The 57,671-nt window shown below is 44.3% G+C and carries 46 protein-coding genes (2 of these 46 cut by a window edge); 26 read left to right on the forward strand and 20 right to left on the reverse strand.

Features of this window, described 5'->3' with window-relative positions:
- From dnaQ to PG901_RS06290, 9 genes are all read left to right on the forward strand, one after another.
- On the forward strand, positions 1–668 hold the 3' end of the coding sequence (dnaQ, locus tag PG901_RS06250; protein ID WP_271133907.1) for a DNA polymerase III subunit epsilon. It extends 937 nt beyond the left edge of the window; 668 of the gene's 1,605 nt are visible here — the last part of the coding sequence; its start codon lies off the left edge, out of view; it ends in the stop codon at positions 666–668.
- A gap of 177 nt (positions 669–845) precedes the next feature.
- Positions 846–2,528 carry a hypothetical protein gene (locus PG901_RS06255; RefSeq protein WP_271133908.1) on the forward strand — a complete coding sequence of 561 codons (1,683 nt, stop codon included), beginning with the start codon at positions 846–848 and terminating at the stop codon, positions 2,526–2,528.
- Positions 2,529–2,660: 132 nt separating this feature from the next.
- Positions 2,661–3,746 (forward strand): NAD(+) diphosphatase, encoded by a 1,086-nt coding sequence (gene nudC / locus PG901_RS06260; RefSeq protein WP_271133909.1) that lies wholly within the window; start codon positions 2,661–2,663, stop codon positions 3,744–3,746.
- 123 nt (positions 3,747–3,869) lie between these two features.
- Positions 3,870–4,721 carry an RnfABCDGE type electron transport complex subunit B gene (locus PG901_RS06265; RefSeq protein WP_271133910.1) on the forward strand — a complete coding sequence of 284 codons (852 nt, stop codon included), beginning with the start codon at positions 3,870–3,872 and terminating at the stop codon, positions 4,719–4,721.
- Between the two features lie 53 nt (positions 4,722–4,774).
- Positions 4,775–5,470 (forward strand): endonuclease III, encoded by a 696-nt coding sequence (gene nth, locus PG901_RS06270; protein WP_201563550.1) that lies wholly within the window; start codon positions 4,775–4,777, stop codon positions 5,468–5,470.
- A gap of 79 nt (positions 5,471–5,549) precedes the next feature.
- Positions 5,550–6,146, forward strand: coding sequence for a DJ-1/PfpI family protein (locus tag PG901_RS06275; protein WP_271133911.1), 597 nt, complete (start codon positions 5,550–5,552; stop codon positions 6,144–6,146).
- A 144-nt stretch (positions 6,147–6,290) separates the two neighbouring features.
- Positions 6,291–7,457 (forward strand): methionine adenosyltransferase, encoded by a 1,167-nt coding sequence (gene metK / locus PG901_RS06280; protein ID WP_201624619.1) that lies wholly within the window; start codon positions 6,291–6,293, stop codon positions 7,455–7,457.
- Positions 7,458–7,593: 136 nt separating this feature from the next.
- Positions 7,594–7,947, forward strand: coding sequence for a DUF3144 domain-containing protein (locus tag PG901_RS06285; protein WP_193031653.1), 354 nt, complete (start codon positions 7,594–7,596; stop codon positions 7,945–7,947).
- Between the two features lie 252 nt (positions 7,948–8,199).
- Positions 8,200–8,565 (forward strand): hypothetical protein, encoded by a 366-nt coding sequence (locus PG901_RS06290; RefSeq protein ID WP_271133912.1) that lies wholly within the window; start codon positions 8,200–8,202, stop codon positions 8,563–8,565.
- Positions 8,566–8,766: 201 nt separating this feature from the next.
- Here PG901_RS06290 and PG901_RS06295 read toward each other — a convergent pair whose 3' ends face one another.
- The 8 genes from PG901_RS06295 to PG901_RS06330 all read right to left on the reverse strand — a co-directional run bounded on the left by PG901_RS06295 (position 8,767) and on the right by PG901_RS06330 (position 21,674).
- Positions 8,767–10,422 (reverse strand): BCCT family transporter, encoded by a 1,656-nt coding sequence (locus tag PG901_RS06295; RefSeq protein ID WP_201626064.1) that lies wholly within the window; start codon positions 10,420–10,422, stop codon positions 8,767–8,769.
- Positions 10,423–10,647: 225 nt separating this feature from the next.
- Positions 10,648–12,297 (reverse strand): BCCT family transporter, encoded by a 1,650-nt coding sequence (locus PG901_RS06300; RefSeq protein ID WP_271133913.1) that lies wholly within the window; start codon positions 12,295–12,297, stop codon positions 10,648–10,650.
- Between the two features lie 197 nt (positions 12,298–12,494).
- Positions 12,495–13,745 (reverse strand): PQQ-dependent sugar dehydrogenase, encoded by a 1,251-nt coding sequence (locus tag PG901_RS06305; RefSeq protein ID WP_271133914.1) that lies wholly within the window; start codon positions 13,743–13,745, stop codon positions 12,495–12,497.
- Between the two features lie 208 nt (positions 13,746–13,953).
- Positions 13,954–16,551, reverse strand: coding sequence for an ATP-dependent chaperone ClpB (gene clpB / locus PG901_RS06310; protein ID WP_271133915.1), 2,598 nt, complete (start codon positions 16,549–16,551; stop codon positions 13,954–13,956).
- A 464-nt stretch (positions 16,552–17,015) separates the two neighbouring features.
- Positions 17,016–17,507 carry a L,D-transpeptidase family protein gene (locus tag PG901_RS06315; RefSeq protein WP_271133916.1) on the reverse strand — a complete coding sequence of 164 codons (492 nt, stop codon included), beginning with the start codon at positions 17,505–17,507 and terminating at the stop codon, positions 17,016–17,018.
- 203 nt (positions 17,508–17,710) lie between these two features.
- On the reverse strand, positions 17,711–18,502 hold the full coding sequence (locus PG901_RS06320) for an SDR family NAD(P)-dependent oxidoreductase (RefSeq protein WP_271133917.1): 792 nt from the start codon (positions 18,500–18,502) through the stop codon (positions 17,711–17,713).
- A gap of 86 nt (positions 18,503–18,588) precedes the next feature.
- The gene (locus PG901_RS06325; protein ID WP_271133918.1) at positions 18,589–20,337 is read right to left on the reverse strand and encodes an AMP-binding protein; all 1,749 of its coding nucleotides are present in this window, start codon (positions 20,335–20,337) and stop codon (positions 18,589–18,591) included.
- Between the two features lie 203 nt (positions 20,338–20,540).
- The gene (locus tag PG901_RS06330) at positions 20,541–21,674 is read right to left on the reverse strand and encodes a DNA topoisomerase IB (RefSeq protein WP_271133919.1); all 1,134 of its coding nucleotides are present in this window, start codon (positions 21,672–21,674) and stop codon (positions 20,541–20,543) included.
- A 179-nt stretch (positions 21,675–21,853) separates the two neighbouring features.
- On the opposite strand from PG901_RS06330, the gene PG901_RS06335 reads away from it, so the two are divergent.
- Positions 21,854–22,306 (forward strand): GNAT family N-acetyltransferase, encoded by a 453-nt coding sequence (locus PG901_RS06335; protein ID WP_271133920.1) that lies wholly within the window; start codon positions 21,854–21,856, stop codon positions 22,304–22,306.
- A gap of 108 nt (positions 22,307–22,414) precedes the next feature.
- Here the strand turns inward: PG901_RS06335 and ppnP are convergent, their stop codons facing one another.
- The 3 genes from ppnP to PG901_RS06350 form a co-directional block, all read right to left on the reverse strand.
- Positions 22,415–22,699 carry a pyrimidine/purine nucleoside phosphorylase gene (gene ppnP, locus PG901_RS06340; RefSeq protein ID WP_271133921.1) on the reverse strand — a complete coding sequence of 95 codons (285 nt, stop codon included), beginning with the start codon at positions 22,697–22,699 and terminating at the stop codon, positions 22,415–22,417.
- 83 nt (positions 22,700–22,782) lie between these two features.
- Positions 22,783–23,878, reverse strand: a protein-coding gene (prfB, locus tag PG901_RS06345) for a peptide chain release factor 2 (RefSeq protein ID WP_201618733.1) whose coding sequence is annotated in 2 segments (ribosomal slippage) — positions 22,783–23,805 and positions 23,807–23,878 — 1,095 coding nt in all. Because the reading frame shifts where the segments join, the coding sequence is not laid out codon by codon here.
- A 116-nt stretch (positions 23,879–23,994) separates the two neighbouring features.
- Positions 23,995–24,696, reverse strand: a complete 702-nt coding sequence (locus tag PG901_RS06350; protein ID WP_271133922.1) for an HAD family hydrolase — start codon at positions 24,694–24,696, stop codon at positions 23,995–23,997.
- A gap of 214 nt (positions 24,697–24,910) precedes the next feature.
- Here PG901_RS06350 and PG901_RS06355 point away from each other — a divergent pair, with 214 nt between their 5' ends.
- Positions 24,911–25,357, forward strand: coding sequence for a hypothetical protein (locus PG901_RS06355; RefSeq protein ID WP_271133923.1), 447 nt, complete (start codon positions 24,911–24,913; stop codon positions 25,355–25,357).
- Positions 25,358–25,496: 139 nt separating this feature from the next.
- On the opposite strand, the gene PG901_RS06360 is transcribed toward PG901_RS06355, so the two are convergent.
- Positions 25,497–26,033, reverse strand: a complete 537-nt coding sequence (locus tag PG901_RS06360; protein ID WP_271133924.1) for a gamma carbonic anhydrase family protein — start codon at positions 26,031–26,033, stop codon at positions 25,497–25,499.
- Positions 26,034–26,296: 263 nt separating this feature from the next.
- On the opposite strand from PG901_RS06360, the gene PG901_RS06365 reads away from it, so the two are divergent.
- The 8 genes from PG901_RS06365 to PG901_RS06400 all read left to right on the forward strand — a co-directional run bounded on the left by PG901_RS06365 (position 26,297) and on the right by PG901_RS06400 (position 38,118).
- Complete coding sequence (locus PG901_RS06365; RefSeq protein WP_271133925.1) at positions 26,297–26,845, forward strand: phosphatase PAP2 family protein; 549 nt, start codon at positions 26,297–26,299, stop codon at positions 26,843–26,845.
- 448 nt (positions 26,846–27,293) lie between these two features.
- Complete coding sequence (gene carA / locus PG901_RS06370) at positions 27,294–28,526, forward strand: glutamine-hydrolyzing carbamoyl-phosphate synthase small subunit (protein ID WP_271133926.1); 1,233 nt, start codon at positions 27,294–27,296, stop codon at positions 28,524–28,526.
- 156 nt (positions 28,527–28,682) lie between these two features.
- Positions 28,683–31,937 (forward strand): carbamoyl-phosphate synthase large subunit, encoded by a 3,255-nt coding sequence (gene carB / locus PG901_RS06375; protein ID WP_271133927.1) that lies wholly within the window; start codon positions 28,683–28,685, stop codon positions 31,935–31,937.
- 371 nt (positions 31,938–32,308) lie between these two features.
- Positions 32,309–32,785 carry a transcription elongation factor GreA gene (gene greA / locus PG901_RS06380; RefSeq protein ID WP_079691347.1) on the forward strand — a complete coding sequence of 159 codons (477 nt, stop codon included), beginning with the start codon at positions 32,309–32,311 and terminating at the stop codon, positions 32,783–32,785.
- A 413-nt stretch (positions 32,786–33,198) separates the two neighbouring features.
- A complete protein-coding gene (locus PG901_RS06385) occupies positions 33,199–34,128 on the forward strand; it encodes a hypothetical protein (protein WP_271133928.1) in 930 nt (309 codons plus the stop codon).
- A 249-nt stretch (positions 34,129–34,377) separates the two neighbouring features.
- Positions 34,378–35,646 carry a putative DNA modification/repair radical SAM protein gene (locus PG901_RS06390; protein ID WP_271133929.1) on the forward strand — a complete coding sequence of 423 codons (1,269 nt, stop codon included), beginning with the start codon at positions 34,378–34,380 and terminating at the stop codon, positions 35,644–35,646.
- Between the two features lie 16 nt (positions 35,647–35,662).
- Positions 35,663–36,535, forward strand: a complete 873-nt coding sequence (locus PG901_RS06395; protein WP_271133930.1) for a TIGR03915 family putative DNA repair protein — start codon at positions 35,663–35,665, stop codon at positions 36,533–36,535.
- Between the two features lie 161 nt (positions 36,536–36,696).
- Positions 36,697–38,118 (forward strand): glycosyltransferase, encoded by a 1,422-nt coding sequence (locus tag PG901_RS06400; protein WP_271133931.1) that lies wholly within the window; start codon positions 36,697–36,699, stop codon positions 38,116–38,118.
- 134 nt (positions 38,119–38,252) lie between these two features.
- Here the strand turns inward: PG901_RS06400 and PG901_RS06405 are convergent, their stop codons facing one another.
- Both PG901_RS06405 and PG901_RS06410 read right to left on the reverse strand, forming a co-directional pair.
- Positions 38,253–38,987 (reverse strand): cupin domain-containing protein, encoded by a 735-nt coding sequence (locus PG901_RS06405; protein ID WP_271133932.1) that lies wholly within the window; start codon positions 38,985–38,987, stop codon positions 38,253–38,255.
- On the reverse strand, positions 38,962–39,702 hold the full coding sequence (locus tag PG901_RS06410) for a gamma-glutamyl-gamma-aminobutyrate hydrolase family protein (RefSeq protein ID WP_271133933.1): 741 nt from the start codon (positions 39,700–39,702) through the stop codon (positions 38,962–38,964). Before PG901_RS06410 ends, PG901_RS06405 begins: the two co-directional genes overlap by 26 nt.
- A 512-nt stretch (positions 39,703–40,214) precedes the next feature.
- On the opposite strand from PG901_RS06410, the gene PG901_RS06415 reads away from it, so the two are divergent.
- The 5 genes from PG901_RS06415 to PG901_RS06435 all read left to right on the forward strand — a co-directional run bounded on the left by PG901_RS06415 (position 40,215) and on the right by PG901_RS06435 (position 47,288).
- On the forward strand, positions 40,215–41,558 hold the full coding sequence (locus tag PG901_RS06415; protein WP_201565106.1) for a glutamine synthetase family protein: 1,344 nt from the start codon (positions 40,215–40,217) through the stop codon (positions 41,556–41,558).
- A 1-nt stretch (position 41,559) separates the two neighbouring features.
- Positions 41,560–42,924, forward strand: a complete 1,365-nt coding sequence (locus PG901_RS06420) for an NAD(P)/FAD-dependent oxidoreductase (protein ID WP_227673588.1) — start codon at positions 41,560–41,562, stop codon at positions 42,922–42,924.
- A gap of 215 nt (positions 42,925–43,139) precedes the next feature.
- Complete coding sequence (locus tag PG901_RS06425; RefSeq protein ID WP_201625388.1) at positions 43,140–44,633, forward strand: Na+/H+ antiporter NhaC family protein; 1,494 nt, start codon at positions 43,140–43,142, stop codon at positions 44,631–44,633.
- 124 nt (positions 44,634–44,757) lie between these two features.
- The gene (gene aguB / locus PG901_RS06430) at positions 44,758–45,627 is read left to right on the forward strand and encodes an N-carbamoylputrescine amidase (RefSeq protein WP_271133934.1); all 870 of its coding nucleotides are present in this window, start codon (positions 44,758–44,760) and stop codon (positions 45,625–45,627) included.
- 287 nt (positions 45,628–45,914) lie between these two features.
- Complete coding sequence (locus PG901_RS06435) at positions 45,915–47,288, forward strand: NAD-dependent succinate-semialdehyde dehydrogenase (RefSeq protein WP_271133935.1); 1,374 nt, start codon at positions 45,915–45,917, stop codon at positions 47,286–47,288.
- Between the two features lie 270 nt (positions 47,289–47,558).
- Here the strand turns inward: PG901_RS06435 and PG901_RS06440 are convergent, their stop codons facing one another.
- From PG901_RS06440 to PG901_RS06450, 3 genes are all read right to left on the reverse strand, one after another.
- Positions 47,559–48,998 (reverse strand): APC family permease, encoded by a 1,440-nt coding sequence (locus PG901_RS06440; protein ID WP_201625390.1) that lies wholly within the window; start codon positions 48,996–48,998, stop codon positions 47,559–47,561.
- 279 nt (positions 48,999–49,277) lie between these two features.
- The gene (gene gabT, locus PG901_RS06445) at positions 49,278–50,540 is read right to left on the reverse strand and encodes a 4-aminobutyrate--2-oxoglutarate transaminase (protein ID WP_271133936.1); all 1,263 of its coding nucleotides are present in this window, start codon (positions 50,538–50,540) and stop codon (positions 49,278–49,280) included.
- Positions 50,541–50,704: 164 nt separating this feature from the next.
- Complete coding sequence (locus PG901_RS06450) at positions 50,705–52,177, reverse strand: NAD-dependent succinate-semialdehyde dehydrogenase (RefSeq protein ID WP_271133937.1); 1,473 nt, start codon at positions 52,175–52,177, stop codon at positions 50,705–50,707.
- Between the two features lie 262 nt (positions 52,178–52,439).
- Between PG901_RS06450 and PG901_RS06455 the strand changes: the two genes are divergently transcribed.
- A complete protein-coding gene (locus PG901_RS06455; protein WP_271133938.1) occupies positions 52,440–53,204 on the forward strand; it encodes an IclR family transcriptional regulator in 765 nt (254 codons plus the stop codon).
- 65 nt (positions 53,205–53,269) lie between these two features.
- Here PG901_RS06455 and PG901_RS06460 read toward each other — a convergent pair whose 3' ends face one another.
- The 3 genes from PG901_RS06460 to PG901_RS06470 all read right to left on the reverse strand — a co-directional run bounded on the left by PG901_RS06460 (position 53,270) and on the right by PG901_RS06470 (position 57,146).
- Positions 53,270–54,319 carry a histone deacetylase family protein gene (locus tag PG901_RS06460; protein WP_271133939.1) on the reverse strand — a complete coding sequence of 350 codons (1,050 nt, stop codon included), beginning with the start codon at positions 54,317–54,319 and terminating at the stop codon, positions 53,270–53,272.
- A 60-nt stretch (positions 54,320–54,379) separates the two neighbouring features.
- Positions 54,380–55,579 (reverse strand): CaiB/BaiF CoA transferase family protein, encoded by a 1,200-nt coding sequence (locus tag PG901_RS06465; RefSeq protein ID WP_271133940.1) that lies wholly within the window; start codon positions 55,577–55,579, stop codon positions 54,380–54,382.
- A gap of 382 nt (positions 55,580–55,961) precedes the next feature.
- Positions 55,962–57,146 carry an acyl-CoA dehydrogenase gene (locus PG901_RS06470; protein WP_271133941.1) on the reverse strand — a complete coding sequence of 395 codons (1,185 nt, stop codon included), beginning with the start codon at positions 57,144–57,146 and terminating at the stop codon, positions 55,962–55,964.
- 175 nt (positions 57,147–57,321) lie between these two features.
- On the opposite strand from PG901_RS06470, the gene PG901_RS06475 reads away from it, so the two are divergent.
- On the forward strand, positions 57,322–57,671 hold the start of the coding sequence (locus tag PG901_RS06475; protein ID WP_271133942.1) for an IclR family transcriptional regulator. The gene runs 478 nt beyond the window's last position; the window shows 350 of its 828 coding nt (coding positions 1–350); it begins with the start codon at positions 57,322–57,324; its stop codon lies beyond the right edge, outside the window.

Here is a 57,671-nt window from a genome sequence, read left to right on the forward strand (position 1 = left end):
TGGATACCGAGACCACAGGTCTTGACCCAATGAAGGGTGACCGTATTATTGAAGTCGGTATTGTAGAGATGGTCGGGCGTAAATTTACCGGCGAAAAGCTCCACGTCTATATCAACCCGCAGCGCGGTATGGATGAAGAAGTTATCCGCATTCATGGTATCTCTGAGGCGTTTTTAACCGATAAACCAACTTTCGATCAAGTGGCTCAGGCGCTGTATGATTTTATGGACGGTGCCGAAATCATCGCTCATAACGCCACCTTTGATATGAACTTCTTAAATATGGAGTTCGCCAAAGTTGGCATGCATGACTTTGCGGAGCGCGTCCAAGTGACCGACTCGCTGGTGATGGCCAAGCAGCAATATCCGGGGCAAAAAAACACTCTGGATGCCCTCGTGCGCCGCTTAGATGTCGGTAAGCAAGACCGTACTTTCCACGGGGCATTACTTGACTCAGAGATTTTAGCTGAAGTTTATTTGGCAATGACCGGCGGACAAGTCACCCTTGCTATTGAGGACGACACCCAAGCTGATGGCGGACATACCGCCCATGCAAGCTTTGCTGATTTGGCCTCTTTATTACTAGAGTCCAGTAGCAATGAGAGCGCCAATCAAAGCTGGTATGCGGCGCTTGCAGAGGATTATCCTGCGCTTAAAGATAAGATGTAGCCGTCATAATCCCCATCATTAAAATCGCTTTTTTTATTAAAATAACCTCTTATACTGGCGGTTAAGTAAGTTAGTCTTGATTATTATGACAATAAGCGTTAAAACCTTATTGATATTATTTTTAATTGATCATAAACCATTGCTATTTTCATCAGTACGTCATGGAAAAAAACAACTATGAACCATTCTACGCAAATGAAATTAACCGCCCCAACCTTGAGTGTGACTGATTTTAACCTGCCATCACTACATTTATTGCACGATGAAATTAAAGTCATATTAAAAGATACTGAGATTCATTTGGGCGAATTTAATGATGATAATAGTCAAGCGCCTTTATTATTAGACTCTATTATTGTGTTAAAACAGCTGTCTTGCATTTTTGAGCTGATTGCTCTGGCGGGTGCAGAGGCGCTCAACACCGCTATCGCCCATGGTTTACAGCAACTTTATGATAGCGGTGATAATAGCGATACGGCGTTGATTATGGACTTATCAGAAGCCATTATGACGCTTGATCGTTATATTGAGTTTGTCTTATTGACTGAGTCAGTAGAGCCGACTTTACTACTGCCTATTATTAATAAGCTCAATGCTCACGGGCAAGAAGCACCAATCGCCGCCGATTATTTTTCCACCTTTGGTAGCAGCAGCGTCATCATTGCCAACCCTGAAAACAATTTTCAACCGCTGCACGAGCTCAATCTTGATAGCGAATTACTGACTTACGCTTATCGTAGTGGACTTGGGGTTGCGTTGTTAAATCAAGACGGTAACGTGAGCGACGATGAGCAGAAAAAACTCGATGCCATGTCAGCAGCTTGCGCTTTGATAGCCGCAAACTCTAACCGTTTGTTTTGGCAAGCAGCAACTGCCGCCGTGGCTGATATTGCCAGCATTTTACCGCTGAACTTAAGCCAAAAACACACGCTTATTTACTTAGAGCAGCAGTTCCAAAGCTATCTGCCCGTAATGGACACACGCTTTGCAGACTTGGTCAGCTTTGCTTGCCAGCGTGATACAGCAGAGGCCAAAATTTTGCGTGAACAATATGCTGCCAATCAGTTAGAAACACCGCAACTTGAGCAAATGGCGCGCTTCTTATTTGGCCCTAATCGTGCTTTGACGGACACTTTAAACACCATTATTCAAGCACAAATAAATAATATCAAAGAGAATGTCGATAGCTACGCACGCGGTGATTCTATCAATCCTGCCGATATGCAAACCTCGCAAATCACTGAGCAGCTAACTGAGCTCAGTTCAGCGTTCCGATTGTTAGGCTTAGCAAATGCTGCAAACAGTTTGAGTACCGCAGCGGAGGCGGTGAGTAAATGGCGCGCGCCTACGCCAGAAGATTTTGACCATTTATTATTGGCCTTGATGCACGCTGAAAATGCCACTATCGCCATGGCAGAAATGCACACCCCAGGGGCTATTTATTTGCCTTTAAACAACCCACATATCTCATTACATCAGCTAAATACCGCCTATGATACGCTGATACAAGAAAGCCGTACCGCTATTGCCAGTGCCGAACAAGCCATCAATGACTATTTGGCTGAACCTGAGCGTGATATCCTTAATATTCAAAACATTCCTGAAATGCTGCGTCAAGTGTCAGGTGCGGTGCGGTTTTTACAATTGCCAACCCCTGCTAGCATGCTCGGCCAATTAGCGAGTTATTTGCAGCAGCGTATTGATAGTGGCGCACGGATTGATGATGGCACCTTGGCTTATATCGCCGATGTCATCATGGCCGTTGACCATCATTTAGATGGCTTTGAGAACAATCGTCCTGTAAGCAAACAGGCGCTAGATATCGGGCAACAGAGTTTAAGCCAGTTGCTTGCTGCCTAATTGCTCGTTTATTCGGTAGTAGATAGGTAGCTTGCTTATTTACTTACTGAGTTATCATTTAACTGTCCACTTTAAACAGACTCATATCGATGCGGATATGAGTCTGTCTTTGATTGTTTGGAAACTTATCCTATGACCCACGCCTTTATACTTCGTGACGAGACGGTTTTATGTCGTCAAACGCCCAAGGGCTGGTGGCCTGTACAGGTTCAGTTGCCAGATTCGGTTAATGATACAGCGTTAAACACTCATGACATTCATGACATCCATAACATGCAGCCAGCTTATGAAGTTGGGCGAGTTATGTTACTTGAAAGCTTAGCGCCGACTCATTGGTTACCTAATGATATAAAAAGCAGCACGCTCAGCATTGATAGTGCAGATAGCGCTAGTTTGGCTGATTTTGAAACCGATACTGCCAATACTTTTACATCACAAGCGGCCATTGCCATTACTTATGACTACGCCATAGGCCATCATATTGATTTACCGAGAATTTTAGAAGGTCATGATTTAGAAAGCAACGCTCTAAAGAATAACGATTTAACAAGTAATAGCGACGAGAAAATTAGTCCAGACACCGATACTTGCGCTTTTATTGCTTATCGTCTGCTTATCACGCAGCTGCCATTCGCGTTATCTGACCAGCTTAGCCAAGCCATACAGTTATTACGTTGGCAAGCAGATACGCAGTTTTGTAGTCGCTGCGCCGCTCCCGTGGTACATGCCGCAAGCGCTGAGCGTGCGATGGTCTGCCAAGCTTGCCGCTTACGCCAGTATCCACGTGTGCAGCCGTGCGTTATTACCGCTATTACCCGACCGAACCCGCAAACGGGTGAAGTGCAAATATTATTGGCGCACCATCACCGTTATGGGCAGCAAAAAACGCCTCAGCAAGCGCTACAATATGGTTTGATTGCCGGTTTTGTAGAAGTCGGTGAAAGCTTAGAGCATGCGGTGGTACGCGAAGTGGCAGAAGAGGTGAATATCAGCCTCAAAGATATTCGCTATGTCAGTAGTCAACCTTGGCCGTTTCCGTCTAATTTAATGCTTGGTTTTCGAGCCTCTCATGCTGGCGGTGACATTGTCATACAAGAAGATGAGCTGTCACATGCTGATTTTTTTAACCTGTCAGATTTGCCAAAAATACCGTCAAAAGGCAGCATTGCTTATGCGCTGATTGCCCAAATTGCTCATGAACAAGGCATCTCACTTTAATTAATATTTAATTCATAAGGGCAAGATGTCTTTTTATAAATATAGATGTTCTTAATAAATAGCGCTATTACCCTATTTATTTTAATATCAGCATCTAGCATTGATATAAAGGTTTTACATTAAATGCAAAGCACCATGAATAAAAACAGCAGTCATATCCGTCTCACTAATCTACCTATTTTGTTCGATAGTTTGAACATAGAGAGCTTGCCGGCCGCCACCCAAGCAAAGATTGCGCGCATTGACGCCTGCTTGCCGCAAACCCAATGCGGACTTTGCGACCATGCTGATGGCTGCTTGCCGTATGCGGTGGCGATTGTTATCGACAATGAGCCTTATAATAAATGTGTGCCCGGTGGTCAGCCTGTGACCGATGCGATTGCACAAATTATCAATCAAGATAGTAGCGATATACAACCTTTTAGCGCTGAGCCGTCAAAATGGCCGATAGATGTAAGCTCGCAGCGTCCAGTAGAAGTGCGCGCGGTGATTCGAGAAGATGATTGTATCGGCTGTACCAAATGCATCCCTGCCTGCCCTGTTGATGCCATCGTCGGTACTGGAAAGCATATGCATACTATTTTTACGGATTTATGCACAGGCTGTGAGCTATGTATCGCGCCCTGCCCGGTTGATTGCATTGACTTGGTCACCGTTGAGCGTACCCTATCAACAGCTGAGCGCACGCTTGAACAAGAGGATTTGCGCCAGCGTTATCATACCCATCTAAGACGCGTCAGTGAGCAATTGGCGGATAGCAGCAATAGCAAACCTGTGGTCAGCATGGTGGAGGCAAAACTGAATAATGCCGCCAGTCAATCGTTGAATATCAGTGAAGCACAAGCAAAAAATACCATTGCAGCGGCAAAGCTACGCAGTAAAATTAAGAAGTTAGAAAAGCAGCTTAGCGTACGGCCTAATGAGAGCAAACAACTGGAACTTGAAGGGTTACAAGCTGAGCTTGCACAACTTTAATAGCCAATATCTACTCCTGACTAACCAATGAATAAAACGATGGTAACAATACCATGAGTAAAACCGTTAAACATAAAACTGCCGATACACCGCCATCGAGGCGTATGCCCAATCGTGATGTGCGTCCGTTTTTTGAGAAGTTGGCTGCGACGATTGATGAGCCAGTAACTGAGCTCAATTATAGCAGTAACTTTGAGCTGCTTATCGCGGTCATATTATCGGCGCAGGCAACCGATGTCAGCGTCAATATTGCCACCAACCAGCTTTATCCGGTGGCGAATACGCCTGAGTCCATTTTGGCATTAGGCGAAGAAGGACTGAAAGCGTATATTAAGAATATCGGCTTATTTAATGCCAAAGCCAAAAACGTCATTAAAACCTGCCGTGACTTGATTGAGAAATTTGATAGCACCGTCCCTGATAACCGTAAAGACTTAGAGTCTCTAGCGGGTGTCGGGCGGAAGACGGCGAATGTGGTGTTAAATACCGCCTTTGGGCAGCCGACGATGGCGGTTGATACCCATATCTTTCGCGTCGGCAATCGTACGGGACTTGCCACGGGTAAAAATGTCTTAATCGTTGAAAAAAAACTGCTCGAACGTATCCCCGATGACTTTATCGTTGATGCTCACCATTATTTGATTTTGCATGGGCGCTATACTTGTCAAGCTCGTACCCCAAAATGTGGCGCTTGTCCTGTTTATGAAGAATGTATGTTTAAGGATAAAGCGGCATTTTTAGAGCTTTAAAGGCTTTGAGAACCTTAAAAACTTTCAAATATCTCCTTTCTAAATACTTCGGCTTAATACTTTAATTTAAGGAAGCAGAATGCAGACCCTGACCGCACTCGTATTTGACGACTTTGAAACTTTAGACTTATTTGGGCCTATTGAGCTATTTGGTAGCTTACCTAACGATTTTCGCATTCAATTTGCGTCAATGAAAGGTGGTATCATTCATAACCATCATGGTGTTGCCTTACAAACTGTCGCAGTAGCAGAGTTAGCCCAGCAAACGAATATATTATTGGTCGTCGGCGGTAAAGGTACACGTCCACTGATTAATGATAGTAAGTTTTTGCAGACCCTGACTACGCTCGCTGATAACGCCGACTGGGTGCTTAGCGTCTGTACGGGTAGTGCTTTATTGGCGAAGGCAGGTATTTTAGACTATAAACGAGCCACGTCAAATAAGCGTGCTTGGCAATGGGTAACCGAACAATCAGATCAGGTTGATTGGATAAAGCAGGCGCGCTGGGTGGTAGATGGCAAGTTTTATACTTCTTCAGGTGTCACGGCTGGCATGGATATGGCGCTTGGTTTTATTGCTGATAGACAAGGTCGCGACAGCGCAAAAGAAGTCGCTGACTATACAGAATACCGCTGGCAAGAAGACAGCCGCCTCGATGATTTCTACAATTGTTAGCCGTCATGGCTGACACTAGAGTTTTACCTCGATTCACGGTAAAATATCATAATTTTTTGATTCACTTTTACCTTCTATTTTCCGTTAACATTTAATAATGACTGATTTTATATATTACAGTCCCTGCAATTAAGCGATCCCACTATGCGCGAATATAATTTATTTACCTCAGAGTCTGTGAGCGAAGGCCATCCAGATAAAATGGCTGACCAAATCTCAGATGCTATCCTTGATGCCATTTTACGCCAAGATTTACATGCCCGTGTGGCGTGTGAAACGCTGGTTAAGACAGGTGCTGTCATACTGGCAGGCGAAGTCACCACGACTGCCAATATCGACGTTGAACGTATCGTCCGTGATACGGTAAATGGCATCGGTTACCATCACTCAGACTTGGGCTTTGATGGCGAGACCTGTGCCGTTATTAATATGCTGGGTAAGCAATCTCCTGAAATTGCTCAAGGTGTCGATCGTAGCGATCCTGAAGAACAAGGTGCCGGCGACCAAGGCTTAATGTTTGGTTATGCCAGCAATGAGACCGAAGTATTGATGCCAGCGCCTATCGAATATGCCCATCGCTTGATGGAGCGTCAATCTGAGCTGCGCCGCGGCGGTGAGCTGCCTTGGTTACGTCCCGATGCCAAAGCCCAAGTGACCCTCAAATATGATGGTAATAAACCGGTTGCCATTGACGCCGTGGTTTTATCAACGCAGCATGATCCAAGCATCTCGCAAGCAGACCTGCAAGAGGCGGTAATGGAATCTATTATTAAGCAAGTATTGCCAGCAGAGTTATTGCATGCCGGTACGCGCTACCATATCAATCCAACGGGCAAATTTGTCATTGGTGGCCCTGTCGGTGATGCTGGACTGACTGGTCGTAAAATCATCGTTGATACTTACGGCGGTATGGCACGTCATGGTGGCGGTGCATTTAGTGGTAAAGATCCTTCAAAAGTGGATCGCAGCGCTGCCTATGCAGTACGTTATGTGGCCAAAAACATCGTCGCTGCCGGTATTGCAGATCGCTGTGAGTTGCAAGTGAGCTATGCGATTGGCGTTGCTGAACCGACTTCGATTTCAATTAACACTTTCGGTACTAACAAAATCAGCAACGATGAAATTATTAGCTTGATTCGTACCCATTTTGACCTACGTCCTTATGGTATTACGCGTATGCTGAACTTATTGCAGCCGATGTACCAGCAAACCGCAACCTTTGGTCACTTTGGTCGCCAAGGTTCTGAAACCGCCTTTACGTGGGAAAGAACTGACAAAGCGGAAATCTTAAAAGCAGATGCAGGTTTATAAGCCTGACGTCAGACTTTTTACTATTTTATCCATTTTTTAGATTTATCCAGTCTTTACCCTTCTTAAGTTTAAAGACTGGCGTGATATATTTAAATTTACTTACCCTTATTAGGAGTCGCTTATGTCTCAAGACAATATGCCAAACAATGCCCAAAATGATGATATTGATGCCGCTCTTGAAATCACCCCTGAGATGCAAGCGTTTTATCAGCGTGCCGATGCGATTATTGGTGTGGCAAACAGTCAACTAGGTCCTGAAGCGCATTCAGGTCAAGTAGGTGCGTCACTGCTTTATGCGGCGGCACGTTATAGTGCGTCAGTTGCTTCAATTGGCTTTGTAAAAGGTGATGATTTCGCCAAAGAAAAAGACGATATCGTTGAGTTTTATACCAAACAATATCGCCAAATGCTAAGCGACAACTTAACTGATTATGCACAAAATTTTGATAAATATGTACAGCTTAATAAAGATGATAAACCTGCGCAGTAAGCTTTCTAAAAGCTTACTCAAGAATTTTATTAAGAAGTAATATAAATAACCCAAGCCTTATAAGCTTGGGTTTTTTTATCTGTTTTGCACTAGATGACTGAGCATAAATCCTTTACTATCAAATATCTTACGAGCAAATGTTCTGTGATTAAATACTAACCTTTGCATCGATAATTGACTTTTTTAACACAAACTTTTGATGCAAAATGAATAATTAAAAGCACGTATACATAAAATATAAGGATATTTATTATGAGCGCTCTATCTAAACCATGGCTATCTTTATTAAAGCCTTCTACCCTCGCCCTATCACTAACCATAACCTTGACGCTCGGCTTAGCGGGTTGTAACAATATCAGCCCTAACTCTAACTCAAGCCCTATGCCTGATAACACAGCTATTCAGCCGCCCGCTTCTAATACCAGCCAACCTCCAAAAGGAATCGTTGCCCAGTGTCCAACCTTTGATCCCGAAAAAACCATGTGTACGGCGCAATACGATCCGGTCTGCGTAAAAACACAAGTGGGCTCAGAGATAAGCTATCGCACGGCGGGCAATGCCTGCTCAGCTTGTAGCACCCCTGAGGCAATCAGCTATGTAAAAGGCGAATGTTCATAATGAATGTCTAAAACAGTAACGCTGATTTTAAGAGCATATCGTTAAATACCTATCATCCGTTAAAAACCAATAAATTGTTCAACGCCCATAAAAAATCCCAGCTTAACACTGGGATTTTTTATATTTTTACTGCGACTGTGTTTTAGCAATCTTGCTATGAACATTCGCTACATAGCTTTTAATTATAGCTATTACTCATCACTAGTCATCAGTCGGCTTTAGACTTGGTGGTCCGGTTAATAATTCCTCATCGCGGAACTCATTGGCTGAGTTATGCTCGGCAGATTCTTCAGTGATAAACCACTGCTGATTACGATAAAGTATCAATCTATCACGGCTCAAACCTCGCAGTAATGAATACATCATAATAACAATGACCACGGCAAACGGAAAGCCCGAGACAATAGAGGCTGCTTGTAGCGCACCCAAACCGCCTGCGGCTAATAGCACCGCCGCGATAACGCCTTCGGTACCTGCCCAGAATAAGCGCTGGATTTTTGGTGGATTGGTATCGCCGCCTGAGGTCAGCATATCAATGACAAAACTGGCAGAATCTGATGAGGTGACAAACCAAAGGACAATCATCACCACGATAAGCCCGTTCAGCGCTGCCGTCAGCGGATACGACTCCATTAATTTGAAAATAGCACTACCGGTATCCGCACGCACTGCTTCAACCAGTCCAGGGCTTACCATATTTGGGTCAACCGCTGCCATCAGCTCCATATGCACTGCTGAACCACCAAAGGCGGTGAACCATAAAAACAAAATGGTAATAGGGATTAATAACACCCCTAAGATAAACTCACGAATAGTACGGCCACGAGAAATACGGGCAACGAATACCCCAACGAATGGTGACCAACTAATCCACCATGCCCAGTAGAATACCGTCCATGATGACTGCCAGTTTGCTTCACCTTCATAAGATTCCGTCCATAGCCCAAGTGGAATTACTTGATGTAGGTAATTACCGATATTCTCAAAGAAGCTGTTAAAGATAAACTGGGTTGGACCCAAAATAATCACAAAGCTTAAGAGCACAATGGTAAAGAAAATATTGATATCACTTAAACGCTTAATGCCTTTATCAAGTCCCATCAATAGTGACAATCCTGCCAGCATGGTGATAAAAGCAATCAAGATAATCTGCACGGTGATGTTATTTGGAATACCAAATAAACTCTCAAGCCCTGAGTTAATCTGTAGTACCCCGAGGCCTAAGGTCGTAACCACACCAAACATGGTGCCAAATACCGCCAGCGTATCAACGATATGACCCATAGGGCCGTAGATTTTTTTGCCCAGCAATGGATATAAGGTTGAGCGAATGGCTAATGGCAAGCCACGGCGATAATGAAAATACGCCAAGGATAATGCTACCATGCCGTAAATTGCCCAGACATGCAGACCATAATGCAAGAACGAGATGTTCATCGCTTGTTTGGCCGCGGCAATGCTTTCAGGCTCACCTAAAGGCGGTGCCATAAAGTGATATAACGGCTCAGCTGTACCCCAGTAGAGCAAGCCAATACCAATACCGGCCGAAAACAGCATGCCAATCCAAGAAACAATATTGTACTCTGGGGTCTCGTTTTGGTGACCCAATCTAATATCGCCATAGCGGCTAAATATCAGATAGATACTCATCACCAACGTTAAGTTGACCACCATGATAAAAAACCAACCAAAGCGCATCGATACAAATGCCTTCGCTTGGCCAAACACTTCGCTTGCCAATTCATTAAAAAAAGCACCGAAGATAATAAATGCGAGGATTAAAATCGCTGAGGTTAAAAAAACAGGTTTACTTACCCGTGGAAAAGGGCCCAATCGGCCAACTTTAACGTGATCCATTCAGTCGTCTCAATTTTTTAGGACGCCAACCTTAACAAGATATTTACAAACTATCAAATCCGGTCAGTCATCTGTTAATGGGCAAAATTAAAAAATCCTAAGATAACGATGCATCTTAGGATTTTAAATGACAATTATTATATTGTTTATTTAGGTAAAATAAACACAAGCTAACTATATGATTCAATGTATAAAAATATCTTTGATATGGCGATATTCAGCCTATCAATCACCTTTCACAATTTTAGGCGGACCTTTTAATAGCTCTTCATCCACAAACTCATTGGCTGAATTATGGTCGGCTGACTCGTCAGTAATGTAACGCTGCTGGTTGCGATATAGGATAAGACGATCGCGACTCATGCCACGTAACAGCGCATACATCATCACAAATATGACCAAAGCAAAGGGCAATCCTGCCACGATGGCCGCCGCTTGTAATGCTCCTAATCCACCTGCCGCTAATAAAATTGCCGCAATCACGCCCTGCATAATGGCCCAAAATAAACGTTGGATTTTGGGTGGATTGGTGTCGCCACCAGCGGTCAACATATCGATGACAAAGCTGGCCGAATCTGACGAGGTCACAAACCAAAGTACAATCATCACTACAATTAATAAGGTGATAGGTTTGGTAAGCGGATAGTATTCAACCAATTTAAAAATGGCACTACCGGTATCCGCTTGCACCGCGGCGACCAATCCTGGGCTGACCAAATCAGGGCTAATAGCGGCTAATAGCTCCATTTGAATGGCAACACCGCCAAAAGTTGTAAACCAGAAAAACAAAATCGTCATCGGAATAAGCAGCACGCCAAATACAAACTCGCGAATGGTACGACCACGACTGATACGCGCAATAAATACGCCGACAAATGGTGACCAGCTAACCCACCATGCCCAATAAAATATCGTCCAAGCGCTTTGCCAATCAGTGCCACTATAGGCTTCACTCCACGTTGATAACGTGACGATGTTTGCCAGATAGTTACCAACGTTTTCAATAAAGCTGTCAAAGATAAATAACGTCGGACCCAAAATCACCATGAAGGCCAGTAGAATACCGGTCAGCCCCATATTAATATCACTGAGGCGCTTAATCCCTTTATCAAGACCTAGCATCAGCGAGCCACAAGCCAGTGAAGTTACGAAGGCAATGATAATAAACTGTATGGTTAAGGTATTAGGAATACCAAATAAACCCTCTAGACCCGAGTTAATCTGCATAACCCCAAGACCTAACGAGGTCACAACCCCAAACATCGTCCCGAATACCGCCAAAATATCGACGGTATGACCCCATTTACCATAAATCTTTTGCCCGAGGATAGGATACAAGGTTGAGCGAATCGATAACGGCAGACCACGGCGGAAGTGAAAATAGGCTAACGACAGTGCCACGACGGTATAAATCGCCCATGCATGCAGCCCCCAATGCAAAAACGACAGATTCATCGCTTGCTTTGCTGCCTCTACAGTCTGTCCCTCACCAACGGGCGGTGCCATAAAATGGTATAAGGGTTCCGCTGTGCCCCAATAGACCAATCCAATCCCGATGCCCGCCGAAAACAACATCCCAATCCATGAAAACAAGGTATATTGCGGTCGCTCTGTCTGTTTACCTAAGCGAATATCACCGTAGCGGCTGGCGGCAAGGTAAATACAAAACACCAGCGCCACGTTAAATAAGATGATAAATAACCAGCGGAATTTTTCGGCAATAAAGTCCTGTAAGAAGCTAAAAAGCGCTGCGGCAGTTTCAGTAAATAACGAGCCAAAAATGATGAAGCCGACAATTAAGATACCTGACGTGATAAATACAGGCTTATTTACCCTTGGAAATGGGCCGAGCTTACCTACTTTTACTTCGTTCATTCGCTAAAACCTCATATTTAAGAAAGGTCACCTTAACAAACTAACCTTTAATTATCAATTAACTACAAAATAAACTTGATAAAGATATTTTTTGGTAACAATTTGCTTGGCTATTTTAAACCTCGATTTGGACATTTTAAGCAATTATCCAGTTAGATTATTTAGCCAGCGATTGATGCAGGCCATTAGATAAATCACTAGTTCGGCAATAATCGCAGCAGCCTACCTTTAGCGCCATCTTCTAATAACCATACTTGCCCATCGACGTTTAGGACACCACGGATACGTTCACCCATATCATAGCGATAGCGTTCTGCCGCTCCGTTATTTTTCTCAAAACTCACCACGATGAGCGCTTTTGATGATAAGCCACTGATCAGCGCATTGCCTTGCCACGCTGGAAAGTCATTATATTTACCGGCGTGATAAATACTCATAGAAGAAGGTGAAATCACCGGCGTCCAAGTAATTTCAGGCGCTGCAAAATCGGGACGTGTATCGTGATCCGGAATATCGGTTCCGGTATAATTACGGCCATTCGAGACGATTGGCCAGCCATAGTTCTTACCTTTTTCAATAAGATTAAACTCATCACCGCCGCGTGGCCCCATTTCATGAGCCCAAAGTCTGCCTTTGTCATCGAACGCCATGCCAAGTACATTACGATGACCGATGGTCCAAAACTGGTCAGCGATATCATTATTTGTATTCATAAATGGATTATCGGCTGGCACTGAGCCATCAGGATTTAATCTGATAATTTTACCCAAATTAACGCTCATATCCTGCGCAGGCGTTTTTTCTTGGCGCTCGCCTGAGCTGATATATAAATACTGCCCGTCAGGTGAAAACAGTAAGCGATGACTATAATGCCCTTGTCCTTTTAGTTTTGGAAATTGCTCCCAAATGGGCGTCATAGCTTGTAAGCTTGGGGCGTCAGTATCTGGCCCCGTCAATGTCGCTTTAATGACTTTTGCACCAAATTTATTATTATCAGCGCCCTTGCCTGCTTCAACGTAGCTAAGATATATATTATTAGAGGTAGCAAAATCTGGCGCAAGGATAATATCGCCAAGACCACCCTGCCCACCATAAGCTACTTTGGGTACGCCAGCGACCACTTTCTTAGCACCAGTAGCCGTATTAACAATCAATAGCTCGCCTGTCTTTTGGGTTACAAGCAGTTTGGGTGCTTTATTATTGACGGTAGGCAACGCGGTCATTGCCCAAGGTTCATTAAAGGTGGTCACTGCTTTCGTTGCAAAGCTAGGTTTTTCCATATTTGCTATGGATGCATCGATAGATGCTTGCCCTTCTTTATACTCGGTCAGATCTTTATTGGTATTGACGGCTGAAGGATTAGAGCACGCAGAGACACTAAACAGCAGTGCGGTAAGAATCAACGGTAATGTTATTAGCCTATTTGTCTGTTTTTTATTGTTTATCATCCTGATGTCATCTTCCTTAATTTTGTTGCATTCTTATTTGCACTATAATTATTTATACCATAATCAAAGTACGGGCAAAGTATAACAACGGTAAAATAATGCTTGCAGCAAACGCAAAAACCCCTTATTCACCCATATAAAATATAGGCAAATAAGGGGTTTTTTAAACCATAACCGTCATTTAGCGACAGTCATTTAGCGTTTGCTGTTAGCTCATTCTGAGCTTATCAAAGGTCAATTTATCATCGGCGCTCACATCGACTTTGATGATATCACCGGCGACAAAATCACCCGCCAGCAGTTTCAATGACAATGGGTTTTCGATCTCTTGTTGGATAGCACGTTTTAGTGGACGCGCACCATACACAGGATCGTAACCAACTGCCACCAGCTTGTTCATCGCATCGGCTGATAGCTCGATATCCAACTCACGCTCATGCAAGCGCTGACGCAAGCGATCCAACTGAATCGCCGCAATGCCTGACATCTGCGACATACCGAGCGGATGGAATACCACAATCTCATCGATACGGTTGACAAACTCTGGGCGGAAATGCTGCCCAACTGACTCCATCACCTCAGCTTTGATATCCTCATAGCTTTCGCCGACCATCTCTTGGATTTTATGCGAGCCCAAGTTACTGGTCATAATGATGACGGTGTTTTTGAAGTCAACCACGCGACCTTGTGAATCCGTTAAGCGACCATCGTCCAACACTTGTAGCAAGATATTGAACACATCAGGATGCGCTTTTTCGACTTCATCAAACAAAATCACACTATAAGGCTTACGGCGTACCGCTTCAGTTAATGCGCCACCTTCTTCATAACCAACATACCCTGGAGGCGCGCCCACCAAACGACTGACGCTGTGCTTTTCCATATACTCACTCATGTCGATACGAACAATCGCATCCTCACTATCGAACAAGAAGTTTGCCAGTGACTTAGTCAGCTCAGTCTTACCGACCCCAGTAGGCCCTAAGAATAAGAACGATCCAGAAGGACGGTTCGGATCAGACAAACCTGCACGGCTACGGCGTACCGCATTGGCGACCGCTTCGACCGCTTCATCTTGACCGATGACGCGCTCATGGAGTTTTTCTTCCATCGCTATCATCTTGTCACGCTCGCCTTGCATCATTTTGCTGACCGGAATACCAGTCGCAGCCGCCACGACCTCGGCGATTTCATTATCCGTGACCTTATTACGCAGCAGTTTGATACCGCTATTTTCACCAGTCTGCTCTTTTTGCTCGGCCAAATCCGACGCATGGATACGGCGCTCTAGCTGCGGAATGGTTTCATACTGCAGCTTACTCATGGTCTCGTAATCGCCTTCACGGCTGGCTTTATCGTAAGCAATACGCGCTTTATCGAGCTCGTCTTTTAGCTGTTGACTGCCTTTAACCAGTGCTTTTTCTGCTTGCCAAATCTCATTAAGATCAGCGTACTCTTTTTCAAGCTCTTCAATTTGTGCATCAAGCACTTTACGCTCTGCTTGCGCACCAGCGTCTTCTTCGTTTTTGAGCACTTCACGCTGCATTTTTAACTGAATGAGACGGCTATCAAGTTTACCAAGTGACTCAGGCTTGCTGTCCATCTCCATACGCAGACGACTTGCCGCTTCATCAATTAAATCAATCGCCTTATCTGGCAGCTTACGATCGGTAATATAGCGATGGCTCATGCGCGCGGCAGCAATAATCGCGCTGTCTTGAATATCAACGCCGTGATGCAGCTCATAACGCTCTTTTAGACCACGCAAAATCGCAATGGTATCCTCGACCGTTGGCTCATCGACCAGCACCTTTTGGAAACGACGCTCAAGCGCCGCATCTTTTTCGATATATTGGCGATACTCATCGAGTGTCGTCGCACCAACGCAATGTAGCTCACCGCGAGCAAGCGCAGGCTTTAGCATATTACCAGCGTCCATCGCGCCATCGGCTTTACCCGCACCGACTAAGGTATGTAACTCATCGATAAATAAGATGACATTGCCTTCTTGCTTTGATAAATCGCTAAGTACCGCTTTGAGTCGCTCTTCGAACTCACCACGGAATTTTGCCCCCGCAATCAATGAGCCTAAATCTAACGACAATACTTCTTTGCGGCGTAGTCCTTCTGGTACATCACCATTGATAATTTTTTGTGCCAAACCCTCAATAATAGCCGTTTTACCAACACCCGGCTCACCAATCAGTACAGGGTTGTTTTTGGTACGACGTGATAATACTTGAATGGTACGGCGAATCTCTTCGTCACGGCCAATCACCGGATCAAGCTTACCAAGTTCCGCCTGCTCAGTTAGGTTAATGGTATATTTATTCAACGCATCACGCTGATCTTCCGCATTTTGATTGTTCACCGTTTCATCACCACGTAATTGTTCAATGACCGCTTTTAACTTACTTGCCGTTACGCCAGCGCTTTCAAATATCTTTTTGGTGTCGCCTTGTTCAGCGAGCGCCAACATCACCCATTCAGTGGCGATAAAATCATCGCCTTCTTTTTGTGCTTGACGATCTGCCAAGTTCAGAATTTTAACCGAATTGGGGTTTAAATTAACGTCGCCGGTCGGCTCACTAATGGTGGCTTGATTGTCGAGCGCCTTTGCCACACCATTTTTTAGCGCAGGAATAGACGCGCCCGCTTGCTGGCAAATAGACAAGTTAGACTCATCTTGCAGCAATACGGCAAGCAAATGCACAGGGTCGATACCTGTGTGATCGCGTCCTAAAGCCAAACTTTGTGCTTCTTGAATGGCAGATTGCAACTTTTGGGTAAACTTCTCGAATCTCATACTTGTTTCCTCTTATAATTAATAATATTTTATATCTGATAGTAGCTGCGGCTTTTTATAAGTATTAAGATGCCGCAAGCTTTTCGTTGCTATCTATATCGGGTTTGTTAAGTAGTATTTCAATGTTAATTTAACTTTTATCAATAATATTTAGCGATTTATAAATGTCAGTTGCTTTCAATTAAATAGACCATACAAAACACTAATATATCACCTTATCAATATAAACCTTACTTATAACAATGATATGACGATAAAGCATTAATAGGCACATTTATGGGAGATTTCAAGGGAAGATAGAAAAGAAAAAATAGGAAGTTTGGGATTTTTCAGAAAGAAAGAGATGAGTATGTTAAGAGTATGAATAAATTATCGAAAAAACCTTAAATGAGTGATTTAGAAATATCTATAAAAGTAGAAAGTACGTTAAATATGAGCTGAATAAACGTACGTTAACAAGGTGTTTATTCCACAATTTCGATAGGTGTACCAATCTCTACAGCCGCCATGATTTCATCCATCTCATTATCGGTAACGGCAATACAGCCATCCGTCCAATCACGTTGCTGATTTATCGCTGCCAAATGCCCAAAACCGTTTTTCTGCCCATGAATCATAATATCACCGCCGGGACTAACGCCACGTGATTTGGCACGGGCTTTATCCGCCGCATTGGGGTAGCTTACGTGAATAGAGCGATAGAATTTAGATTTTTCATTTTTATAATCGAGTATATAAGGACCTGTCGGAGTGCGTTTGTCACCTTGTTGCTGCTTATGACCGACAGGATTACCACCGAGCGCAATATGATAAGTTTTAATCACTTTATTATCGCTTAGCAACTGCAGGGTGCGAGCAGATTTATCGACAAAGACTTTATCAATCACAATATTGTTAAGCATGGCTTGTGTGTTCTCTGAAAAACCCTCAGCAGCAATGGCACTCGTGCTAGTCATGATAGCGAGGCTAAAACCTATGACGATAAATAACCAATGTGAATATTTACTATTTATATTGAAAAAAGACATAGTTTTTGCTTCTTAAAGGTAAGCGCTCATTAATAAAACCATCTTTTATAAGATAGCAAAATACTATGCCAAGTTTGTGCAAGCTTTATGAATTAAGGGTAAATTTGCTGCACTCAAAATCTAAAATCACCTTATACCATACGAATTGCGCCATCTAGGCGAATCACTTCACCATTTAGGTAGGCATTATCGATAATATGCATGACCAATTTAGCAAACTCATTTGGATTGCCTAAACGCTTAGGATAAGGGACACCGGCCTCTAACTGCTCGCGCGCTTTTTCAGGAATAGTCTCCATCATCGGTGTGGCAAAAACACCAGGTGCGATGGTCATCACGCGAATACCATGACGCGCCAGCTCACGCGCCAGTGGCAAGGTCAGACCAACGACGCCCGCTTTAGACGATGAATAACTTGCTTGCCCTACTTGCCCATCAAAAGCAGCGATAGATGCGGTATTGATAATAATGCCATTATCAGCATTCTTCTTTGCGTCGCTTTCTGTATTATTGCCGTTCGCCACGCGCTTAGCAATACTAGCCGCGACCAAACGTGCGACGTTAAAAGAGCCAACAAGGTTGATATTAACCCCGCGACTAAAAGCATCAAGATCCGCTGGATTATTTTCACGGTCAAGCAGCTTTTGTACGACAGCGATACCAGCACAGTTAATGGAACCTTGCAAACCGCCAAATTCTTTTTCCGCCAACTCAACAGCCGCTTGTACCTCATCACCACTGGTCACATCACAACGTGCAAAACATACATTATCACCCAGCTCATCAACCAAAGCTTGCCCAGTTGACTCGTTCAAATCAGCAATAACGACCTTGCCGCCTTGAGCCACGATAGCGCGAACCACTGACTCACCCAAACCTGATGCACCGCCAGTAACCAAAAAGCTGTGTTGTTCAATTTGCATAATTATTCCTTTAATTGATGTTTTATTACTATTCTTATAGGCTAACTATTTTATTATCTTCAAATACTATGAATGCTTCGACTCATTTATGCCGCAGACAAGCTGCGCAACAAGAAGCGCTGAATTTTACCGCTTGGCGTTTTTGGTAACGCATCGACAAATTCAACCTCACGCGGGTAAGCATGAGTTGAAAGACGTCTGCGGACCAAGTCTTGAATCTCTTTAGCAATCTCATCTGTCCCTTTGATGCCATCTTTTAACACCACATAAGACTTAATCGTATGACCGCGCACTTCATCTGGCACGCCAACGGCGGCGGATTCTGCGACTGCCTCATGCTCAAGCACGGTGTTTTCCACATCCGTAGGCCCTACGCGGTAGCCTGCTGTAATGATAATGTCATCATCACGTCCAGAAAACCAATAGCTGCCATCGCTATGGCGCTCGACCACATCGCCGGTTAAATAGTAATCTTCAGCAAAGGCGTCTTTCTCATTCCAGCTATAACCGCGGAAATAAAACGCCGGCGATTGACTGACGACCACTGCCAGCTGTCCTTGCTCACCATCAGGCAATACTTGCATGTCATCATCCAATACGACTAACGTATGCCCCGGTAACGCCATGCCCATCGAGCCTACTGGACATTCATGAGCTAATGCATGGTGCTCGCAGCAGGTCATGCCCGTTTCGGTCTGCCCGTACTGATCGCACACTTTGCAGTTTAGATAAGTTTCCACCCAGTTAACCACTTCGGTATTCAAGGTTTCGCCCGCTGAATTGGCACAGCGTAGTAATAGCTTGGCATTGGCGTCATTGTGAGCTTCTTCAAACACGCCGCTCGATTTCATCATACGAAAGGCGGTCGGTGAAGAGGCCAAATTGGTAATCTTATGACGGACCATAAAGTCGCGGGTATTGGCAGCGTCAAAGCCCGATTCATTAAAATAGGTGGTGACACCCATCAGCAAAGGACCCGTAATCGCGTAATATAATCCATATGCCCAGCCGGGATCGGCCATGTTCCAGTAGTTATCATCGACGCGCAAGTCAATCGCATAGCGCATATATAGATAAAAAGCTGATAGCGCGCTTAATGGCACACTAACGCCTTTTGATTTGCCTACCGTACCTGAGGTAAACATTTGCAAAAACGGCGCATCTTCATCTAACAAAACAGCCTCTACCGTTTGCGGCTGGGTCGCCATCATCTGAGCATAATTATCATCAGACCATTTGCTTTCATTATCAGCTTGCGCATTATTTTTACTGCCAACCATGACCATTTTGGTTTGCTCGGCTAAATCCTCAAACTTGCCGCGATTTTCCTGATTGGTAAAAACCACTTTGGTATTGGCTTTGTCCATCCGATACTTAATCGAATCGTAGCCAAAAGCGGTGAATAATGGTTGATAAACCGCCCCAATCCGCCAAGTCGCCAATACAATGGTGAGCAGCTCAGGCGTACGCGGTAGCATGGTCGCTACTTGCTCACCGACTTTTACGCCATAAGACAGTAATAAATTAGCAATTTGCGCACTTGCCTTATCCAGTTCCGCAAAAGTCATGCGCGTTATGTTGCCAGCGGTATCTTCATGAACTAATGCCAAATTATCGCCGCGACCATCACGTACATGACGACCACAACACGCCATATAGGCATTTAGACGGTCATCTAAATTTTCACCAAATATCTCTGTTAATAGCGCATTCATATCAAAGTTATTATAGTAATCGCTATAGCCAGTTGGGTTTGAAGAAGACGAATTGCTTTGAGACAGGTTGTCTGAAGACAAATTGGTTGAGGACGAAAAATCTATAGAAGAGGTATTCATAAGCTAATCCTTTAGCAATCGAGGGTCACTGACGATATCAGCGCTTTATCAGGAGTAAAACAGTCATATCCTATACACTGTTTTCTCTTATTGTTTGCACTTATTGAATTTCATATGCTCTATTAGTAACGCATTTTTATATTTATTTCAATACATAACGTATCATTTTTAATTTTAATATGGTTTTCTTAGGGAAGATAAACTTATTTTATGCCATTTAAAAATCCTAGCAACGCTTTCTCTTCACAGCTTTGATATTGCTTCGTACGTCCACGGCGCGCTTGCTTATAAGGCTCAAAAAACTGTCCTGCTAAAAAGCGCTCGATGATAACTGGATTGATATAAGAAGCGCGGCAGACAGCAGGTGTATTGCCAAGCTCCTCCGCCACCGCTTTGACCATAGCAGTGACCAGCTGTTGACGCTCATCGCTATTGGGTTCGCTGGCTAATATTGCTTGCCCTTTCGAGGTTTGCAGCTCATCGTATAAATGACTGGCTGCAAGAACACTTGCCATCCAAGTACGAAAGTCTTTTGCGCTATATAAATTGCCGCTATACATCTTGCTCTCACAATCATGACCACAAGTATGTGTGCGTAGATAGTCATTGATATCACTACTGTCGACAACTTGCTTGTTGCCATCATCGTCCAAATATTTAAAAATCTGATAACCAGGCAACTCACTACAGGCCTGCACAATGTCAATTAAACGCTCGTCTTGCAATTCTATATGATGCTCTTTAGCACTTTTACCGACGAAGTCAAACGCCAAACCATTATCGGTTTCACTGACGTGCTTGCTGCGTAACGTACTAAGGCCATAGCTCTTATTGAGCTTAGCATAGCGGCTATTACCGATACGAATTAAGGTCGTCTCCAGCAACTTGACCACTGCCGCCAATACGTTGGCGCGTGATAACGACTGCGCTTCTAAGTCTTTTTCGACTTGCACACGTAGGTTTGGCAACGCCTCAGCAAAACCTATCATGGCATTAAACTTGGCTTGATCGCGCACACGATCCCAGTCGGGATGATACAAGTACTGCTTGCGCGCTTTATCATCGCGGCCTGTCGATTGCAGATGCCCTTTATCATCTTGGCATATCCAAACCTCTGACCACATCGGCGGTATCACCAGCGCATCAAAACGCTGGCGCAACGCTTTATCTTTGACCGTTTCACCTATGGCGTCTTTATAGGTAAAGCCGCGTCCCCAACGCCTGCGTGTAAACCCAGGCTCATTATCACTGACATAGCGTAAGTTGGCCAAGCCAGCCAAATATTCATAATCATGGCGCACATCCTGCATGGTTGTTCGGTCATCTAGCTTCGCCATAATACATACTCGATTGATAAAATAGTCGTTTTAGCATAATCAATTGAGCTTGTTTTTGCTGTTTGTTTGCCACGAGCAAAGTGTAATCGATGTGTAAGAAACACTCTTTAAAGGGTTCTAAATATTCAGCTTTTCAGCCATAATTCGATAACCACCACCACTTAAGTTAAATAAACATCATGAAAAACACTTCTATAAAAACAACCCCTTTATCTAAAACTGATTACGACTCTTGGTTAAATTTATGGCAGCGCTATCTCGCATTTTATGAAACCAGCTTGCCAGCAAGTACGACAGAATCGACGTGGCGCAACCTGCTTGATAATAACGCACCGATTTATGGCTTTGGGGCGTGGCAAGGTGAAAATTTGGTAGGTATCACGCATGTGGTGCTACATCCCAATACTTGGAATACGACAGAGTGTTGTTATTTAGAAGATTTATACGTCAGTGAAGCGGTGCGCGGTCAAGGTGTGGGACGCGCATTGATTGAACAGGTATATGAATTTGCCAATAAGAAAAACTGCAACCGCGTTTATTGGACAACGCAAGAAGGAAATACCACCGCGCGCAAACTCTATGATGTAATTGCCAGCCAAACGGACATGGTGCAATATCGTCAAAACCTATAACGGTTACCAAATATTTTATGACTCAAACTTACCTCAAAAGACAGCCACAAAAAAACGCCAAGCATTAAATACTTGGCGTTAATTGTTCTAACACGAATCTAAAAACCATTATTTACCATAAGTGCATAAATAAGCCGTTTCTACGTCCACTTTTACTTGAAACTTCTTATTGGCTTCAACGGTAAATTGCTCGCCTGCATTAAAGGTTTGCCACTCATCACTTTCTGGCAGCTTAACCGTCAAGGCACCGCTAACGACTGACATAGTTTCAAATTCGCTGGTACCAAACTCATATTCGCCAATTTCCATCACGCCAACGGTAGCCGGCTTGGTCGCTGTTTGAAAAGCAATAGAAGTGACTTTGTTATCAAAATAGTTATTAACGCTTGGCATAATTTTCCTTAATTAAATGTTGGTTGATATTTTAAAGTTGTCTTAAAAGCGGTCTTTTAAATGGTATTAATAATAGTCTAACTTTACAATCCCGCTTTTAGGCTTGCTTCGATAAATTGGTCGAGGTCACCATCTAGCACCGCGCCAGTGTTAAAGGTCTCAACGCCAGTACGCAAGTCTTTAATGCGCGAGTCATCGAGTACATAAGAGCGGATTTGACTGCCCCAACCGACATCAGATTTACCATCTTCAACCGCTTGTTGTGACTCCATACGTTTTTGCATCTCAAGCTCATATAACTTAGCACGGAGCATTTTCATCGCTGTCGCTTTGTTACCATGTTGGCTACGCTCGTTCTGACAAGTAACCACCACGCCACTTGGTTCGTGGGTGATACGTACGGCAGAGTCGGTGGTGTTCACGTGCTGACCACCGGCGCCTGATGAGCGATAGGTATCGATACGCAAATCGGCTGGATTGATATCAATCTCAACGTTGTCATCGATTTCAGGCGACACGAAAACAGCGGCAAACGAGGTATGACGACCATTATTACTATCAAATGGTGATTTACGCACTAAGCGGTGCACGCCAATTTCGGTACGTAACCAACCAAACGCATAATCACCCTTAATCTCAATCGTGGCTGATTTAATCCCAGCGACGCTACCAGAAGACACTTCAATCACGTCAACCTTAAAACCATGTGATTCCGCCCAGCGCGTATACATACGCAGTAGCATTTCTGCCCAATCTTGCGCTTCCGTGCCGCCACTGCCTGACTGGATATCCAAGTAGCAATTGTTTGGATCCATCTCGCCACTAAACATTCGGCGGAATTCTAAATCAGCAACACGCTTCTCTGCATTGTCGAGCTCTGCTTGCACATCAGCAAGCAATGATTCGTCCTCTGCTTCTACCGCCAGCTCTAGCATGGCAGACGCATCTTCCAAAGTCGTTTCAAGCGAAACCACCACGTCGATGACGCCATCAAGCTGACTTTTTTCTTTATTAATCTTGGTCGCGCGCTCTGGATCATTCCATAGTTCGGGGTTTTCTAATTCTAAATTGACTTCTTCTAAGCGTTCTTGCTTACCGTCGAAGTCAAAGATACCTCCGCAAATCCTGCCCACGCTCAGATAAATCTTTGATTTGTTCTTGATACGGATTGATTTCCATAAGTGTTCCTGTCTTTTTAAATAGATATCTCACTGATATGGCGCTATTTTAAATGAGATTGACGCTAAATAGTTGGCTAATTAGTACTGCCTGTATATTAAATAACTTTAAGCTGCCTAAATCGACCAATCTTCTACTGCCCAACGATGGGCAAGCGCGTGCGCATGTAGCGCATCATCGGGTGACACGCAAATAGCCACATCCGCCCACTCGAGCAATGGAATGTCATTTTTGGAGTCTGAGTAGGCATAAGTTTTATCAAAATCCATACCCGCTGATTTTCGCTTATCTATCCATTTATTGAGATGGTAAATTTTACCTTCTTTAAAATTAGGCTTATCCGTTAATTTGCCGGTATAGCGCTCGTTTTTTATTTCAAGTGGCGTCGATAGCACATTGGCGTCTTCAATACCGAAACGCTTGGCAATGGCTGATACTACAAAGTTATTGGTAGCAGAAATAATCACTACTTCATGACCCTTCTCGACATGATGACAGAGCACCTCCATGGCTTTTGGGCGAATGTGCGGCTCGATTTCCGTCTTAATATAATCTTCGCGCAGCTCATGTAATCTTTCCATCGGTAAGCTACTTAAGAATTGTGCGACAAATTCATTATATTCGGTCGCATCAAGCGTACCTTCGATATAATCTTGATAAAACTTTTGATTGGCAGTGCGATACTCAGCTTCGTCAACCAGATTATGCTTAACGATATACTCACCCCATAGGTAATCGCTATCGACATCGAGCAAAGTATGGTCTAAATCAAAGAGTGCCAACTCTTTTGGAGCCTGTCCTGCTTGTGTTGCCTGCATAATGGAGCCTTATTCTTGTTTATTGAGGGAATAATTTTTTAGATATAAATAATTTTTGAAATAAAGAGCTTAAAATAAAGAGTAATGAATATAAAATTTGCAGAATAAACTTTTAGAAGCCAACTATCTACCAAACAAAATTATGCTAACTTGTTTACTTTAATATCTCATTAGCTTATCTTTAGCCTGCTGAATAATAACAATAGAGAAATTTATGAAAGCGCCTGATGATAAAACTGCTTTGTCCAACCGACCGCGACGTCCTGCCCGCTCAATCAGAGAAATCAGGCGACGGCAGTTAGGCAAAAGCTATCAATCGCCTTTAGAGCGTCTGCTTTATGCGCTGTTAAACGCTCTGTTATATGGTTTTGGCGGCTTACTTATCGACCTTGCTATCGTTGTTATTCGCTCAATAGCCGGTATGGGCAATGGCGATATATTCTGGCTATTTACGCCGTTTATGCTAATTTTGGGGGCGTTAACAGGTTTTATCGTCGGTAAAAGCGCCGGTGCTGAAAGCGTCAATGCCTTAAATATCGACGACACCGGTAATAATCATTACCTTAGTGACCACTCTATTCGCCATGATATCTTTCGCGGCCTGATTATCGGCATTATCATTTTTGCCGTTATTTGGCTTATCATGATGCTAATGGCATAACGACCGTTTGCATAAAAAGCATCACAACATAAAAAAAACAGCCATAATTTAACATCTATAAAGAGGATTGGTTACTATAAAACCATCCTCCTTTTTTATAAAATTGCTCTGACTTCTATTGTTCTAACATCTATGGCAATTAATCAGGCATCGCTATTTCTGTTAAGCCAGTTTTAAATTTTTGACAACGCTCAACATAATGTAACGCTGACATTTTTAACATTGCTGCCTGCTCATCGGTCAAGGTTTTGACCACTTTTGCCGGAGCGCCCATCACCAGTGAATTATCCGGAATCTCTTTACCTTCGGTGACCAAAGCTTTGGCACCAATGATACAGTTTTTGCCGATTTTGGCATTATTTAACACCACCGCACCAATACCTATCAAGCTATTATCACCAACTTCGCAGCCATGCAGCATCGCTAAATGGCCAATGGTGACATAATTACCGATTTTAACCTCAATGCCTGCATCGGTATGAATAACACTGTTTTCTTGCACATTACTATAATCACCGATATGAATGCGCTCGTTATCACCGCGAATCACCGCCCCAAACCACACGTTGGCTTTATGACCCAAATATACATCGCCTATCACCCGTGCTGAATCAGCTACCCAGCCATTAAAAGGTACTGCAAACTCTGGCGTTTTGTTTAAATATTGATAAATCATCATCCATCCTTAATCGTTATTTTTATATAAGTTTATAAATGGTAAAAAGTGTGTGGTAATAAAGCTAGCGTAAAAAACGTGTCATAAATAAATGTGACCTAAAGCGTGATAGTTGTAAAGACAGATAAAAACTTTATAGTATAATGCTGCCGCCAATCAATAGAGCAAGTAGCATAAAGCCGTATGCCATTTATCCCTATAAAATAACCATAAAATTTTATACGGACAATCAACGCTCACCAACCCTTTTTAGGATCGCAGTGATGATCAGCAAAAAATATGCCCCTATCATTTTACTATCGACCAGCTTGATGGCTTCCATCCCTGCCCACGCAGACAGTAGCTCTACTAGCAAGGTAGGCGATGTGCTGGCCTTTGCCATACCGGCAGCTGCTTACGGTAGCACTTATTATATGGATGATAAAGAGGGTCGTCAGCAATTTTATTATTCATTTGCGACCAACGTTGCTGCGACGCAAGTGCTAAAGTCAGTGATAGATAAAGAGCGTCCCAATGGCCGTGATGAGGAATCCTTCCCCTCTGGTCATACCTCTATGGCGTTTCAGGGCGCAAGCTTTATTCATAAACGCTATGGCTTAGAATATAGCATCCCTGCTTATATTGGTGCTGGTTTCGTGGCTTATAGCCGTGTTGAAGCCGATGAGCATGATGTGACTGACGTATTGGCGGGAGCAGCCTTAGGGGTTGCCAGCAGTATGTATTTAACCAAAAGCTATTATGACGACCAATTGCATATCGCCACCAATTTAGCACCCGACTATTACGGCTTATCGGTTCATTATAATTTTTAAGGCTTTAGATTGCTTGTAGATATAGTCAATTCGATGTAAAAACGATATGGCGAGTCTATTTTATTTGGCATCAACTATACAACCTGTTTAGAATAAAAACGCTTTTGATATTGCCTCAATTTTTGATTAAATAACAACCGTTTTAACATTATGCCCATTTTATCCGCCTTCCTCACCTTAAGGTGCTAGCCCTTAACGCAAAACTCTAGTATAATGCGCAAAATCTGTGCCAAAGCGAGCGGACATGATGTAAGTTACTTATTCACCCCTTAGTGAATCCTGTACCTTTTCATCTATGATGTCTTCTCGCTTTTTTGTGGAAAAATTTTGGCGCTGTCTCTTTTATTATGGTTATTTAGCCGCAGTTAAATAGCAATAATCAAAAAAGCAGCGCTTTATTTTAACCTAAAAATAGCACAGCACTCACTAATAACAGCGGAGGCAACCCTTGAATTCATCGGCAGAAATACAAGCAATTTTGGCACTAGCAGACGGTACGATTTTTCGCGGTTTGAGTATCGGTAGTCTTGGTCATCATGTCGGTGAGGTGGTATTTAATACAGCCATGACAGGGTATCAAGAAATCCTAACCGACCCAAGTTACGCACGCCAACTGGTCACGCTTACTTATCCGCACATTGGCAATACCGGTACCAACGCTGAAGATGTAGAGTCTGGTAATGGTCATCAAGTATGGGCTGAAGGTCTTATCATCCGCGATGCGACCATGGTTACCTCAAACTTCCGCAACTCAGAGTCATTGAGTGATTATTTACAGAGCCATAATACCGTCGCCATTGCTGATATTGATACCCGTCAATTGACCCGCCTATTACGTGATAAAGGTGCACAAAACGGCTGTATCATGACCGCTTCTAACGGCGCAACGATTAGCAGCGAAGATGAACAGCAAGCGATTAAATTGGCACAAGAATTTGCTGGTATCGAAGGTATGGACTTGGCAAAAGAATGCTGTACACCGACGATATTTGAATGGACCGCCGGTAGCTGGGATTTATCAGACACCCTACTTAACCGTGATGTAGCTGGTAGCCATGATAGCGGTACAGGCGGCTTCTTTAAACATTTGGGCACGCACGTCGAAGCAAAATACAATGTCGTCGCCTATGACTTCGGTAGCAAAACCAATATCCTACGTATGCTAGTAGACCGCGGCTGTCATGTCACTGTCGTACCCGCGCAAACACCTATCGCAGACGTGCTGGCGATGAATCCAGACGGTATCTTCTTATCAAATGGTCCTGGCGATCCAGCTGCCTGTGATTACGCTATCGATGCGGTACGCCACATTATTGAAGAAACGGACATTCCAACCTTTGGTATCTGCTTAGGTCATCAGCTGATTGGTCTTGCCAGCGGTGCAAAAACCATCAAAATGAAAACTGGTCATCATGGTGCCAACCATCCTGTACAAGACCTAGCCACGGGTACGGTTATGATTACCAGTCAAAACCATGGTTTTGCCGTTGATGAAGACACCCTGCCTGACAATGTTAAATCGACCCATCGCTCATTATTTGACGGTACTAACCAAGGTATTGAGCTGACCAATAAGCCAGTCTTTAGTTTCCAAGGTCACCCAGAAGCCAGCCCTGGCCCGCATGATGCTGCGCCATTGTTTGATAAATTTGCCGATATGATGGCAGCGGCAAAAGCGTAAGTTATCGATAATTAGCCGTAAGCAAATAATCAATATAAAGCTTGAAGCACAGATGGTGGTTCAAGCTGCACCATAGCAGACACGATAAGCGTTATTGAACATATCGTTAAAATACAGATTACTCAAAATATCACCCAAACGAAGGTAGCCCTAACTATGCCAAAACGTACCGACATAAAAAGCATTCTTATCATTGGCGCAGGCCCTATCGTCATCGGCCAAGCATGTGAGTTTGACTACTCAGGCGCGCAGGCGTGTAAAGCGCTAAAAGAAGAAGGCTACCGCGTCATCTTGGTCAACTCAAACCCTGCAACCATCATGACTGACCCAACCATGGCGGATGCGACCTATATCGAGCCAATTACGTGGCAAACGGTTGAACAAATTATAGCTAAAGAACGTCCGGATGCTATCTTGCCAACGATGGGCGGACAGACGGCGCTAAACTGTGCTTTAGACCTAGACAAACATGGCGTCTTGACCAAATACAACTGCGAATTGATTGGCGCGACCAAAGATTCAATCGAGATGGCGGAAGACCGCAACTTATTTGATAAAGCCATGAAGCGTATTGGCCTTGAGTGTCCACGCGCTGAAACAGCCGAAACCATGGAAGAAGCCTTTGCGACCCAAGAAAAAATGGGCTATCCGTGTATCATTCGCCCGTCATTTACGATGGGTGGTTCAGGTGGCGGTATCGCTTATAACCGTGACGAATTTATCGAGATTTGTGAGCGCGGTTTTGACTTATCACCAAACCATCAATTGCTTATCGATGAATCGTTAATCGGTTGGAAAGAATATGAGATGGAAGTGGTCCGTGACAAAAACGACAACTGCATCATCATTTGTGCGATTGAGAACTTTGACCCAATGGGTGTGCATACCGGCGACTCCATCACAGTTGCCCCAGCACAAACCTTGACCGACAAAGAATACCAAATCATGCGTAATGCTTCATTAGCAGTACTGCGTGAAATCGGCGTTGAAACGGGTGGCTCAAACGTGCAGTTCGGTATCAACCCTGAGACTGGTCGCATGGTCGTCATCGAGATGAACCCACGCGTATCACGCTCATCAGCATTGGCCTCAAAAGCCACTGGCTTCCCGATTGCTAAAATCGCAGCAAAATTGGCGATTGGTTATACGCTTGATGAATTGCAAAATGACATCACGGGTGGCAAAACGCCAGCGAGCTTTGAGCCTGCACTTGATTATGTTGTGACGAAAATCCCTCGTTTTAACTTTGAAAAATTCCCGCAAGCCGATAATGTTTTATCAACGCAGATGAAATCGGTTGGCGAAGTGATGGCAATCGGTCGTAACTTCCAAGAGTCGATGCAAAAAGCATTGCGCGGGATGGAAACTGGCAATGATGGTTTTGATGAGCAAATCGACTTATCAAAAGTAAGCATTGAGAAAGCCCGTAGCGAGATTAATAATCGCTTAACCATTCCAACCCCTGAACGTATTTATTATATTGCTGATGCTTTCCGTATTGGGATGAGCGTCGATGAAGTGTTTAACTTAACCAAAATTGACCCATGGTTCTTGGTACAAATCGAAGATATCGTCAAAACTGAAGCACAAGTTAAAGCGTTAGGTTTTGGCGGTTTAACTGAGCATAATTTACGCAGCTTTAAGCGTAAAGGTTTGTCAGATTTGCGTTTGGCGAAACTGCTTGGCGTCTCACAGAAGCAGCTACGCACCAAGCGTTGGGATTTAAACGTTTATCCAGTCTATAAACGCGTCGATACCTGTGCCGCAGAGTTTGCGACTAGCACCGCTTATATGTATTCAACGTACGATAGCGAATGTGAAGCCAATCCTACCGATAATAAGAAAATCATGGTTATCGGCGGTGGTCCTAACCGTATCGGTCAAGGTATCGAGTTTGACTATTGCTGTGTCCATGCGGCGCTTGCCATGCGCGAAGATGGTTATGAAACCATCATGGTTAACTGTAACCCTGAAACGGTTTCAACCGATTATGACACCTCTGACCGCCTCTACTTTGAGCCAATCACACTTGAAGATGTGTTAGAGATTGTCCGTATCGAAAATCCTGATGGTGTGATTGTACAGTTTGGTGGCCAAACGCCATTGAAACTGGCGCGCGCGCTTGAAGCTGCTGGCGTTAAAATCATCGGTACTAGCCCAGATGCGATTGACCGTGCTGAAGACCGCGAACGCTTCCAGCATATGATTCAGCAATTGAATCTTATTCAACCAACCAATGCTCTAGCGACGAGCTTAGAAGATGGTTTGGTTAAGGCAAAAGACGTTGGTTATCCGTTGGTGGTACGCCCGTCTTATGTACTCGGTGGTCGCGCGATGGAAATCGTTTATAACGAAGATGAATTAAGACACTACTTGCGTACTGCGGTACAAGCGTCAAACGAAGCACCGGTATTGTTAGACCGCTTCTTAGATGACGCTATCGAAGTCGATGTCGATTGTGTTAGCGACGGTACTGACGTCGTCATTGGCGGTATCATGCAGCATATCGAACAAGCTGGCGTGCATTCTGGTGACTCAGCCTGTTCACTGCCGCCTTACTCATTGTCTGATGAATTGTGTGACGTTATGCGCGCGCAAACCGTTGCGATGGCAAAAGAGCTTGGCGTAATTGGTCTAATGAACGTCCAGTTTGCGGTAAAAGGTGAAACCGTTTATATCTTAGAAGTGAATCCACGTGCGGCGCGTACTGTGCCTTTCGTTTCTAAATGTATCGGTACTTCTTTGGCGCAAATCGCGGCGCGCTGTATGGCTGGCACGTCATTAAAAGACCAAGGTTTTACCACTGAAATCGTTCCTGCATTTTTCGCGGTAAAAGAAGCAGTATTCCCATTTGCTAAGTTCCCTGGTGTTGACCCAATCTTGAGTCCTGAGATGAAATCAACCGGTGAAGTGATGGGCGTTGGTAAAACCTTTGGCGAGGCATTCTACAAAGCGGTCATCGGTAGTAACGAGCGTCTGCCAGGTCTACCTGTTGAGGGCGAAACCAAAACTGTCTTTATCTCGGTACGTGATAGCGATAAAGAACAAGTCGCCCCTATCGCCCGTCAGCTTATCGACTATGGCTTTAAAATCGTTGCCACCACTGGTACGCAAAAAGTACTTAGCGATAACGGTATCGAGTGTAAGCAAATCAATAAAGTCACCGAAGGTCGCCCACATATCGTCGATGCCTTGAAAAATGGTAAAATCGACCTTATTATCAATACCACTGAAGGCAAACAGGCACAAGAGGATTCATTCTCTATCCGCCGTAGTGCCTTACAAGGTAAAGTCTTTTATGTGACAACCTTAGGCGCGGCAGATGCGGTTTGTAAATCTTATGCCATCGACTTACCGTTTGATGTGTATAAGCTACAAGATTTGCACGAACAAGCAAAGACTATCGCATAGCTCTATTGACTTGGCGGCATAATTTCAGTAGATTAAGCATAACTGCAACGCTTATTTAATAGCTGCTGCAAAACTTGTTATCTATTTTTATATAACAGTAGTGCTTAATAACAGTAGTGCTTAAAAAAACAAAGTTTTAAAAAGATAGACCTAAAAAGCATAGTGGCTAAACTGCGACTATGCTTTTTATTACGTAAGGTTCATGTGTATCATCTATCAGTGTATATACGCTCATAGATAAGCGCGCATTTACTGATGACGCCGTCTAAACCTCATTCTTTTTATATCTTCACATACTCATTGCAACAACACTGACACCATCTCACTATTCACTAGGAGATGGTGTGGTGTTATTGGTTTAAGGAAAAAACATGCAACGTTATCCCATGACTCCGCAAGGACATGCGGCTCTAGAAGCCGAATTAAAACAGTTAAAAAGTGTCGACCGTCCCCGCATCACCGCTTCTATCGCTGAAGCTCGCGAACACGGCGATTTAAAAGAAAATGCTGAATATCATGCAGCTCGCGAACAACAAGGTTTTTGTGAAGCGCGTATCCGTGATATCGAAGCAAAACTTGGCGGCGCGCAAGTGATTGACCCGACGACATTGCCAAAAGATGGTCGTGTGATATTCGGCGTCAGCGTCGTTATTGAAAATATGGACACCGAAGAAGAAAAACAGTACAAAATCGTTGGTGACGACGAAGCAGACTTTAAAGCTGGCAAAATCTCAGTCAACTCGCCGATTGCGCGTGGTTTGATTGGTAAATCTGAAGGCGACGAAGCCCGTATTGAAACGCCAAAGGGTGTGGTTGAATACGAAATCATGAAAGTGATTTACGATTAATCTGGTTGGCTTTTATAGTGAGTAAAACAGTAATTTTCTTAAGAAGGATATAAAGTAAAGCACACAAAAAGTTATCGTTTATAGGAGAGCAGTTACACAACGCTGCTTTTCTACTCAATTCGTTTTGGCGCATAATTGTTGAGTTGAGATGGCTAAATAATTAGGCGCATGGCACATGCTTAGCTATTCATTAAAATAACGACGGATAAATCAGTAATTCGATAGTTTATGATTTAATCGTTTGATAACACGCTTCGATAGATAGCTTATATCGTTTGGCGGTTTATGACTATTATTAGTACTGCATTAATACTGCTACCCTCGTTGACCTGCTCTGTATAGTCAACGAGGGTATTTTCATCTAAGTGTTTGTCATTTTTGTTTTACTTATTATAACTTTAAAGGACTTTATTATGACCACTACTATTCATCGCTCATCAGGTAACATGCAAAAAACAGCGACATTTACTGCAGTATCAGCACTGTTGGCAGGCGCAATGATGTCTATCGCCACAGCCAATGCCGCGCCTGAGATAGCGGTTAGCTCGTCTGTTGGTAGCACGACGGTGGTTGAGCAATATTCTGATGGTAAAACGGCGGTCATCACCGCAACACCGAATAGCATCACCATGCAAGATGGCATGCCGTTTGCGGTGACACAAGTGACCAATGTGCCGCGCTATACGGTTCGTCAAGTCGCCAGTAATGGTACTAGCAATACCGTCGTCACCCAAGGCAGTGCCACAGTGACGAGCGTGCCTGTGACCAACCAGATGACCAATCAAACCAGCAGAGTTGATGTCATAGCCGTGCCGACGACTAGTGTGACAGAAGTCTTGCCTTTGACGACGGCTACCCAATTGCCAGTCCTCAATGCGCCAACGACAACCGTAGTAACGAACCAACCTGCAACGACGCAAATCGTATCTACCTCTTTAGACGCTCTGCAACTGACCCCGACTTTTAGTACGCCTGGCGTGGTCAATGCACAAACCAAAGTCATGAAGATATTAAAAAACAAAGACGGTCGTGAAGTGGCCGTACCAGCGAATCATATCGCGCCTGGTGACGTCATCGAATATCACACCACTTATACCAATACCACAGCACAGCCTGTCACTGATATCAATGCGATGGTGTCATTGCCAAACGGCGTTCAATTGGTATCATTAAACAGTCCACTACCAACGTTTGCGACCACTGGCGGCGACAGCTATCAAACTATCCAACAAGTTGGCAATACTGTAGTCGTTACGGAAAACTATTCTGGACTAAAATGGAACTTGGTTGACCTTCCTGCTAACGCACCGCAAACGGTTGTTATACGCGCTAAAGTTCAGTAACGACTACCGCGTATAAAAACATATTTGCTAAATAACTGCTCTAAAAGTTCTGCTAATGCAGGGCTTTTTTGTTTGTAAAGAATATAAACGACAAAGCTCTTTTTGATAGTAATTTTTCAGCGATAATAAATTATTGGCATCTAACGACACCATCTGTCGTGTTATTTCTAATATTCTTCTATAAATACAATGACTTAACGTTAATTTTGTTAAAATAGCCTTTCATTAATGCATTGGTAAATATCGTTTATGGCAACCATCAATTATGAACGACTACAAGGCAAGCTCAATATTTTAGCCGACGCTGCTAAGTATGATGTCTCTTGCTCATCCTCCGCTGGTACGCGCAAAAACCAAGGCGGTGGCCTCGGTGATGCCTCAGCAACCGGTATCTGTCACAGCTATACCGAAGATGGTCGCTGCGTTAGCTTGCTCAAAATTCTGCTGACCAATCATTGTATTTACGACTGTGCTTATTGTACCTCGCGCAAAAGCAATGACACCCCGCGCGCCGCTTTTAGTGTCGAGGAAGTCGTTGATTTAACCATGCAATTTTATCGCCGTAATTATATCGAAGGGCTTTTTCTCAGCTCAGGTATTTTTAAAAGTGGGGATTATACGATGGAGCGCTTGGTCGAAGTCGCCAAAATATTACGTACCCGTGAACGCTTTAATGGCTATATCCATTTAAAAACTATCCCCGGCGCGTCAAAAGAATTGTTATTAGAAGCGGGATTATATGCTGATCGTCTTAGCGTCAATATTGAGATTCCGACGATATCTGGTCTGGCTTTACTCGCACCAGAAAAGTCGCATGAGCAATTAAAAGCACCAATGCAAACGGTAAAAGAAGAAATCATCACTATCCGTGAAAGCCGTAAAACCCATAAAAAAGCACCAAAATTTACCCCAGCCGGTCAAACCAGTCAAATGATTGTTGGCGCCAGTAATGAAACTGATTTGCAAGTCATACAGCTATCGAGTCATTTTTATAAGCAATATGATCTTAAGCGCGTCTACTATTCTGGCTATGTGCCGATGTTGGCAGATAGTCGCCTGCCAGCGATTGGAACGCCTGTGCCGATGATACGTGAAAACCGTCTGTATCAAGCCGATTGGCTGATGCGCTTTTATGGTTTTGGCGCGCACGAAATCGTTGAGCCTGACTCGCCATTTCTAGACTTAGATTGCGACCCAAAACTCGCTTGGGCAATCCGCCATCGTGAGCATTTTCCCGTTAATATTCAAACCGCCACTTACGAGATGATTGTACGCATTCCCGGCATCGGTACCAAAACGGCTAAAAAGATAGTAAAAGCACGCAAGTTTAATCAGTTGACGCTTTATCATTTAAAAAAAATGGGTGCGGCGGTCAACCGTGCAAAATATTTTATCGCTACGACGGGTAAAAACGAGCATCTTGCGCATTTAACGCGTGATAATTTCCGTCAATACGTACTGGCGCAAACGCAGACCAAGTATAAAGACCAACGTAATGGGCAGTTGGCGCTGTTTTAATCCAATAGGAACATAAATGTCACAACTGATGCAAAACCATGACTATATTGTCGGTCAATTAACGCCCATTATTGTGCTTTATGAGCCAAGTTTTGAAGGTTGGCTGAGTGCGGTATTTTATGTCTATGCCAACCGCTTACAAGAGGATGAATCCTTACAGTTAATTGCTCAAGACTGCTATGTACCCTCGTTAATTGCTAATTCAACCAGCATCGAGACCAATGACGAACATGTGGAGCGAGTACTAGCAAAGCTTAATCAACTATTAGGTCGTTCAGGTATGCGTAATATTCTGTGGGGATTTTTATCAGAAAAAGACCATATCGGCACCACTTTATTTCAGGTGGTTAAATATGCCATCGACTACCCTAGCCGCGCTATTATGGAAGATTTGGGTAATCTCAATGTTTTGGAGTTGGTACAAACCGTCAAGTCTGTCGCTCGTGAGAAGCACCGTATGGAAGCCTTTGTACGTTTTGAGCACACCACTGACGACATTTACTTTGCCCGCGTTGAGCCTGATTTTAATGTGTTGCCCTTGATTGGTGAGCATTTTCGGCAGCGCTACCAAGATCAGCATTGGGCAATTTATGATGTGGCGCGCGGCTATGGTATTTATTATGACAAAAGTAAAAGTACGCCGTCGCGCCCTGCTGCCTTGCAAACTATTACAGACTTAGACGATGCCGTACTGCGTAATCCTGCTAGTATTCATAGTCAAGATGAGCAGCGCTATCAAAAGTTTTGGCAAGGTTACTTTACCAACGTCAATATCAAAGAGCGTAAAAATCCGCGGCTGCATAAGCAATATCTGCCGCAGCGCTATTGGAAATATCTCAGTGAGAAGCAAGTGCTGCCAAATGCTGAGCATCTACAAAAACGCCGCTAGTTTATTAAGATTAATACTAAGGTTAACAGTCATTAAATGATTAATCTTAGCTAAAAAAAGTATGGCAAATTCGACCTTATCTTTTTATCTTGGTGGTTGAGTTTTCGGCGCTTTTAACTGACAATAGCAGCTTGATATCTTATTTGGTGACCGACGCTATTATGAAAGTTATGCGCTTACTGTCGTCTTTAAAGCATGATGAATCCGAGCGCGGTATTTTTCATCTTGGACGCGCTTTGGTTAAAAATGAGCATACTTCCATCATTATCTCCAGCGCTGATGAAGAAAATGACTTGGTCAAACGTCTAAAGCGTGACGGCAATATTTACCATCAGCTCTATATGAATAAAAAATCTTGGCTGTCACTGCTACAAGTCGCCCCGCTACGCCGCCTGATTGAAAAATACGACCCCGACGTCATTCATGTACATTCACGCACACCCGCATGGATACTGCATTTGGCACTGCGCCGTGCGCGCGTCAAGCGCCGACCAAAACTGGTCTCGACCATGTATGGCTTTTATCCGATTAATAAATACTCACAAGCGCTGCTTGATGTCGATACCATCATCACGGTCTCTGATAGTGTCACCAATTATCTAAAAAAAGGCCTGCGCCGTGAGGACCTAGAACCCAAGGTCATTAAGCGTATCTATCGCGGTGTCGATACGCGCCGTTATCCGTATCGGCATAATCCTTCTGTTTATTGGTTGCGGCACACTTTTGCTGAATATCCTGAGCTTGAACATAAAAAATGGCTGGTCTTTCCGACCATCATTGGCAATGAATATGGGCAAGAATGGCTGATTGATATTTTGGGCAATCTACAAGAACAGTTTCCCAATATTCACGCCATTATTATGGATGAAGATTACCGCGAGGGCGACGTCGCGCATGAAGACTTTCGCCAACGTAGCAATACGTTAGGGCTTTCTGAACGTATTACCTATGTCGGTAGTAAGCGTAACGACATGCGCGAGTGGCTGTCAGCCGCCAATATTGTCATGGCGCTTGCTAACGAGCCTGAATCTATCGGTATCAATGCCCTACAGGCGATTCATTTAGGCACGCCAGTGATTGGTTGGGATCAAGCGGCGTTTAGCGAGATTTTACAACCGCTTTATCCGCAGGGTTTGGTTAGAAAGTACAATGCCAAGGCACTTTGTAAAGCGGTACGCAATCAGCTAGAAAGTGTTACGCGTCCTGAAATGACCACCAAATTCACCATGCGTGAGATGATTGAGCAAACCCTTGCGGTATATCAAGAGCTGTATGAAGAATCGCTTGCAGAAGCGCAGGCGGATGCAGCAGCGGTCAAAAGAATTAGAAACAGCCTTAGCAAGGCGTCTAAATCCATTCCTGAATCCCCTTATGTAAAAATCGAACCAGCGGATAAAATCACCAAAGTCAGGTTGCTTAAAAACACTACTAAAACGACCGATGCTAAAGTGCTAGAGACTAAAGTTCTAGAGGCTAAAACCGCAGACATGAAAGCGACAGATACTAAGGAAATACAAGTGAAAGTAACAGAATCAGTAAAATCAGCCGATGATTCAAAAGCAACTCAAGACAATACCGAATAACTTACTCATAACCATCTATTTTCAGCAAAAAAAGCGCTGCTTCTATTTCTAGAAGTAGCGCTTTACATGATAATGAATAATTTCTAAAACTCTTTTAAAACACCCAATAACGTTAATTAATCTCTAACATTAACTTAATAAGTCGTGGGCGTATGCGCACTTACGATACGAGTTACACCGTCAGTAGGATTGATAAAAGTGTGCGGTTTAATCGTATCAATCACATAACTGTCACCTTCATTCAGCAGATAAGTCGTCTCTTCAATGCGAATCAATACCTTGCCTTCAATGACAGTGCCTATCTCTTCACCTTCGTGAGCGATTTTTTCTTCCGTCGAGCTATTAGGCTGATAAGTCTCAATCAAAAACCCAAGATTTTTAGTGGTGCTACAATTATATACCTGCTTTAGAGACACTCTACTGCTTGGCTCGCTCAGCTCTATCAAATCTTTTGGCGTAACCACCACACGTGCTTTAGGCTCTTTCCACTCATCACTAAAAAAGGTCGTTAAATCAGACCCTAGCACCAGCAAAATCGCCTTTAGCGTATTCACCGCTGGGCTGACTTTGTTACGCTCAATCGAACTGATTGAGGTATTAGTAACCCCTGCCATCCTTGCCAGCTTGCGTTGCGAGTAGCCTTTTGCAAGGCGCAGCTGATTGATTTTTTTACCGATATCTTCTTCTGGCTGTCCATCCATCTCGAGCACGGACGGCGCCTCATCAGACTCTAACCCGTCTTCCTCATCGCTATTAACGTCATCAGTATCAGCCTCGTCTTCGAGCGAATTCATCTCATTTTCGGGCGCAGCGCCCTCTTTTTCGATATCGTTTTCTGCACTATTATGAACCGTGTTTTTTGCTGGCATAGTGGATAAATTCCTTGAATAGAAATTTCGACAAATCGTCTTGTGCATAATTTAACTCAGGATGCCATTGTACACCAATCATAAATGGATGTTTTATTAAGCTGATCGCTTCCACCAATCCATCCGGTGCGCGTGCCTCGACAAACAAATCCTTACCTACTTTATTGATGGCTTGTTTGTGCAACGAATTGACGAGCCATTTTTCACCAAACGCCGCCAGTCGACCCTCAGGTTGGATAATCACGTCATGCACCGGCTGATATTGCACCTCAAGTGGCTGGGTATTGTCCTCCAAATGCGGCTCATAAAACCCTTCTACTTCGCGCCAATCTGGGTGCAAGCTGCCATCAAAATAGACATTCATCTCTTGCAAGCCTCGGCACACTGCCAATAAAGGCGTACCAGAGTTTTCTGCATGAGCAAGCAGCTTAAAGCTTAGCTCATCACGACCTAAGTCCTGCTTTTCTTCAATATGTGAAGCGCCATAACGCGCAGGCGCAACATTACTATAACTGCCCGTCAATAAAATGCCATCAGCAATGGCAATCAAAGCCGCGAAGTTTTCATTTTCAGCAGCGGTGTTCGGCAGCAAGATAGGATTACCACCATAAAAATGGACGGCATCGATATATTTCTGATACACCGCTTGCGCGGGTTGACCGTCAACCATCTTATGGCAGGAGACAATGGCAATAATGGGTCGATAAGTTTGCATTTTATTCTTCCTTGAATGTGATATATGAGCCTCAAATCTTCTATATGCCGAGATTTCGTTGATTAAAATCTAACACAGTCTTTTGGATAATGTAAACTATAAACTTCATTTTTAGTTAATAAAAACTCTATTGGATATAATTAATTACTTTTTAATAGTTTTAAATATTAATTGACAACTATAAATTTCAGTCATATATTGAAGGGCATCAGTAAGACAAAAGGTTAATAACAGTACTTACAACCTTGATGTCATCACTGATGAAAACAAAGCTAAGAACAATGCTAAGTGATTCATTTTGCAGTAGAAATATTACGCAATCACATGAAAAGGATACTTAGTAAGCTGAACAATGTGGTATCAGCCATGGCATTTATAAGTGCTGTTTTATTTAGAAACACTGTTTTATTTGACGTTATTCACAATCTTGACTTGTCAATTATGAATGACAGCGACCATAAACGGCGCAACCATAATCAGAGTAAAAATCAACATCAATAGGGATAATAGACATGACGACAACCAATGGAATGGTCGAATCTGCAAATAATACGGAATATGTGTATGTTGCAGCGGGGGATATCAATGGATTACTTCGTGGTAAGCGCATCCCCTTCAATCAGATGGAAAAAGCAGAAAATGGCGCGATACGATTGCCATTATCGATTTTAGGAGTCGATATCTGGGGTGCGGATGTTATCGAATCCTCTCAGTGCAATGGTGATATCGATGCCATCGCCCGTCCTACTGGCCGCGCCGCTTATCCGCTGCTCAATACCAGTGCGCCCTCATCGCTATTGCCCGTTTGGCTTTATACCGAAGACAACGAGCCTTATTACGGTGACGCACGCCACGTCTTAGATTACGTCAGCAAAAAATTCAAAGCATTGGGATTAACGCCGGTTATGGCAACAGAGCTTGAATTTTATTTGATTGATTACACCGAAGGCGAAACGCCAAAACCGCCTATTCGCCCAAAGAGTGGCTTAAGACTGAATAAAACTTCTATCTTAAGTATCAATGACTTATTGCAGTTTGATGAGTTTTTAGATGAAGTCTATGAGCAATGTAAGAAGCTCGATATTCCGGTTGATGCGGCTTTGGCTGAGAACGGTTGTGGTCAATTTGAAATCAACCTACTACACGTCGATGACCCCTTAAAAGCCGCTGATGATGCCATCTTATTTAAGCAAGTGGTTAAATCAGTCGCAGCACGCCGCAAACTGACGGCCACTTTTATGGCTAAACCTTTTGGTTTGCAATCAGGTAATGGTTTTCATGTACACTGCAGCCTGCTTGATAAAGATGGCAACAATGTCTTTGATGACGGCTCAGAAGAAGGGTCAGATATCTTGCGCCATGCGGTCGCTGGCTTATTAAAAACCATGTCAGACTGTACCTTGTTATTTGCGCCGCACGTCAACTCTTATCGCCGCTTTACCCCAGGTACACTGGCACCAAACAATGTGTCATGGGGCTATGAAAACCGCACCGCCGCCGTACGCATCCCTGGTGGCGACTCACAAGCACGCCGTATCGAGCACCGCGTATCGGGAGCCGATGCCAACCCTTATCTGGTCTGTAGTGCGGTATTGGCAGGCATGCTTTATGGCATCGAAAACAAGCTTGAAGCGCCAGAGCCGGTCAATAGCATCACTTACAACGAAGCCGAGCTTAAAACCTTGCCATTAGATTGGCTATCCGCCATCCGCAAATTTGAAAGCAGCGACATCATTGATTCATTGTTTCCAAGTGAGATGATTGAGCTATTGATTGCGGTCAAAAAACAAGAAGCAAAACGCTTTGCTCAGCAAGTGACCAACCTTGAATACCTCACCTATTTACAGGATGTTTGATATGTCAAATAGCAACTTAAATAGCAGCGCAGCAACGAGCCCAAACCTATCCTCGAATAACACGCGCAATATCCCGCATTATTCAGATAAAGGTCAATATCCTGATAGCTATTATGCGGCCAGCCGTAATCCTAAGCCGGATAGACCAACCCTAAAAAACGATATCCAAGTGGAAATCTGTGTGGTCGGCGGCGGTTATAGCGGCTTATCAACGGCGCTACACCTTATCGAAACTGATCATGAAGTGGTGGTACTAGAAGGCGCGCAAATTGGTTGGGGCGCATCAGGGCGTAATGGCGGTCAAATCGTCAACGGTCTTAACGCCAGCCTACAAAAAATTAAAAAGTCTTATGGTCAAGAAAACGCAAACTTCGTCGGTCAGCTTGTGACCCGTGGTGGCAAAATCATTCGGCGCTTTGTTGCTGATTATAATATTGACTGCGACCTTAAAGAGAAAAATATCTTTGCCGCGTTAAATAACGGTCAATTAAAAGACTTACAAGAGACGCATGCCCTATGGGAAAGCCATGGTATGCATGATCGAGAAATGCTCGATAAACATGGTATCCAAGAGCACATAAAAACAGACGCCTATGTGGGCGGTATTATTGACCATTCAGGTGGTCATATCCATCCGCTAAATCTAGCGCTTGGTGAAGCCGCTGCTATCGAAAAATCTGGCGGTACTATCTACGAAAACACCTTGGTGGTTGATATTGAGTATGCCGATGACTCTATCAAAATCATCACCGAGTTTGGCACCGTTACTTGTAAGCAAGCGGTTCTATGCGGTAATGCCTATCTCAATAAAGTCATACCCAAGCTGACGGACCGTGTCATGCCCGTCTCAACGCAGATTATCGCCACCGAACCATTGGGTGATTTGGCAGACCAATTACTACCAACCGATGTCTGTGTCGAGGATGTTCGCTATATTCTTGATTACTATCGCCTGTCGGCAGATAAGCGCATGTTATTTGGCGGTGGTACGGTCTACGGTGGTCAAGACCCCGCTGACATCACAGCCAAAATCAGACCAAATATGAATAAGATTTTCCCAGAGCTACGTGATGTCAAAATTGACTACGCGTGGAGTGGTAACTTTGCCTTGTCTTTTTCTCGAGTACCTCAAATGGGCAAACTACATGACCGCGTCTATTTTGCGCATGGTTATAGTGGTCATGGCGTGACAGGCTCGCATTTGTTTGGACAAATCTTGGCCGATGCCATCAATGGTAACACCAGAGAGTTTGATAATTTTGCCAAGATTCCTTGGATTCCGTTCCCAGGTGGCCGCGCCCTACGCGTGCCTTATTCTGTGATGGGCTCATGGTGGTATGCGCTAAAAGACACGACTGGCATGTAAATACGTCAAAGCCTCTAAATCATTAACGTTGATTGATACATCTTGCATGCAATGTTAATTATTTAGAGGCTGGCGTGACATAAATCTGTCATAGCAATGGATTGTTGTGATAGAGCTCGATAGAAAGCGAATGCACTGATGCGCTACTGCCTATCGAGCACCAACCATAAAACAGAGCTTGTTCCAAACAATGAGGTTTTACAGGGAGCGTAAGTATGAACATGAAACTCAGCGAGGCTGTCGAAGGGCAGTATCATAACAAGCGAGTATTTCTAACCTTAATAGTAGCAGCCGCCATTTACTTGGCTTTTGCTTGGCTATCGACCATCCGTGACCCCAATGAATCTTGGGGTGCTTTATCTCTATTACCCACATTATTAGTGCTGGTCACTGCTGTTGTTTCTAGACGACCGTTTGAGTCTATGATTGCAGGCTGTGTCGCGGGCCTCGTGATGCTCAATCCGTTTGATTTGGTGTCCCCTTTTGCCGACAATATGTCGATGGTACTCGGCAATGAAACCATTATCTGGATTGTACTTGTCTGCGGGCTGATGGGTGGTCTTATTCAGCTGCTTGAGATTAGTGGTTGTCTCGATGGCTTTAGTGAATGGCTACAAAAAATCATCAAATCACGCCGTCAATCATTATTAGCTACTTTTGCCTTAGGCGTCGTGGTTTTTATTGATGATTATTTAAACTGTCTAGCCGTATCAACTTCTGTCAAAAAGCTCACTGATGTCTATAACGTCTCGCGTGAGAAACTCGCTTATATTGTCGATTCAACCGCCGCACCTATGTGTATCATCGTTCCTATCTCTACTTGGGCGGTCTATTTTGCCGGTCTATTAGAAGAGAATGGTGTGGCTGGAGACGGTGAAGGTATCGGGCTTTATATCAGTGCTATTCCTTATATGGCTTATGCTTGGTTTGCACTTTTAATTGTATTTTTAGTAGCTTATGGCATTTTGGGTGATTGGGGTCCGATGAAAAAAGCCGAGGCTCGCGCCAAAGCAGGTAATCCTGTCCCTGAAGCCTTTGTAGAAGAGCAATTGGTTTCAAACGTTCAGGCCAAACGCAAGCTATCGTTTAAAGCCAACATCATGAACTTTGCCTTCCCAATGATTTTATTGATTGTTTCAACGGTTTATTTTGAAATTGATTTATTACGTGGCGCGCTATTGACTTGTTTTGTCACGGTTGTGGTGTATTGGATACAAGGTATTTTAAGCTTTGAGACTCAAGTTGAGGCCATTTTTAAAGGCTTTAAAGTGATGCTCTATCCCTTATCAACGGTAGTCGGCGGTTTTTTCCTAAAAGCCATCAATGACGAGCTGGGTATGACCTCATACGTGATTGAGGCTATCACGCCATATATGACGATTGTCATCTTCCCTGCTGTTATCTTTGCGGTCATGGCATTCCTAACTTTTGCCACCTCATCAAGCTGGGGACTATATGTCCTTGCCATGCCAATTGTATTCCCAATATCGTTAGCGCTTGGTGTGAGCACGCCACTGATGATTGGGGCTTTATTGTCGGCTTCTTCATTTGGTAGTCATGCCTGTTTCTTTAGTGACTCATCGTTACTGGCTGCCCAAGGCGCTGGCTGTTCACCGATGCAACATGCCTTTACTCAGTTCCCCTATGCCATGCTCGGCGCGGGTTTATCCGTCGTGACGTTCTTAGGCTTGGGTTATATGATGGCTTAATTTGTACCATTACAAGCATTCACAATGAGCGCTATCTATGGATAAATACTTTATCAATTATTACCCATAGATAGTCTTCTCAGAAGACCGCCTACCTCTCTCAATAACTAAAAGGAATTAGATAATGAGAACTGTCACCGTTGCGACAACCCAAATGGCGTGCGGTTGGGATAAACAGCAAAATATCGATACCGCCACTGAATTAGTAACCAAGGCTGCTAAAGCCGGTGCCAATATTGTCTTGCTACAAGAGCTGTTTGAAACCCCCTACTTCTGCCAAGTTCATGATTTTGATTACTTTAAACTGGCGACTTCAGTTACCGACAATGCTGCTATCAACTACTTTAGAGCATTGGCCACAGAGTTAGACATAGTATTGCCCATCAGCTTTTATGAAAAGTCTGGTAATACGTTTTTTAATAGTGTCACCGTGATTGATGCCGATGGTGAGATACTGGGCACGTATCGTAAAACCCACATTCCAGATGGTATTCCTTATGCGGAAAAGTTTTACTTTACCCCAGGTGATACTGGATTTAAGGTTTGGGATACCAAATACGCCAAAATCGGCGTCGGTATCTGCTGGGATCAGTGGTTTCCTGAGTGCGCGCGTAGCATGGCGCTGATGGGTGCAGAGCTACTGTTTTATCCGACAGCGATTGGCGATGAGCCAACATTGGGCATTGACTCAAAAGGTCACTGGCAGCGCTGTATGCAAGGTCATGCCGCCGCCAACCTTATGCCAGTTATCGCGGCGAATCGTATCGGTACAGAAACCATCAGTCAAAATGGCAATGACAGCACGCTAGAATTCTACGGTAGCTCGTTTATTACTGACGGTCGCGGCGAGATTATCCAAGAAGCATCGAAGGATAAAAAAGAAGTTCTTACTGCCACTTTTGATTTAGATGAACTGGCTATCGCGCGCCGCCAATGGGGCGTCTTCCGTGATCGCCGTCCATCGATGTATGGCATGTTACTGACTCATGGCTGAATGATAAACGACGCTTAAATAAAGCCTAAATGAAGCCTTTGTAGCACTTGAAATAATGTTTCTTTAGCATCAGGTCATGGATGTACGCATAAGACAAATCGTTTTGCTGGTAGCAAGCCTCATAACGTTACTCAGCAGCAACCAACATTATCCGCTTAAAAAGATAGACTTAAACAGACAAGCATAGAAAGATAAGTATAGATAGATAAGTATAGGAATACACACATAGAAATAAATGCATAGAAAAAAACATAAACGGATTTTGAATCTAACCCTAAGGAATAACGATGAGCGATTATCAAGTAAACAACCCAGCGACTGGCGAAGTAGAAGCCACCTACCCGACAGCAACTGAGCAAGATATTCAAAACGCAATTGAACAAGCGCACAGTGCTTATCAAGACTGGCGTCAGGTTTCACTCACTGAACGCAGTGCCTTGCTGCATAAAATTGCCGATATTTATCTTGAGCGCCAAGATGAGCTGGCTCGTATTGTGGCCAATGAGATGGGCAAACCTGTCGCCCAAGCAAAAGGCGAGATTGGCTTGGTTGCTGAGATTTATCGCTACTACGCAGACAACGCTGAGCAGCTACTAGCACCGCATAGCATCGATGTTGATAGTGGTTCTGCGTCTGTAGAAAAACTCCCCGTAGGTGCTCTATTAGGCATCATGCCGTGGAACTATCCACATTATCAAGTAGCACGTTTTGCCGCGCCAAACTTTATGGCGGGCAACACCATTATCCTAAAACACGCGCCGCAGTGTCCTAAGACTGCCGAAGCCATCGTTGATATCCTAAAAGAGGCAGGCTTACCTGAGGGCGTCTATAACAATGTCTTTGCCACCAATGAGCAAGCAGCGACCATCATCGAAGACAGCCGCGTACAAGGCGTCTCATTAACAGGCTCTGAGCGCGCAGGTCAGGCGGTTGCTAAAGTAGCAGGCGGCGCGCTGAAGAAAGTAGTGCTAGAGCTTGGTGGTTCAGACGCCTTTATCGTCGCAGCCGATGCCGATATCGAACAAGCCGTGAAAGGCGCAATCGAAGGTCGTTTTGGTAATACAGGGCAAGCTTGTAATGCGGCCAAACGCCTTATCGTCGTTGAATCGGTCTATGATAAATTCGTCGAAGGCTTTACCAATGCCGTGCGTAACATGACATTGGCTGATCCGCTTGATGAAGGCACTTTTATCGGTCCAATGTCTTCAAAAGCGGCGGCAGTTAATTTACAAGAGCAGCTAGACAGTGCCGTTCAAGCAGGGGCAACAGTATTGGTCGAAGGTGGCATGGTGAAAGACAAGCCGGGTGCTTGGTTTGCGCCTGCCGTACTGACAGACGTTGACGAATCTATGAGCGTCTACCGCGAAGAGCTATTCGGCCCTGTGGCAGTCGTCTACAAAGCTCGTGATATTGAGCATGCGATTAAGATAGCCAACGACGTGCCTTTCGGCCTTGGGGCTTCTATCCAAACGCAAGATGCTGCCCTAGCTGCTGATATTGCTGACAAGTTAGAAGTCGGTATGGTTACTATTAATGCCCCTTCTGGCAGTGAAGCAAACACCCCGTTTGGTGGTGTTAAACGCTCAGGATTTGGCCGCGAACTTGGTACGCTAGGTATCACTGAATTTTTAAATTATAAACTGATTCGTGATAAATCTTAATCGATTGATTGATTTTGAGAATAATAAAAAGCCTAACAGTGAATGTTAGGCTTTTTTTGCAGCGGAATTTTATTACTATAGTCAGTTCAAAATAAAAGCGCTACGTTATAGCTATATGCGACTGGTATAAATTTTCCTTGCTTGCTGTGCGCTTTGCACTCCAGAGGCTACGGAAAATTCATCCCAGTCACACTGTATCGACTTTAAAGTAACTCTACTATAAGGTTTTTTAAAGAGCTACTTTATTAAAGAAACCCTTTAATTAAAAAGCTATTTCTTTGGATTGTCCTTTAACCATAGCTGATTAACAATTTTTAATTCGCGTAGCTCTTCTGCCATAATCGCTTCACTGATACCAGGATATTTTATCCTTGCATAGCTATATAACACGATACCTAACACCGTCCAGCCAAAGAAAATCCACCATTCAACAGCGGTCAACGCAGATGGCATACCTGGCATATAGAGCATCAATAAACCAAAACTTAGCACAATCGTCAGCATACCGACCAGTTTACCTGCTGGTATTCTAAACGGACGAACCATATCAGGCTCACGGTAGCGCAGGACTAAGAATGAGATAGCGACACAGGTGTAAGCGATAACGATACCAAAACCACCGGCATCGACAATCCAAACCAACATTTTGCGACCAAATAATGGCGCAAGCGTCGCCAAACCGCCAATTAATAAAATGGCATTTGATGGCGTTTTATATTTTGGATGCAATTTACCTAAAAAGGCTGGCAACATATGTGCTCTGGACATCGCATACAGCAGACGACTACCACCGATTAAGAAGGCGTTCCAGCTCGATAAAATTCCAAGCACACCACCAATCACTAACAAAATACCCGCCCATTTGCCTTGCCACGCATTGGTCATGGCATCAGCCGTGGCGAGGGTTGAGTTCTCTGCTTGTACCAGTGGTAAAGTCGTACCCACACTCCACGCAATACCCACATACCACATCACCGCAACGATAATTGAGATAATCAAAAATTTACCGATATTAGGGCGCGTTAAATCAATCTCTTCTGCTGCCTGCGGGATAACGTCAAAGCCGACAAACATAAAGGGCACCATGACAATAACCGCCATTATACCGCCGATACCACCAATAAATGCTGGCGCTTGTACTGAATTCGAGCTTTCAGGATTAAACAGTACCGCACCGATAAACAATAACGTACCGACGAATAAAATGCCCAATACGGCCGTTTTTTGGAACCAAGCACTGACTTCCATACCGCGGATATTGAGCCACGTTACAATAACGGAGCCCAGCATACCGACCCCGACCCAAGTAGCATAGACATCCCAGCCAGCGATGGTCCAGAGATAACCTTGGTTATAATTGGGGATAAAATATTCTACGACTGTAGGGAGTGCGACCGCCTCAAACGCGACCACTGAGAAGTAACCAAATAGAATACTCCATGAGCAGATAAAGGAGACATTGACCCCTAATGCGCGATGGGTATAAGTGTGCTCACCGCCGGTGACTGGCATCGATGCAGCAAGCTCAGCATAAGTCACCCCAATCAGTATCACTGCCAGTCCGCCTATCAAGAATGCCAGCATCGCACCCCACGTACCAGCAGACAAAATCCAACCGCCCGCTAAAACGACCCAGCCCCAACCGACCATCGCCCCAAATGCCAACGCGATAACGTCTAGCGTCCCTAACGATTTTTTTAATTCAGACATAATCTACTCCTTGTCCGTGTTTAATCCATGTGAATCTTTTGCTCATTACACCTAGAGTGACATGTATTTTATATAACAGGATTTATGTAACAGGGCATCGCCCCTCATATTTATCTTTCCATTCTTCTCAATTGAGAAGCTTGATAATGTTTTTATATATCGATAGCAGAGACAACAACGGCGTCTTGACTTGCAAGGCGCCGTTGTAAAACTACCGCTCAAAGCAGGACTGTCATCATCCAAACCTTAAGCATCCATTATTGTTAAATCTTAACGCCTTTAAGCAGTCAAAATACCTTTGATAATATCAAGGCCTTCTTGTAGCACTTCATCTTCAACCGTTAGCGGCACCATCACGCGAATGGCGTTACCAAACATGCCACAAGAGGCTAATAACAGACCTTGCTCAAATGCTTTGGCTTTTAAATTGGCCGTTGCTTCAACATCAGGTTTGCCATCACTGTCGATTAACTCAAACGCTAACATCGCGCCTTTATGACGAATATGACCGATACTGCTTAAGTTTAAACCCTTTAAGAAAGCTTCGATTTTATCGCCAATCTCAACACTACGCTCAAGTAGATTCTCTTCTTCGATGACTTCCATGACTGCTAAAGCTGCCACACAAGCCAGTGGGCTACCAGAATAAGTACCACCCAAACCGCCTACTTGCGGCGCATCCATAATATCAGCGCGGCCGATAACGGCAGAGATAGGATAACCACCCGCCAAACTCTTGGCACTGGTCATTAGGTCCGGCTCAACGCCCAACTGCTCACTGGCGAACAAGGTACCGGTACGGGCAAAACCACACTGTACTTCATCAAAAATCAGCACGATACCATGCTCATCGCAAATCTCGCGCAAGGCTTTGGCAAACGATGGCGTCACTTGATGGAAACCACCCTCGCCTTGTACTGGCTCGATAATCATCGCCGCCACTTCACTTGGGTCGATATCCGCTTGGAAAATCATCTCAAGGCTATGCAATGCTTGTGCTTCAGTGACATTTAGCTCTTCAGCTGGGAATAGCGCATGAAAGACTGGGCCTGGCATCGGACCAAAGTTCTTTTTGTATGGCAATACTTTACCCGTTAGACTCATGCACATTAGCGTGCGACCATGCCAACCGCCAACGAAAGAGATGACACCCGGACGACCGGTTTTTGCACGAGCAATCTTGATACAGTTTTCAACGGCTTCTGCGCCAGTGGTCAAAAAGAACGCCTTTGTCTGACCGCTGATAGGGGCTTTTTGGCAAAGCTTTTCAGCAAGCTCAACATAGCATTCATAGTTAATCATTTGCGCGGCAGTATGGGTAAATTTATCTAGCTGCTCATGCACACGTTGAGTGATTTTTGGATGGCTGTGACCGGTATTCAATACTGAGATACCGCCGACGAAGTCGATATAACGATTGCCTTCAATATCCCAAACTTCCGAGTTTTTTGCTTTTTCGGCAAAGATAGGAAAGGCAACGCCAAGTCCTGTTGGCAAAACAGCTTTACGGCGCTCAAGTAATGATTGATTGGTAGTAGTCATAAGAATATCCTTTTCTTTCTTCTTTACGTAGATGCCAGTGATGTGATGGCGGTTTATAAAATAAGGTTTAGTAATATTGGGGATTCCTGCTGCTGAATCCCGTTAAATACTGGTTAAAAATCAAACGGTTAAAATACAAAATAGCTAACTATTAGCTCCAGCTATTAACTAACATCAGAGCACCAATATTTGGTCACGACATATTCTTCGATGCCGTATTTTGAGCCTTCGCGGCCAAAGCCTGATTGCTTAACGCCGCCAAATGGTGCGACTTCGGTAGAAATTAGACCGGTATTATGACCGATGATGCCGTACTCTAAACCTTCGGTGACGCGCCATGAGCGTGCATAACTGCCACTGTAGAAGTATGCAGCCAAACCATAAATAGTATCGTTAGCTTGACGAATGACGTCGGCTTCATCTTTAAAGGTAAAGATAGTGGCGATAGGACCAAAGATTTCTTCGTGGGCGATATCCATATCACTGCTGATATCGGTAATCACCGTTGGGTTATAAGTCAGCTCTGATGCGCCATTGGTGCTGCCGCCCGTGATAAGGGTTGCGCCTTTATCTAAAGCGTCTTTTAGCAGTGCTTGTACTTTTTCCAAGGCTTTTTTATTAATTAGCGGACCGATATCGACGCCTTCGTCCATGCCGTTACCGACATTAAGCTCAGCGACTTTTTTCACAAATACGTCTAGGAATTTGTCTTTGATACTGTCCTGCACGTAGACGCGGTTGGCGCAAACACAAGTTTGACCGGCGTTACGATATTTAGAGGCGATTAATCCTTCAGCGGCTTTTTCAAGATCAGCATCATCAAAGACGATAAATGGCGCATTGCCGCCGAGCTCTAATGACAGTTTTTTGATGGTTGGGGCGCATTGGGCCATCAAGGTACGACCGACTTCGGTAGAGCCGGTAAATGATAGTTTATGAATGCGCGCATCGCCAGTTAGGATATCGCCGATGACTGATGATTTGCCTGTGACGACTTGGATAACGCCTGCAGGAATGCCCGCTTGCTCAGCCAATGCAACCAGTGCCAAGGCAGAAAATGGCGTTTCGGTTGCAGGTTTGATAATCATGGTACAGCCTGCCGCTAGGGCAGGTGCAGCTTTACGGGTAATCATCGCTGCAGGAAAATTCCAAGGCGTGATAGCCGCGCAAACACCAACAGGCTGTTTTAGGATGACATGGCGCAGCTGTGCTTGATTGGCAGGGATAACATCGCCGTATACACGCTTGCCTTCTTCAGCAAACCAGCGGATGAAGCTATTGGCATAGCCAACTTCCCCGCGTGACTCGGTTAAAGGTTTGCCTTGCTCGGCGGTCATAATGATGGCCAAATCTTCTTTGTTGGCATCGATAAGGTCGGCCCACTTTTGTAGTAGCTCAGCGCGCTCTTTTGGGGTTTTGGCGGCCCACGTGATTTGTGCCTCATGAGAAGCCGCAACCGCATCATTGACATCGTCGGTCGTCAGGCTTGGCACGCTACCGATAATCTCGCCGTTAAAAGGATTGCTGACGTCAATAGTCGCGTCATCACTAGCACCATGCCAGCCATCTTTGATGAAGCACTGCTGTTTAAGTAGGTCTGGGTTTGATAGCTCTAGCGTATGTGGCAGTTGTGACATGTTGACACTCCTTGTCAATGTTATTTTGCAGATAGGGTTTGCAGATTTATAGCGATAAAAACCTAACAATAAGTAAAAGGTTATGACTTAAATAATTATTGATAACTTGTTATTTGTTCAATATACTGAACATCTATTCTATATATGAGACATCATTATAAGAATGATGGACGCATATTTGCAACCCCTATTATCAACTTTGTGATGATTTATCGCTTTATTTTGATGTTTTTTTAATTTTACCGACTTTTATAGGTTCCTTATGAGCACCACTGCCGTTCCTGCTTTGGACAAAACTTTTCAGATTTTAGATTTGATAACCGACAGCGCTCAACCCTTAACGGCAGCTCATATTGCCAAAGAGCTTAACCTGCCGCGTAGCTCGACCCACAATATTTTGCAGAGTCTTTTGGCCAAGCATGTTATCTATAAAGACAGCGATAGCCGCTTTCATTTGGGCTCGTATTTGATGTATTGGGCGGGCAAGTATGAGCAGCAGCAAGGCGTCATTCAGCTATTTAAAGACCTTATTGTCCAGTATCCAACCCTTCTTCAACATACGGTGACTTTGTCCAAGCTCGATTTTGGTGAAGTGGTGTTTTTGGCCTGTCATGAAGCGCCGGCTCCGCTTGGCTTTACTTTCCGCGCTGGTGTGCGTGTACCGGCAGTATTTTCTGCTACCGGTAAAGCCATGCTTTCCACCTTTTCTATGGACAGCATAAAATCCATCTATGCCAGCGGTTTCCCTACGCCCATTACCCAACACGGTGTCGATAACTTTACCGACTTGTCCACTGAGCTGGCGGCTATCCAAAACAGTCGCATCTCCCTCGACGATGGGCAACTGCGCGAGGGCATGTATTGCCTTGGCACTTATATTCGCAATGCGTCAGGCAACGCGGTTGCCGGTATGGCGGTCAGCTTTTTGCAAGCAGAGTATGAGTCCAAGCGAGCTGAGGTCAGTGCCGTACTGATTGAATTGGCAGAACAAATTGAGCAGCGTTTGGGTTTTATTGCTCATCAATAAACCTAAACGCTTTTCGTTAGTTCCTTGTTTATTTCCAATCATTTCAGTTATTCTGAGGATAATTGCTAATCTTCTGAAATCAGCCCTGATAAAAATGCTTGCAAATTGTCATTAAGCTTTTGCAGGTAATAACCGCCCTCGACCAAGACAATTAACGGTTTGTTTAACGCTTTCAGCTTTTGCGCCAATACGGTAAACCCTTCGGTGGTGACCGCACATCTGGCTTCTGGATCGTCTTTATACACATCAAAACCCAACACATGGACGATGACATCAGGGTCAAATAGCGTCATCGCCTCGATAGATTTATCAACATAGTTAAAAAACCCAGCTTCATCGGTGCCATGTGGCATCGGAAAGTTAACGTTATAATCTTCACCCGCGCCGGTGCCCCTTTCAAACTCATGACCAGTGACGGCTGGATAAAAGTTAACCGGATCACCATGAACCGAGGTATAGAGCACATCGCTGCGCTCGTAAAATATCTCTTGGATACCCTGACCGTGGTGCATGTCGGTGTCTATAATGGCGATTTTTGCGTATTTCTGCCGCAGATGTTCGGCGATGATAGCGGCGTTATTAAGGTAACAAAATCCTCCCGCTGCGCTCTTGCGCGCATGGTGACCAGGCGGCCGTGAAAAGCAAAGCTGGATATTATGTTGCCCATACTCAGCACTTGATGCATCTTCATTTAATAATGCCTCAGCAGCATTTAGCGCCGTTTGTGCCGACCAATAAATAGATGTCCAAGAATGCTCACTGATGGGCGCACTATCATCGGCCTGATATTTAGCAGCCTTTGCCATGATGCCGATACCAGGATTGTCATACGGTACAAAAATCCCCGTCTGCACTTGTGCGCCCAAGTCTTCCTCAACAGCCATCCATTCAGCATAGCCATGCTTGAGAAACTCCACGTAACCAAAATCATGAACTGCTAATATTGGCCCCATTCCGATATCGGTGGCAGTGGTTACCTCTAAACCTAGTGCCGCTGGTGCCTTTAGCAACTCGACCATGCGCTCTGGTATCTCTAACGGCTTATGCATCTTGCCATAAGAAAAATACGGTAATGGTCTATGCAAACTGAGGTTTTCATGGCTATATATTTTCATGCTTAACATTCCTTTGTTTAACATTTTTTTCCAATGGTGCTTGTTTCTGATGATGCTTAACTAAACAATCCCATCGGCTTTCAGCTTGGCTATCATGTCGCTGTCATAGCCCAAATCAGCAAGCGTAGTATCGGTATGCTCGCTCAATTGCGGTGGCGGGGTACGATAAGTGACCGGTGAGGCGGACAATTTAATCGGATTCCCAAGGGCACGAACAGGGCTGCCTTGTTCGGCAAAATCAATTACCATCTCACGTGCCAGCGCTTGCGGCATGGCCAATGCCTCGGCAATATTATGAATCGCGCCACAAGGAATACCTGCTTGATCCAACACCTCTAACCAATAAGTACGAGGTTGCTCGGCAAATTGCTTAGCTAATTCATCACAAAGTAGCTCACGATTGGCAACGCGTTGTGGATTGGTCGCAAAACGGCTGTCACTATGCCAATCAACGCCCAACACAGTGCAAAGCTTGGCAAACTGACTGTCATTCCCACAGGCTAAGATAAAGTGCGCGTCACCCTGCCCAGCAAACACTTGATAAGGCACGATATTGGGATGCTGATTGCCGAGTCTTGGCGGGACTTTGTCGGATGCCAAATAATTCATACCAACGTTGGCGAGCATCGCAAGCGCACTATCAAGCAATGCCACATCGACATGCTGCCCAAGTCCCGTATTTTGACGCGCTAATAAGGCCGCTTGAATGCCAATGGTCAGCTGCAAACCGGCGAATAAATCGACGACTGCCACACCAACCTTATGCGGTTCGCCATCGCTTGGACCGGTAATACTCATCAGCCCTGACAAGCCTTGAATAATATAGTCATAACCGGGGCGCTTGGCGTCTGGACCTGTTTGACCAAAGCCCGTTAATGACGCATAAATAAGGCGCGGATTGTCTTGTTTTAGACTGTCATAATCTAAGCCGTATTTCTTTAAACCGCCAACTTTAAAGTTTTCAACGACGATATCGCTATCGGCGACAAGCTGCTTGATAATGGTTTGTCCGGCAGGTGTGGTGATATCAACGGTGAGGGATTTTTTATTGCGGTTAATAGTGGCGTAATAAGCGGAGGTATCATCACTGAATTTTGGCGGCGCCCAATGACGCGTCTCATCGCCAATATGCGGACGCTCAACCTTGATGACTTCAGCGCCCAAATCTGCAAGTACTTGGGTACAAGAAGGACCGGCCAATACTCTCGACAAGTCGAGCACCTTGATACCGTGTAATGCACCTTTTGCCATATCAGTCATAATCTTCCCTTATTATGTAACTTATTCTTTGATAAAAATTTGATAAAAAATTGCCATGTATCATTTAGCTTTTACTGTCTTTTCTTTAATGCCTTAATACCTTTTAAGAATAGGCACTGCTAAATAAATGATGCATAACAACGATGGATGAAAACAATGTATAAGAACAATGTATAAGAACAATGTATAAGAACTATGCATAAGAACTATGCATAAGAACAGTGCTTAAGAACAGTGCTTAAGAACAGTGCTTAAGAACAGTGCTTAAAAAATGCCTAAAAACTCAGAAACGCACGTTCCTGTTTATAACAGCTTATAAAAAGCCAAACAGTAACGTACGTTAATGGTCTAAAACTGGCTAGCATTGATTAGCTAGCATTTATTAATAAAACGCTTGAATACCAGTCTGCGCACGACCTAGGATAAGCGCATGAATATCATGCGTACCTTCATAGGTATTAACCGCTTCTAAGTTCATCACATGACGAATAATGTGGAACTCATCAGAGATACCGTTGCCGCCATGCATATCACGGGCAATACGCGCGATATCGAGCGCCTTACCACAGTTATTACGCTTAATCAGTGAAATCATCTCAGGCGCCGCATTGTCTTCATCCATCAGACGACCAACACGCAATGCCGCTTGTAGACCCAAGGTAATTTCTGTCTGCATATTGGCAAGTTTCAACTGTACAAGCTGCGTTGCGGCTAGCGGACGACCAAACTGCTTACGGTCTAGCGTGTACTGGCGTGCTGCTTTCCAGCAGAATTCAGCTGCCCCCATTGCACCCCAAGCGATACCGTAACGGGCTTTATTTAAGCAGCCAAACGGCCCTTTTAGACCACGGATATCTGGGAAAGCATTGGCTTCAGGGACAAATACCTTGTCCATAACGATTTCACCGGTAACTGAAGCACGTAGTGAAAACTTACCTTCAATCTTCGGCGCTGATAACCCTTTCATACCTTTATCTAAAACAAAGCCGCGAATCTCACCGGCGTCATCTTTTGCCCAAACGACAAACACATCAGCGATAGGACTGTTGGTAATCCACATTTTATTACCCGTCAGCTCATAACCGCCATCAACCGCGCGTGCACGGGTCGACATCGAGGCAGGATCTGAGCCTGAATCCGGCTCAGTCAGACCAAAGCAGCCAACATATTCGCCAGTAGCAAGCTTAGGCAGATATCTCTCTCTTTGCTCTTCGGTGCCGTATGCCCAGATAGGATGCATGACCAAGCTTGATTGCACGCTCATCGCTGAACGATAACCTGAGTCAACGGCTTCGATTTCTTTGGCAATCAGACCGTAAGCAACACTAGATAAACCGGCACAGCCATAACCTTCAATCGTCACGCCAAGCAAGCCCATCTCACCCATTTGACGCATGATATTACGGTCAAAGTTCTCGTTACGATTGGCCTCTAAAATGCCAGGCATCAACTCTTTTTGAAAAAACTGACGGGCGCTGTCCGTGACCATGCGCTCTTCATCAGTCAACTGGTTGCGTAATAAAAACGGATCTTCCCAATCGAAACTTGGACGCGTAGATGTTGCCATGTGGATCTCCTTGATGTCAGTCTTCCTGACCGACGAGTAGTGATTAATAAGTAAATTGACTGCACAGGTTGTTGACTTGCTTATTCCGCTGTGCGAAACTTAGTTTCATAATTTAAATCTATTTAAGCAAAGTTTTACCGCGCTGTAAACCTTTATCAAAAAAAATGAGCATAAAATGACAAAAAATGTATCGGCAGCTCTGCCACTACTCGATCGAATGACCACCATTCTTGAGCAAAGTAAGGACGATAATGACCGGCAGTTTGTCACCGCACTGGGGCGTGGACTGACTTTATTGGCAGCCTTTGAACAGCATGAGCAGCTCAGTCATCAGCAATTATGCCAGATGACCGCATTGCCAAAAGCGACCATCACCCGTCTTATTCATACTTTGATGACGCTTGGATTTTTACGCATGACCGAGCATGGACAATATCAATTAGGCAGTAGTGCGGTGAGACTCAGCGCAACGGCGTGGAGTCGTCACGACATGGTAGCGGCAGCTGAGCCGTTGCTACGACAGTT

Source organism: Psychrobacter sp. ANT_H3, from assembly GCF_027919975.1.
Taxonomy (GTDB): domain Bacteria; phylum Pseudomonadota; class Gammaproteobacteria; order Pseudomonadales; family Moraxellaceae; genus Psychrobacter; species Psychrobacter maritimus.

Bases quoted from the DNA above. Each gene is read 5' to 3' on its own strand.
- PG901_RS06290 (WP_271133912.1), top strand. From the start codon at position 8,200: ATGAGCGCTCTATCTAAACCATGGCTATCTTTATTAAAGCCTTCTACC.
- PG901_RS06350 (WP_271133922.1), bottom strand. From the start codon at position 24,696: ATGCAGGCAACACAAGCAGGACAGGCTCCAAAAGAGTTGGCACTCTTT.
- PG901_RS06420 (WP_227673588.1), top strand. From the start codon at position 41,560: ATGTCAAATAGCAACTTAAATAGCAGCGCAGCAACGAGCCCAAACCTA.
- PG901_RS06455 (WP_271133938.1), top strand. From the start codon at position 52,440: ATGAGCACCACTGCCGTTCCTGCTTTGGACAAAACTTTTCAGATTTTA.
- carB (WP_271133927.1), top strand. From the start codon at position 28,683: ATGCCAAAACGTACCGACATAAAAAGCATTCTTATCATTGGCGCAGGC.
- PG901_RS06385 (WP_271133928.1), top strand. From the start codon at position 33,199: ATGACCACTACTATTCATCGCTCATCAGGTAACATGCAAAAAACAGCG.
- PG901_RS06425 (WP_201625388.1), top strand. From the start codon at position 43,140: ATGAACATGAAACTCAGCGAGGCTGTCGAAGGGCAGTATCATAACAAG.
- PG901_RS06470 (WP_271133941.1), bottom strand. From the start codon at position 57,146: ATGGCAACATCTACGCGTCCAAGTTTCGATTGGGAAGATCCGTTTTTA.
- metK (WP_201624619.1), top strand. From the start codon at position 6,291: ATGCGCGAATATAATTTATTTACCTCAGAGTCTGTGAGCGAAGGCCAT.
- nth (WP_201563550.1), top strand. From the start codon at position 4,775: ATGAGTAAAACCGTTAAACATAAAACTGCCGATACACCGCCATCGAGG.
- PG901_RS06460 (WP_271133939.1), bottom strand. From the start codon at position 54,319: ATGAAAATATATAGCCATGAAAACCTCAGTTTGCATAGACCATTACCG.
- PG901_RS06275 (WP_271133911.1), top strand. From the start codon at position 5,550: ATGCAGACCCTGACCGCACTCGTATTTGACGACTTTGAAACTTTAGAC.
- nudC (WP_271133909.1), top strand. From the start codon at position 2,661: ATGACCCACGCCTTTATACTTCGTGACGAGACGGTTTTATGTCGTCAA.
- PG901_RS06435 (WP_271133935.1), top strand. From the start codon at position 45,915: ATGAGCGATTATCAAGTAAACAACCCAGCGACTGGCGAAGTAGAAGCC.
- PG901_RS06390 (WP_271133929.1), top strand. From the start codon at position 34,378: ATGGCAACCATCAATTATGAACGACTACAAGGCAAGCTCAATATTTTA.
- PG901_RS06405 (WP_271133932.1), bottom strand. From the start codon at position 38,987: ATGCCAGCAAAAAACACGGTTCATAATAGTGCAGAAAACGATATCGAA.
- PG901_RS06410 (WP_271133933.1), bottom strand. From the start codon at position 39,702: ATGCAAACTTATCGACCCATTATTGCCATTGTCTCCTGCCATAAGATG.
- PG901_RS06450 (WP_271133937.1), bottom strand. From the start codon at position 52,177: ATGTCACAACTGCCACATACGCTAGAGCTATCAAACCCAGACCTACTT.
- PG901_RS06355 (WP_271133923.1), top strand. From the start codon at position 24,911: ATGAAAGCGCCTGATGATAAAACTGCTTTGTCCAACCGACCGCGACGT.
- PG901_RS06285 (WP_193031653.1), top strand. From the start codon at position 7,594: ATGCCAAACAATGCCCAAAATGATGATATTGATGCCGCTCTTGAAATC.
- PG901_RS06335 (WP_271133920.1), top strand. From the start codon at position 21,854: ATGAAAAACACTTCTATAAAAACAACCCCTTTATCTAAAACTGATTAC.
- PG901_RS06330 (WP_271133919.1), bottom strand. From the start codon at position 21,674: ATGGCGAAGCTAGATGACCGAACAACCATGCAGGATGTGCGCCATGAT.
- PG901_RS06395 (WP_271133930.1), top strand. From the start codon at position 35,663: ATGTCACAACTGATGCAAAACCATGACTATATTGTCGGTCAATTAACG.
- PG901_RS06255 (WP_271133908.1), top strand. From the start codon at position 846: ATGAACCATTCTACGCAAATGAAATTAACCGCCCCAACCTTGAGTGTG.
- aguB (WP_271133934.1), top strand. From the start codon at position 44,758: ATGAGAACTGTCACCGTTGCGACAACCCAAATGGCGTGCGGTTGGGAT.
- PG901_RS06440 (WP_201625390.1), bottom strand. From the start codon at position 48,998: ATGTCTGAATTAAAAAAATCGTTAGGGACGCTAGACGTTATCGCGTTG.
- PG901_RS06305 (WP_271133914.1), bottom strand. From the start codon at position 13,745: ATGATAAACAATAAAAAACAGACAAATAGGCTAATAACATTACCGTTG.
- PG901_RS06320 (WP_271133917.1), bottom strand. From the start codon at position 18,502: ATGCAAATTGAACAACACAGCTTTTTGGTTACTGGCGGTGCATCAGGT.
- ppnP (WP_271133921.1), bottom strand. From the start codon at position 22,699: ATGCCAAGCGTTAATAACTATTTTGATAACAAAGTCACTTCTATTGCT.
- clpB (WP_271133915.1), bottom strand. From the start codon at position 16,551: ATGAGATTCGAGAAGTTTACCCAAAAGTTGCAATCTGCCATTCAAGAA.
- PG901_RS06365 (WP_271133925.1), top strand. From the start codon at position 26,297: ATGATCAGCAAAAAATATGCCCCTATCATTTTACTATCGACCAGCTTG.
- PG901_RS06400 (WP_271133931.1), top strand. From the start codon at position 36,697: ATGAAAGTTATGCGCTTACTGTCGTCTTTAAAGCATGATGAATCCGAG.
- PG901_RS06265 (WP_271133910.1), top strand. From the start codon at position 3,870: ATGCAAAGCACCATGAATAAAAACAGCAGTCATATCCGTCTCACTAAT.
- PG901_RS06315 (WP_271133916.1), bottom strand. From the start codon at position 17,507: ATGACTAGCACGAGTGCCATTGCTGCTGAGGGTTTTTCAGAGAACACA.
- PG901_RS06465 (WP_271133940.1), bottom strand. From the start codon at position 55,579: ATGACTGATATGGCAAAAGGTGCATTACACGGTATCAAGGTGCTCGAC.
- PG901_RS06300 (WP_271133913.1), bottom strand. From the start codon at position 12,297: ATGAACGAAGTAAAAGTAGGTAAGCTCGGCCCATTTCCAAGGGTAAAT.
- PG901_RS06325 (WP_271133918.1), bottom strand. From the start codon at position 20,337: ATGAATACCTCTTCTATAGATTTTTCGTCCTCAACCAATTTGTCTTCA.
- PG901_RS06295 (WP_201626064.1), bottom strand. From the start codon at position 10,422: ATGGATCACGTTAAAGTTGGCCGATTGGGCCCTTTTCCACGGGTAAGT.
- PG901_RS06360 (WP_271133924.1), bottom strand. From the start codon at position 26,033: ATGATTTATCAATATTTAAACAAAACGCCAGAGTTTGCAGTACCTTTT.
- gabT (WP_271133936.1), bottom strand. From the start codon at position 50,540: ATGACTACTACCAATCAATCATTACTTGAGCGCCGTAAAGCTGTTTTG.
- PG901_RS06415 (WP_201565106.1), top strand. From the start codon at position 40,215: ATGACGACAACCAATGGAATGGTCGAATCTGCAAATAATACGGAATAT.
- greA (WP_079691347.1), top strand. From the start codon at position 32,309: ATGCAACGTTATCCCATGACTCCGCAAGGACATGCGGCTCTAGAAGCC.